At 65.7% G+C, this 43,406-nt stretch carries 44 protein-coding genes, 1 tRNA gene and 2 pseudogenes; 20 read left to right on the top strand and 27 right to left on the bottom strand.

Translation table 11 applies throughout. The features are described from left to right. Positions 1–47 precede the first annotated feature (47 nt). The 3 genes from ACLP9N_RS10790 to ACLP9N_RS10780 all read right to left on the bottom strand — a co-directional run bounded on the left by ACLP9N_RS10790 (position 48) and on the right by ACLP9N_RS10780 (position 1,586). Positions 48–371, bottom strand: coding sequence for a DUF732 domain-containing protein (locus ACLP9N_RS10790; RefSeq protein WP_442407396.1), 324 nt, complete (start codon positions 369–371; stop codon positions 48–50). 331 nt (positions 372–702) lie between these two features. Next, positions 703–1,173, bottom strand: coding sequence for a DUF1772 domain-containing protein (locus tag ACLP9N_RS10785; protein WP_442407395.1), 471 nt, complete (start codon positions 1,171–1,173; stop codon positions 703–705). After that, positions 1,170–1,586, bottom strand: coding sequence for an ester cyclase (locus ACLP9N_RS10780; RefSeq protein ID WP_442407394.1), 417 nt, complete (start codon positions 1,584–1,586; stop codon positions 1,170–1,172). Before ACLP9N_RS10780 ends, ACLP9N_RS10785 begins: the two co-directional genes overlap by 4 nt. Before the next feature lie 105 nt (positions 1,587–1,691). Here ACLP9N_RS10780 and ACLP9N_RS10775 point away from each other — a divergent pair, with 105 nt between their 5' ends. After that, complete coding sequence (locus tag ACLP9N_RS10775; protein ID WP_442407393.1) at positions 1,692–2,264, top strand: TetR/AcrR family transcriptional regulator; 573 nt, start codon at positions 1,692–1,694, stop codon at positions 2,262–2,264. Between the two features lie 12 nt (positions 2,265–2,276). Here the strand turns inward: ACLP9N_RS10775 and ACLP9N_RS10770 are convergent, their stop codons facing one another. Beyond that, complete coding sequence (locus tag ACLP9N_RS10770) at positions 2,277–2,690, bottom strand: DUF6636 domain-containing protein (RefSeq protein WP_442407392.1); 414 nt, start codon at positions 2,688–2,690, stop codon at positions 2,277–2,279. Positions 2,691–2,759: 69 nt separating this feature from the next. On the opposite strand from ACLP9N_RS10770, the gene ACLP9N_RS10765 reads away from it, so the two are divergent. The 3 genes and pseudogenes from ACLP9N_RS10765 to ACLP9N_RS10755 all read left to right on the top strand — a co-directional run bounded on the left by ACLP9N_RS10765 (position 2,760) and on the right by ACLP9N_RS10755 (position 5,386). Beyond that, on the top strand, positions 2,760–3,074 hold the full coding sequence (locus tag ACLP9N_RS10765) for a hypothetical protein (protein WP_442407391.1): 315 nt from the start codon (positions 2,760–2,762) through the stop codon (positions 3,072–3,074). 85 nt (positions 3,075–3,159) lie between these two features. Then, positions 3,160–3,855: an Rv3717 family N-acetylmuramoyl-L-alanine amidase gene (locus ACLP9N_RS10760; protein WP_442407402.1), complete on the top strand. Its 696-nt coding sequence runs from the start codon at positions 3,160–3,162 to the stop codon at positions 3,853–3,855. A 156-nt stretch (positions 3,856–4,011) separates the two neighbouring features. Then, a pseudogene (locus ACLP9N_RS10755) lies at positions 4,012–5,386 on the top strand (serine/threonine-protein kinase). Positions 5,387–5,506: 120 nt separating this feature from the next. On the opposite strand, the gene ACLP9N_RS10750 reads toward ACLP9N_RS10755, so the two are convergent. Further along, positions 5,507–5,842 (bottom strand): DUF202 domain-containing protein, encoded by a 336-nt coding sequence (locus ACLP9N_RS10750; protein WP_442407390.1) that lies wholly within the window; start codon positions 5,840–5,842, stop codon positions 5,507–5,509. Next, positions 5,839–6,174, bottom strand: coding sequence for a YidH family protein (locus ACLP9N_RS10745; protein ID WP_442407401.1), 336 nt, complete (start codon positions 6,172–6,174; stop codon positions 5,839–5,841). The genes ACLP9N_RS10750 and ACLP9N_RS10745 overlap by 4 nt, the downstream gene beginning before the upstream one ends. Before the next feature lie 173 nt (positions 6,175–6,347). Here ACLP9N_RS10745 and ACLP9N_RS10740 point away from each other — a divergent pair, with 173 nt between their 5' ends. Continuing rightward, positions 6,348–7,049, top strand: coding sequence for a haloacid dehalogenase type II (locus tag ACLP9N_RS10740; protein WP_442407400.1), 702 nt, complete (start codon positions 6,348–6,350; stop codon positions 7,047–7,049). A gap of 1 nt (position 7,050) precedes the next feature. Here ACLP9N_RS10740 and ACLP9N_RS10735 read toward each other — a convergent pair whose 3' ends face one another. Next, positions 7,051–7,578: a hypothetical protein gene (locus tag ACLP9N_RS10735; RefSeq protein WP_442407389.1), complete on the bottom strand. Its 528-nt coding sequence runs from the start codon at positions 7,576–7,578 to the stop codon at positions 7,051–7,053. Positions 7,579–7,705: 127 nt separating this feature from the next. Here ACLP9N_RS10735 and ACLP9N_RS10730 point away from each other — a divergent pair, with 127 nt between their 5' ends. After that, positions 7,706–8,350 carry a class I SAM-dependent methyltransferase gene (locus ACLP9N_RS10730; RefSeq protein WP_442407388.1) on the top strand — a complete coding sequence of 215 codons (645 nt, stop codon included), beginning with the start codon at positions 7,706–7,708 and terminating at the stop codon, positions 8,348–8,350. A gap of 28 nt (positions 8,351–8,378) precedes the next feature. After that, a complete protein-coding gene (locus ACLP9N_RS10725; protein WP_442407387.1) occupies positions 8,379–9,230 on the top strand; it encodes an alpha/beta fold hydrolase in 852 nt (283 codons plus the stop codon). 67 nt (positions 9,231–9,297) lie between these two features. Here the strand turns inward: ACLP9N_RS10725 and ACLP9N_RS10720 are convergent, their stop codons facing one another. The 4 genes from ACLP9N_RS10720 to ACLP9N_RS10705 are packed head-to-tail and all read right to left on the bottom strand — an operon-like array spanning position 9,298 to position 13,597. Next, complete coding sequence (locus tag ACLP9N_RS10720; protein ID WP_442407386.1) at positions 9,298–10,662, bottom strand: flavin monoamine oxidase family protein; 1,365 nt, start codon at positions 10,660–10,662, stop codon at positions 9,298–9,300. 50 nt (positions 10,663–10,712) lie between these two features. Beyond that, on the bottom strand, positions 10,713–12,014 hold the full coding sequence (locus ACLP9N_RS10715) for a cytochrome P450 (RefSeq protein WP_442407399.1): 1,302 nt from the start codon (positions 12,012–12,014) through the stop codon (positions 10,713–10,715). 27 nt (positions 12,015–12,041) lie between these two features. After that, positions 12,042–12,392 carry an MmpS family transport accessory protein gene (locus ACLP9N_RS10710; protein WP_442407385.1) on the bottom strand — a complete coding sequence of 117 codons (351 nt, stop codon included), beginning with the start codon at positions 12,390–12,392 and terminating at the stop codon, positions 12,042–12,044. Positions 12,393–12,433: 41 nt separating this feature from the next. After that, on the bottom strand, positions 12,434–13,597 hold the full coding sequence (locus tag ACLP9N_RS10705) for an MFS transporter (protein ID WP_442407384.1): 1,164 nt from the start codon (positions 13,595–13,597) through the stop codon (positions 12,434–12,436). A gap of 87 nt (positions 13,598–13,684) precedes the next feature. Here ACLP9N_RS10705 and ACLP9N_RS10700 point away from each other — a divergent pair, with 87 nt between their 5' ends. Next, positions 13,685–14,776 (top strand): NAD(P)H-dependent amine dehydrogenase family protein, encoded by a 1,092-nt coding sequence (locus ACLP9N_RS10700; protein ID WP_442407383.1) that lies wholly within the window; start codon positions 13,685–13,687, stop codon positions 14,774–14,776. 133 nt (positions 14,777–14,909) lie between these two features. Next, a pseudogene (locus ACLP9N_RS10695) lies at positions 14,910–16,163 on the top strand (Hsp70 family protein); the annotation flags it as partial. A gap of 50 nt (positions 16,164–16,213) precedes the next feature. Here ACLP9N_RS10695 and ACLP9N_RS10690 read toward each other — a convergent pair. The 3 genes from ACLP9N_RS10690 to ACLP9N_RS10680 form a co-directional block, all read right to left on the bottom strand. Continuing rightward, positions 16,214–16,612, bottom strand: a complete 399-nt coding sequence (locus tag ACLP9N_RS10690) for a hypothetical protein (protein ID WP_442407382.1) — start codon at positions 16,610–16,612, stop codon at positions 16,214–16,216. Between the two features lie 83 nt (positions 16,613–16,695). Beyond that, complete coding sequence (locus ACLP9N_RS10685; protein WP_442407381.1) at positions 16,696–17,808, bottom strand: SAM-dependent methyltransferase; 1,113 nt, start codon at positions 17,806–17,808, stop codon at positions 16,696–16,698. Between the two features lie 31 nt (positions 17,809–17,839). Further along, entirely contained in the window at positions 17,840–18,787 is a 948-nt protein-coding gene (locus ACLP9N_RS10680) for an SDR family oxidoreductase (protein WP_442407380.1), read from the bottom strand. A 102-nt stretch (positions 18,788–18,889) separates the two neighbouring features. Here ACLP9N_RS10680 and ACLP9N_RS10675 point away from each other — a divergent pair, with 102 nt between their 5' ends. Continuing rightward, positions 18,890–19,630 carry an SHOCT domain-containing protein gene (locus ACLP9N_RS10675; protein WP_442407379.1) on the top strand — a complete coding sequence of 247 codons (741 nt, stop codon included), beginning with the start codon at positions 18,890–18,892 and terminating at the stop codon, positions 19,628–19,630. An 83-nt stretch (positions 19,631–19,713) separates the two neighbouring features. Here ACLP9N_RS10675 and ACLP9N_RS10670 read toward each other — a convergent pair whose 3' ends face one another. Both ACLP9N_RS10670 and ACLP9N_RS10665 read right to left on the bottom strand, forming a co-directional pair. Continuing rightward, positions 19,714–20,337: an MBL fold metallo-hydrolase gene (locus ACLP9N_RS10670; RefSeq protein WP_442407378.1), complete on the bottom strand. Its 624-nt coding sequence runs from the start codon at positions 20,335–20,337 to the stop codon at positions 19,714–19,716. Continuing rightward, positions 20,337–21,422 (bottom strand): S-(hydroxymethyl)mycothiol dehydrogenase, encoded by a 1,086-nt coding sequence (locus ACLP9N_RS10665; RefSeq protein ID WP_442407377.1) that lies wholly within the window; start codon positions 21,420–21,422, stop codon positions 20,337–20,339. Before ACLP9N_RS10665 ends, ACLP9N_RS10670 begins: the two co-directional genes overlap by 1 nt. A 102-nt stretch (positions 21,423–21,524) precedes the next feature. On the opposite strand from ACLP9N_RS10665, the gene ACLP9N_RS10660 reads away from it, so the two are divergent. The 3 genes from ACLP9N_RS10660 (at position 21,525) to ACLP9N_RS10650 (ending at position 24,051) form a co-directional block, all read left to right on the top strand. Then, complete coding sequence (locus tag ACLP9N_RS10660) at positions 21,525–22,583, top strand: class I SAM-dependent methyltransferase (protein WP_442407376.1); 1,059 nt, start codon at positions 21,525–21,527, stop codon at positions 22,581–22,583. Next, positions 22,580–23,392 carry a serine hydrolase domain-containing protein gene (locus ACLP9N_RS10655; protein ID WP_442407375.1) on the top strand — a complete coding sequence of 271 codons (813 nt, stop codon included), beginning with the start codon at positions 22,580–22,582 and terminating at the stop codon, positions 23,390–23,392. Before ACLP9N_RS10660 ends, ACLP9N_RS10655 begins: the two co-directional genes overlap by 4 nt. A 146-nt stretch (positions 23,393–23,538) precedes the next feature. Then, positions 23,539–24,051, top strand: a complete 513-nt coding sequence (locus tag ACLP9N_RS10650) for a DUF3145 domain-containing protein (protein WP_442407374.1) — start codon at positions 23,539–23,541, stop codon at positions 24,049–24,051. On the opposite strand, the gene ACLP9N_RS10645 is transcribed toward ACLP9N_RS10650, so the two are convergent. From ACLP9N_RS10645 to ACLP9N_RS10635, 3 genes are all read right to left on the bottom strand, one after another. After that, entirely contained in the window at positions 24,048–24,566 is a 519-nt protein-coding gene (locus tag ACLP9N_RS10645; RefSeq protein WP_442407373.1) for a hypothetical protein, read from the bottom strand. The genes ACLP9N_RS10650 and ACLP9N_RS10645 overlap by 4 nt on opposite strands. Before the next feature lie 73 nt (positions 24,567–24,639). Continuing rightward, a complete protein-coding gene (locus ACLP9N_RS10640; protein ID WP_442407372.1) occupies positions 24,640–25,569 on the bottom strand; it encodes a diacylglycerol kinase in 930 nt (309 codons plus the stop codon). Beyond that, a complete protein-coding gene (locus tag ACLP9N_RS10635) occupies positions 25,566–27,164 on the bottom strand; it encodes an FAD-binding oxidoreductase (protein WP_442407398.1) in 1,599 nt (532 codons plus the stop codon). The genes ACLP9N_RS10640 and ACLP9N_RS10635 overlap by 4 nt, the downstream gene beginning before the upstream one ends. A 47-nt stretch (positions 27,165–27,211) precedes the next feature. Between ACLP9N_RS10635 and ACLP9N_RS10630 the strand changes: the two genes are divergently transcribed. Together ACLP9N_RS10630 and ACLP9N_RS10625 are read left to right on the top strand one after the other, a co-directional pair. Beyond that, positions 27,212–27,781: a TetR/AcrR family transcriptional regulator gene (locus ACLP9N_RS10630; protein WP_442407371.1), complete on the top strand. Its 570-nt coding sequence runs from the start codon at positions 27,212–27,214 to the stop codon at positions 27,779–27,781. Beyond that, positions 27,781–29,331 carry a glycerol-3-phosphate dehydrogenase/oxidase gene (locus ACLP9N_RS10625; protein WP_442407370.1) on the top strand — a complete coding sequence of 517 codons (1,551 nt, stop codon included), beginning with the start codon at positions 27,781–27,783 and terminating at the stop codon, positions 29,329–29,331. The genes ACLP9N_RS10630 and ACLP9N_RS10625 overlap by 1 nt, the downstream gene beginning before the upstream one ends. A gap of 12 nt (positions 29,332–29,343) precedes the next feature. Here ACLP9N_RS10625 and ACLP9N_RS10620 read toward each other — a convergent pair whose 3' ends face one another. Then, complete coding sequence (locus ACLP9N_RS10620) at positions 29,344–29,781, bottom strand: nucleoside deaminase (protein ID WP_442407397.1); 438 nt, start codon at positions 29,779–29,781, stop codon at positions 29,344–29,346. Between the two features lie 188 nt (positions 29,782–29,969). On the opposite strand from ACLP9N_RS10620, the gene ACLP9N_RS10615 reads away from it, so the two are divergent. Beyond that, positions 29,970–31,508 carry an FAD-dependent monooxygenase gene (locus ACLP9N_RS10615; RefSeq protein WP_442407369.1) on the top strand — a complete coding sequence of 513 codons (1,539 nt, stop codon included), beginning with the start codon at positions 29,970–29,972 and terminating at the stop codon, positions 31,506–31,508. Between the two features lie 66 nt (positions 31,509–31,574). Here ACLP9N_RS10615 and ACLP9N_RS10610 read toward each other — a convergent pair whose 3' ends face one another. The 7 genes from ACLP9N_RS10610 to aceE all read right to left on the bottom strand — a co-directional run bounded on the left by ACLP9N_RS10610 (position 31,575) and on the right by aceE (position 41,297). Continuing rightward, complete coding sequence (locus ACLP9N_RS10610; protein WP_442407368.1) at positions 31,575–32,996, bottom strand: acyl-CoA carboxylase subunit beta; 1,422 nt, start codon at positions 32,994–32,996, stop codon at positions 31,575–31,577. Positions 32,997–33,033: 37 nt separating this feature from the next. Continuing rightward, entirely contained in the window at positions 33,034–34,287 is a 1,254-nt protein-coding gene (gene kasB / locus ACLP9N_RS10605; protein WP_442407367.1) for a 3-oxoacyl-ACP synthase KasB, read from the bottom strand. A gap of 27 nt (positions 34,288–34,314) precedes the next feature. Next, positions 34,315–35,565: a 3-oxoacyl-ACP synthase KasA gene (kasA, locus tag ACLP9N_RS10600; RefSeq protein WP_442407366.1), complete on the bottom strand. Its 1,251-nt coding sequence runs from the start codon at positions 35,563–35,565 to the stop codon at positions 34,315–34,317. Beyond that, the gene (acpM, locus tag ACLP9N_RS10595) at positions 35,562–35,909 is read right to left on the bottom strand and encodes a meromycolate extension acyl carrier protein AcpM (RefSeq protein ID WP_442407365.1); all 348 of its coding nucleotides are present in this window, start codon (positions 35,907–35,909) and stop codon (positions 35,562–35,564) included. The genes kasA and acpM overlap by 4 nt, the downstream gene beginning before the upstream one ends. Positions 35,910–35,986: 77 nt before the next feature. Continuing rightward, entirely contained in the window at positions 35,987–36,895 is a 909-nt protein-coding gene (locus ACLP9N_RS10590) for an ACP S-malonyltransferase (RefSeq protein ID WP_442407364.1), read from the bottom strand. A gap of 140 nt (positions 36,896–37,035) precedes the next feature. Continuing rightward, entirely contained in the window at positions 37,036–38,370 is a 1,335-nt protein-coding gene (locus ACLP9N_RS10585) for a PucR family transcriptional regulator (protein WP_442407363.1), read from the bottom strand. Positions 38,371–38,507: 137 nt separating this feature from the next. Beyond that, positions 38,508–41,297, bottom strand: a complete 2,790-nt coding sequence (aceE, locus tag ACLP9N_RS10580) for a pyruvate dehydrogenase (acetyl-transferring), homodimeric type (protein ID WP_442407362.1) — start codon at positions 41,295–41,297, stop codon at positions 38,508–38,510. A 123-nt stretch (positions 41,298–41,420) separates the two neighbouring features. On the opposite strand from aceE, the gene ACLP9N_RS10575 reads away from it, so the two are divergent. From ACLP9N_RS10575 to ACLP9N_RS10560, 4 genes are all read left to right on the top strand, one after another. Then, positions 41,421–42,014, top strand: a complete 594-nt coding sequence (locus tag ACLP9N_RS10575) for a hypothetical protein (protein ID WP_442407361.1) — start codon at positions 41,421–41,423, stop codon at positions 42,012–42,014. An 80-nt stretch (positions 42,015–42,094) separates the two neighbouring features. Continuing rightward, positions 42,095–42,517 carry a DUF3052 domain-containing protein gene (locus tag ACLP9N_RS10570; RefSeq protein WP_085231095.1) on the top strand — a complete coding sequence of 141 codons (423 nt, stop codon included), beginning with the start codon at positions 42,095–42,097 and terminating at the stop codon, positions 42,515–42,517. Further along, the gene (locus ACLP9N_RS10565; RefSeq protein WP_442407360.1) at positions 42,517–42,978 is read left to right on the top strand and encodes a peroxiredoxin; all 462 of its coding nucleotides are present in this window, start codon (positions 42,517–42,519) and stop codon (positions 42,976–42,978) included. Before ACLP9N_RS10570 ends, ACLP9N_RS10565 begins: the two co-directional genes overlap by 1 nt. A 57-nt stretch (positions 42,979–43,035) precedes the next feature. Next, positions 43,036–43,110: transfer RNA gene (locus ACLP9N_RS10560), tRNA-Val, on the top strand. Positions 43,111–43,406 lie beyond the last annotated feature (296 nt).

Here is a 43,406-nt window from a genome sequence, read left to right as displayed (position 1 = left end):
CACGCGGAGGCGTCGGGCGCTTTTACGTCTGCTCGGCGACGTGAAAATCAGCTGGCGTTGACCTTGGGCGCATACTGCCCGCAATATGCATCGATACTCGCGCCGACGAAGTAACCGGCTTGGTAGGCGGGCATGGAGCTGCTATTCAGCACGTCATTCGCCACCTGAGTAGGCGTCTCGCCGCTGTCGAGTTTTTGGCAGACGCTATGACCGGCTTCAATCGCGTGTTGAGAAGACACGTGGTCGGTGATGCCCTCCGACTTCATGGCTGCCAGAAACTTGTTGTCGTTGCTGTCGGCATGAGCGGTCGAGACTGCTCCCAGCGGGCCAATTAAGGCGACAGCGACAGCTACGAACAGGCGCTTAGTCATTTCAGATTCCCCCTACGGTGTCGTTACGTCGAAAGCTTCAGCAATCTGCGGTCTTTCGTGGTGCTGCTGTGGTTAGGTCGGTCATCTGTAGTGGTTCACCATTCAAGATGAACGGATGGTTATTGGCCGGCCAACTTACGGCGTCGAACACGCCACGATCGTCACCTGCAGCGACTGTAGTCAGCGGCAACTGTAGCTTTATCATCCTTACATCCAGTTACCAAACCGAGCGCTGCCGCGAAACAACCTGTCGGGGCGAGCCCAGGTGAACTGTGGCATAGCCGTCCCAGGCGTTGGGAGAGAACGGATTTCGCGGTTGGGAAAATGCGGCTCAGACCATCAGGGCGACGCACAGGGCGCAGACTGCAACGCCCTGCAACGCCGCGCGCACGTTAATTATGCGGTCCCAATTAGCTTGTAGGACACGAGCATTCGTGGGGGTTTGGCCGGCTTGTGCGGCGGCGGCGAGCTGCCTGTTGATGGGTGCGCTCACCTTTAAATACAGCATGATCCAAACCAGTAAGAGCGCGAGCGCCGCCGTAGCCATGATGGCCGTGGTCCAGCTCCCGGCCGCAGCCGCGAATGCGGCGCTCGCCGCCGTGGCGACCATCCCGATGATGCCGGGTATCGGCATGCGCCGGTCGCCATAGCGATGCACGTAGCCCATCACGGCGACCAGCGCCCGGTCGTCGACGCGGGCCAAAGCGGGTCGTTGCACCATCGCGCAGAACACGTCGGTGCCGAAGACCACTGCGGTGCTCAACACCGCGATCAGCGCGGCCACCCGCGCGAGCTCGATCACTGGGCGCCTGCCTGGGGCAGCGCGCCGATCTGTTGAAAGACCTCCAACGTGTTGAGCTCGTCCCAGTGCTCGGCGAACATGCCGTCGGCGACCCGCCAGATGTCGATGGAGCGCATCTCGATCCTTCGCCCGGTGGCCGGCAGCCCCATCAATTCGCCGCTCTGCGTCCCGCGGTACACGAAGCGCCCGACCACTCTGTCGCCCGCGACGACGAGATCCTCCATGGTGGCTGTCAGATCCGGCAATGCCACGAAGAACGCGGCCCAAAACCGCCGGTTGGCCTCTCGTCCGTCGTCGACGAACGCGTTGTGATTGCGGTAGTCGCGGGCCACAAAGGTATCCACGAGGTCCGGGTCGCGCTCATTGAGCATCTTTAGGTAGGCCGCGGCGAGGCGGTGTCCGGTGTCGTTCATGTGGTCACTCCCAAAGCGTTCCGTAGGTGTTAGCAACGCTAACCCCACCAAGGCCGCCATGTCAATAGCCTTGCTAGTAATTCTAGCGGTGCTACCATTCCAGGTGTGGCCACCGAAGACCGTCGTGCCCGGGAGCGCGCCGCACGGCGTCGGTTGATCGTCGACACTGCCCGTCAGCTCGCCGAGGCCGAGGGCTGGAACGCCGTGACTACACGGCGGCTGTCCACCGAGATCGAGTACAGCCAACCGATTCTCTACAAACACTTTTCGGGCATGGATCAGATCGCCGCGGCCGTCGCTGTCGAGGGCTTCGGCGAGCTGGCTCGCCTGGTTCACGCGGCTCGCGCCGATGCGGAAACGCCCGACGATGCGCTGACCCGAATGGCGCATGCCTATCTCGACTTCGCCCGCGACAACCCCGCCGTCTACGACGCCATGTTCACCGGGCGCACCACCCTGCGCTTCGCGGTGGAAGACACCCCGCCTGAGCTGTTAGCCGGCTTCACCGGGCTGCGCGATGCGGTGTCGGCGGTCGCGAACGAGGCGGACGCGGACACCCTTGCCGAGGTGTTCTGGGCCGCGCTGCACGGACTGGCCACCCTTGGCCGCAGTGGCCGGCTACGTCCGGATTACGAGCGCGAACGGGTCGATCTGCTGGTCGCCCAGTTCCGCGTTTGACGAAAAGCCTTGTCAGCCAAGGTCGTAAGAGTCACGCGACAGACGGAAATAGTGCCCGGTGCTGCTGTCGGTGCATTTCACGCCCGAGGGCTCGCCTTCGCAAGAGAATGTTCCGACGGATTTGGTTTGACCGTAGTCGAGGGTCGGCTCGCCCGGGACGGCCAGCGTGTCGGAGTGGCACACGATGGTGGCCGCCATGCCCGGCTCCAGCACGAAGCGACTGCCCCAGGGGAAGTGTTGGCCCCAGGGTGGGGGCGGCGGTGGTTGGTAGGTGTAGTCACGGATATCGCACGCGACACCGCCCGTGCCGATGTTGCATGCGATATTCCCGGACGGAGATTGAAACTGTTCGCTATCCGCATGCGCCGTTGGCGGCAGCGCGATAGCTGCCGCGACCGCCGCCAGCACGCCGAGCCCGATCCTCATTTGCTGAGGGTAGCGCCGGCGGTGCCCGCGCTCGACGGTTTTGTCGTAGGCCCCGCGTACCTTTCGGGCATGAGTTCTTCCAATTCGAGCGCGGGCGGCGGGTTCGCTGGGCTATTCGGGTTGCTGCTGCTGATCGGGATCATCATCAAGTTCATCTGGTGGATCCTTGGGGCGGTCGCACTGGTCGTTGTCTTCTTCATCGGTCGAGCCGTCGTGCGCTGGTACGACGAACGCCGGGCCGCCGAAGCGCGTTACCGCGATGGTCTAGCCGCCCGCGCCGATCAGCAGCACAACTGGGTAATGCAGGGCGACGAGCGCGGGATCTACGGCACCGAAGGCGCCAAACTCATGCACTACCTGTATCGGAACGGGCGACACGGCTGATTGGTACCATCGCGCGGTGGGTGAACTGCCCGTTTCACGGCGCGATGTCCTGAAATTTGCCGGTGTCGCGCCGACAGCGCTCGGCATGAGCGCCATGCTCGACGCCCCACGGGCGGCGGCAGGCATCGCCGGGATGGCCGTTTTCCTCGATCCAGGCCACAACGCCGTGAACGACTCCTCGATTACCCAGCAGGTCCCCAACGGTCGGGGCGGCACGAAACAGTGCAACACGTCGGGTACCGCCGCCGACGACGGCTACCCGGAGCACGCATTCACGTGGGATGTCGTCCGCCGGATCCAGAGTGCGCTCAACCAATTGGGCGTTCGCACGCAGTTGTCGCGCGATAACGACAACTCCGCCGGACCCTGCGTCGATCAACGCGCCGCGCTGGCCAACGCGATGCACCCAGACGCGATAGTCAGCATCCACGCCGACGGCGGACCCCCCTCGGGCCGGGGATTCCACGTCAACTACTCCAGCCCGCCCTTGAATGAGGCCCAATCGGGCCCCGCTCTGCAACTCGCGCACACGATGCGCGATGCCTTGGTCGCGGCCGGTTTTCAGCCGTCCACCTATATCGGGTCCGACGGACTGTACGGCCGCGACGACCTCGCCGGACTGAACCTGGCTCTGTACCCGGCAGTCCTGGTCGAACTCGGCAACATGAAAAACGCGGACGAGGCCGCCCAGATGGAAAGCCCCGACGGCCGGGCAAGGTATGCCGCGGCCGTCACCAACGGGATAACGGCGTACCTGAACGGCAAAGCCCCAACCGGCTAGTGACGGTGAAGCTTCGCCGGAGGCTGACCGCGATTGCTGCGGCGCTGGTGGTCATGGCCGCGGTCGTGACGTTATCCGCCGTCTTCGCCTACCGCCTCGCGTGTCGGAACGACATTCGGCAAGTACAAGATCACCGGCGTTCTCGGCAAGGGCGGAATGGGCGAAGTCTACGAGGCGTATGACAACGAAATCGGTAGAACCGTCGCCCTGAAGATCATCAAGAGTCAGTTCGCCGACGATCGGAAATACCGGATCCGGTTCGAGCGAGAGTCACACGCCGCCGCGAAGTTGCAAGAACCGCATGTCATCCCGATTCACGGCTACGGGGAGATCGACGGCTTCCTGTTCATCGACATGCGACTGGTCCGGGGGACGGACCTGCAGGAGCATCATCGATACGGCGCCGCTCGATCCGTCGCGAGCGGAAGCCATCATCGCGCAGATCGCCGCGGCACTGGACGCGGCGCACGCTGAGGGCCCGATTCATCGCGATGTCAAGCCGCAGAACATCATTGTCACGCCAGCCGATTTCGCTTACCTGGTCGATTTCGGCATCGCCGAAGTGATTGGCGATACTCGCCTCACGGCGGCCGGTGCTCAAGTCGGTTCCTTTGCCTACATGGCGCCCGAACGATTCGGCGGCCAGGAGATCACCCCTGCGATAGACATCTACGCCCTGACATGTGTTCTGTACGAGGCGCTTACGGGCCAGATGCCATTTCAGGTCGATACCCCGGAGGCGGTTGTTGCGGCCCATCTGGCGTACCCGCCACCCCAGCCGAGCGTGACGAATCCGAATGTTCCGGCTTCCTTCGACGACGTCATCGCCCGTGGCATGGCCAAGGAACCCGACGATCGGTATGGGAGCGCGGGCGCGTTGGGGCGAGCGGCCAATCGCGCGCTGAAGGGCGTTGGCAGTACCTCGCTCGAGCCGACGGGACACGTCTGGAACCAGTACGCGCCGGGGCCGCCCCGACCCGGTCCGCACCCTTTCCCATCGGGCGGTGAAAGGCCGCGCGACCGCGCGCGTTGGCTCTTGCCGACCGTTATCGCGGTGTCGGCGGCTCTGGTTCTGGGTGCGATCGGCGTCGTGATCGGACTGCTGGCCAAGCTGAATACACCTGCCCCCGGACCCGCCCCGACCGCGGCCCCGACCACCTCGATGAGCTCGATCGCCGGACTGCCGCCGCTGGTGACCGGCCCGGATCAAAGCATCAGCCACACCATCTGCAACCAGGGTTTTCAGGTCGCGAACGGAACCGGATACGGGACGCACGCCGGGCGCGGATCAGCAGGGACGTCGTGCTTTTTCGCGAACTCCATGCTGCTCGCGTATTGGAACGCCTACGGCAACGCCAACACCGCACAGCGATCCGTATCAGCGCAAGGAGCTGTTCCCTGCAACACTGTCGCGGGCGCCAGTTGTGATCCGCGGAATACGGCGAACTTCCTTATGCAATGCGCCGGGGACGGCTCGAACCCCTGGATCAAGTGCACAGGCGGGAAAGACGCCGTCGTGTATCTGTGGTAGGCGGACAAGTACCGCAGCAAGGGTTCAGTGCCGGGGCCACTGTCTTTCCGTCACCGCCAGCGGAGTCTGGAGTCAACACTCTGGCGGGCTAAGGCGGAATTGCGCCAAACTCGCTGACCGCTAGAGCAGTTGGGCAACCGCGGTCACGGTGATGAGCAGCAGCACGGCTATCCCGACGATGTACACCTGGCGGCGGGGGGTGATTCGTGCGGGGATCGGGCGCCGCTCCAGCGTTCGTTGGCGCTGCAAAGCGATCATGTAGGTGCACGACGCCGCGGTGGCAGCCAAGAGGGCCGGGATCAGCCCCGGTAGCCCGTGGGCGCGGTCTAGGTTCTTGATCGTCAGCAACGCGCCGTTAGCCAGTAACGCGAACGACGTCCGAGTCCAGGCCAGCGATGTCCGTTCCGGCTGCAGCCCGGGCTCCGGGCGACCGCCCGCCGCCGTCGAATGGCTCACCGCATGACCACCTTGGCGATGACCAACGCCAGCGCGATAACCCCGACCAGAATGAGACCCACCGCGAGGTAGGCGGGTGTGGGGTGACTGGGCAGTGGCTGGCCCCGCCGCATGGCGCGGTCCGTCTGATGCCAACGCAGCAGACCCATTCCGCTGGTGACGATTGCCAGGGTCGCCAGCAGCAGGCCGAGCGCACGGCGAGCACCGGGGACCGCCAGCTCCGGTACCAGTTGCACGAGGGCGACGGCCGCGGCGAGCAGCCCCAGCGACGTGCGCTGCCAGGCCAGGAAAGTCCGCTCGTTGGCCAGGGTGAACCGGTAGTCCGGCTCAATCTCGGCCGGGCTCTCGGCTCCCTGTTCTCCGGCGGGCGTGGTGGTGCTATCGGCCACGACGTACCTCGCAGGGCGTAGCAGGGACAAGGTTTACGACACCGCAGATTTTAATCAACGGCAGGGCGCGCCACATCGTGTTTCAGCGAGCTCAGTTGAGTCGGCATGATGGAGATGTGGTGAAGGCGCTGCTGTTCGACGTGCAAGGCACAGCGACGGATTTTCATTCGACAGTGTGCGGCGAGGCGGAGCGGATCAGCGCCGGTCGCTATCCGAGCGTCGATTGGGCGGAGATGGTGCGGTGTTGGCGCGCAAGCTACTTCGCCGTGCTGGATGCTGTGCAGAGCCGTCGGGAGGGCTGGGTTTCGGTGCACTCGGTGTACCGCGACGCCCTGGACGCCGTGCTAGACGAATTTGGCATCACGGGATTTTCGGATACTGAGCGCGAGGAGCTCACGCTGGCCTGGCAGCGCTTGACGCCGTGGCCGGACGTGGTGCCCGGCCTGACTCGACTGAAAAGCGCGTTCACGCTGGCCAGCCTGTCGAACGCCGATGTCGCAGCGGTGGTCAACATCTCCAAGCGAGCGGGTTTGCCCTGGGACGCTATCTTCGCCGCGGAGATGGCCGGCGTGTTCAAGCCCGACCCGACCATCTATCGCATGGCCGCGACCTATCTCGGTCTGGATGCCGCCGAGATCATGATGGTGGCCAGCCACAAGTACGACATCCGAGCCGCGGCCCGCCTCGGCTTTCATACAGCGTTCGTGGCTCGGCCGCTGGAATTCGGGGTCGGCGGCGATGTGGACGTGGCCTACTCAGACGAGTTCGACATCAACGCGTCTGACTTCCTTGACCTTGCAGAACAACTCGGTTGCTAGGTCAGCGACGGACAGAACCGGTTAGCGGCTGAGCGTTCGCGCGCTGGACCAAACATATAACGGTGCTCGGCATCGCAGTGGCCCCGGTACGGTCCATGTTCGAGTCGATCAGATAAGTCACCGAGTACGGACTGCCGTCCACGGATTTCCCTGTGTACGAGGCGAACCCGGCGGCGCAGTCTTGGTTGGCGACGTTGGCGATAGCGGAGTCGACCGCCATCGGAGCCCGCAAATACACCTCAGCCAAATGCGCGGTCGCGCAATCGACAACAGTGACCGTCACCCTGCTCAGATCGGCCGGCGGAAGGTCGGTCACGCATTCGCCGACCTTGAGGTCAATCCACTTCTCGGTGCGCGGGCCCATGGAGGGAGATGCGGGGACGGCGGTCACCGCTGTCGCCGCTGCTCTTGTCGGCACTGCGGGTGCAGGCGGTGCCGTCGTGCCGGCATGGATGCCGTTCGTCGCGCAGGCCGCTAGTAACGCGGCCGCGGCGAGGCCGCATAACGCAGGAGTGCATCGCACCCGCATTGCGGCCTCCTCGATCCCATCCGATGACCTGAAGTCTAGGCAGCCGGACAGCTCCGAGCAGCGTATTCGCGAAGTCGAGGCGCCGAGTTCCCCGGCTCAACGCGGATCCGGTGCTAGCGTGCACTTGATGACTGCTGCGCTACCGGTAGCCGAGAAGATTCGGACGCGATATCGCGCCGAAAGACAACGCTTCTCGGAAGCACAGTATGTGCTCCGCCCTCCCGAGAGGCTGCGCGTCCAAGCCGAAGCGCTGGGCGACTATCTCAACCGAGACGACACCGTTCTCGACGTCGGGTGTGGGACCGGATATCTGTCCGCGCACATGCAGGAGATGTACGGGTTGCGCGCGTGCGGGGTGGACGTCAGAGACTTCCGTCAAGCCCAGATACCGTTTCAATTGTTCGATGGCACGTTGATTCCGTTCCCGGACAGATCTTTTGATCATGTCGTGCTCAGCGAGGTGCTCCACCACAGCCATGACCCGATGGCGCTGCTCACCGAGTGTCTTCGAGTGGCGCGCCGCAGCATCATCCTGTTCGAGGACATGCCCGAAGGACGCGTCGGCAAGCTGATCCTGTATCTGCATGTGCGGATCTTCGCGCGGCGCTACGACTATCCGTTCAAGGCGGCGAGCATTCGCGCCTACCGTTCCGCGCTGGCGTGGCTGCACGATCGCACGTCGTGTATCGCACGAGTCCCTCAAGAACCCGAATGGTTTACCGTCTACCCGCGCGTCTTGTTCGTCTGCGATGTGACCACCGCGTCTTGGTGAGATTCGCCGAGGTGCAGAGGAGATCGCGATGGCCATCCACCTGCCGCTGACGTACGGGGATATCGCGGACACCACCCGGCCGCTGGCCATTGCCGTGCACGGCTTTCCGGATACCCCGCACACCTGGCGTCACCTCGGCCCGGTCCTGGCCGACCGGGGATACCGCGTGGCTGCGCCCTGGCTTCCCGGCTACGAGGCGCCTGCGGCGGGACCGATCAGCGCCGGCACGTATGTTCGCCAGATCCGCGCGGTGCGTCGTGCCTTGAGAGCCGACGCCCGGGCGGTGCTCATCGGTCATGACTGGGGGGCCTACACCGGATATGGTGTCGTAGCAAGCGATCCCGGTGCATTCAGTCGCTTGGTCACGCTGGCCGTGCCGCCGGCACCTGCCTTGGCCGGCTCGATGTTCAGCTACGCGCAGATCAAACGGTCCTTCTACATCTGGTTCATCCAGCAGGCTGGGCTGGCTGAGGCCACCTTGCTCGAGCCCGGTTTCTGGGAATCGCTGTGGGCGGATTGGTCACCGGGATACGATGCCCGACAAGATATTTCGTGGCTGCGAGATTACGTCACCGCCCAAACCATAGCCGGGGTGATCGGGCCGTACCGCGCCATGTTCAACCCGGCGTTCGCCGACCCCGACACAGAAGCGGAGACGGCGGCCACGCTAATGGCGCCGCCGATTCCGACCCTTTACCTGCACGGCTCTAATGACGGCGGCCTCGGTGCGGAAATCGTCGCCAATGCCGCCGATTACCTGCCGGCACCGGGGTCATCGTTCCAGTTGATCGAGGGCGTCGGGCATTTCCTGCACCTCGAGCAGCCCGACTTGATAGCCGAGCGCATCTGCTCCTGGTTGCCGTCCGGGGCATCCCTGTAGTTGCCGCTACGAGGCGGACAAAAGAGGCACCCTTCCGGCCAGAGACCCCTGTGGCGAGCTCCCCGCTTCAGGCCACGGTCAGCGCCTCGGTCGCCATGACTTCGCTGGCGGCCCGTTCGCCAGAGCGAATAGCGCCGTCGATCCAGCCGCACATTTTCGGTGAGGTTTCGGTGCCGGCCCAGTGGATGCGGCCGCACGGTTCGCGCAGCGCATGGCCGAACTCGGTCAGCACACCGGTCGGGGCATGGCTCAACATCCCACCGCCGGAGTAGCGCTCGGAGCTCCAGTCCTGCTCGTGGTAATCGACGGGCTTGCCCGCCTTGGCGCCGAACCGCTGGGCAAGTGCGTCGAGAACCGCCCGACGGCGCTCAGCCTCGTCGAGGCGTGCGTACTGGCGTGCGGCGGGCCCCTCGGTGACGACGCACAAAATCCCCGGCCTACCGGTGTCGGTGCAGGCGTCGATGGTGACCGGAGCCACCGTCCCCGGTGCCGCGGACTGGCCGCACAAACCGTCGGCTCGCCAGAACGGGTCGTCGTAGACGATCGAGATCTTGACGATCGCGCCGCTGGGCATCCGCTGGTGCAGAAACGACCGATCGGTGGGAAGCATTGGCTCGTAAATGATTTGGCTGGCGATCGCCAGCGGTACCGCGACAATCACGCGCCGTGCCCGCACGCTGTCACGGTCGGAGCGCACGGTCACCCCCTCGGCGTCCTGCGTGATGGACCGGACGGGTTGGGACAGCCGCAGCACGTCTCCCAGCTCGGCGGCGATAGGTCCATAGATCGCGCCCATACCGCCGACGACCCGGGCGTCTTGGGATGCGTCCTTGCCGCCCAACACGAATCCGGGTCCGCCCCCGGACGCCATCTGATAGAGCACGAACAACATCGACACCTCGGAGGCGGCCGATGTGTAGCAGCCGGAGACCGCGGTATCGAGTAATTCATGAGCCGCCTTGGACTTGACGTTCTTGTCCAGCCATTCGGCCAAGGTCATGCGATCCCACTTTGCTGCTTTCTTGGCCTCCCACGGGGCCCCGAGCGGAATCGATTTGCACAACTGGCTCAGTTCGTAAAAGCCCGCGCCGAGGTTCAGCGACGCCCACGGGCTCATGGTCCACGGGATGGTTCCCGAGTAGCGGTACTGCTTGCCGTCGACAACCATCATGGCTTCGCCGTCGTGGTACTGCTTAAAGGTCGTGACGCCGAATTCGTCCATCAGCGCATGGATTCGGTCCTGGGTCGGCCCGACCCACGCGCCACCGCGGTCGATCCACGATCCGTCGTCGCGCATTTCGGTGAAGGTGCGGCCGCCAACCCGGTCCCGGGCCTCGAGCAACGTCACGGAATGGCCGGCCTGCTTGATGCGAAGCGCCGCCGTCAGACCCGCGAAACCGGCACCTACCACGCACACATCGACGTCAGTCATGCTGATAACGCGTACCCGCAAACAGCAGCGCAGTCAACGGCGCGCTGATGTCAGGCCGGAGAAGTCCAGGCGACCGGCAGGCTCTTGATGCCGTGGATGAATTGCGACAGCAATCGCGCGGGTTCCGCCGTCGCGACGATGTCGGGAATTTCGCGGCGTAATTCATCGAACGCAACCCGGATCTCACGGCGAGCCAAGTTCGCGCCCAAGCAGAAATGGGCACCGCCGCCACCGAAGCCGAGGTGCGGATTGGGATTGCGCGCGACATCGAAAGCCCACGGATTGGCGAACTTTGACTCGTCGCGGTTGGCCGAGTTGTACCACAGCGCGGTCTTGTCGCCCGCCGCCAGCTTGACGCCGCTCAGCTCAAAGTCTTGAGTCAGGGTGCGGCGCATGTACACCACCGGCGAGGCCCAGCGCACGATCTCCTCGACCGCGGTGGGAGCCAGGCCGTCGAAGTCCGACCACCACCTGTCCCGCTGCTCGGGGTAGCGGGACAGGGCCAGCACGCCGTGGCTGATCGCATTGCGCGTGGTCTCGTTGCCGGCCACCACCAGCAGGATGAAGAAGGACGCGATTTCCTGTGATGTCAGCCGGTCGCCGTCGACTTCTGCCTCCACCAGGCTTGTGGTCAGGTCGTCGTGGGGATTGGACCGGCGATCCTCGGCCAGCGCGCCGGCGTAGGCGCCGATGTCCATCGAAACCTGAAGGAACTCTTCGAAATCCATCGTCAAGTCGGGGTCGCCGAACCCGAGGATCACGTTGGTCCAGTGGAAGACCCGCTGATGGTCCTCCTCGGGAATCCCCATCATGTCGCAGATCACCTGCAACGGCAGCGGGCCGGCGAGCTCGCTGACCAGATCGGCTTGTCCGTCGGGATGATTCGAGATCAGCGAGGTGACCAACCGGTGCGCCCGCTCCCGCACCGACGCCTCGATGCGGGCCACCACTTTCGGGGTGAACGCTCGGCTGACGATCGAGCGCAGCCGCTGGTGCCGCGGGTCGTCGAGCACGATCATCGAACCGAAGTACTCGGCCAATTCCGGCGTTTGGTCATTGATCGTGATGCCGGGCGCGGAGCTGAAAATGTCCGGATGGCGGCTGGCGAAGTGGACGTCGTCGAGCTTGGTCAACGACCAATACCCGTTGCCCGACTCGAACCCTTCCATCTCGATCGCGGGCCAGAACGAAATCGGGGCCTCGCGGCGCAGGGTGGCGAAAGCGCCGTCGCGAATGTCATCGTCGAGCCCCCAGAACTCCAGCGAGTCGAGATGGACATCGGCAAGCGGAACCTCGGGCGGTGGTGTCCCGTTAACGCGCGTCGCCAGACCCTTGTTGACGCCGGTGTCCACGCCCACGTCGATCCTCCTAATCCCGACTCAGTGCGAACAGACGGCCCGCCCCGGGGTCCCCGAGGCCGTCGCCTTGAACACCGAGTTGCCGTCGACCACGATGTTGCACGAGATCTGGCCTTGCCCCTCTGCGCTGAGGACGAACACCTGCCCTCCGAACGAGGTGAACTGCGTCGACCACGGCAGGGGCACATTCACGATGTGTATCTGGCCGGTATCCAATTGGTAGGTGATGGTTTCAGCCACGCCGGAACCGCTCACTTCGTAGCGCACCTGAGGGAAGTCGCCCACCGCGTTAGCCACACCGCACATGGTCGCGAATCCGATCCCGACAGCGAACAGGATCGAGCAACCGCTGAGAGCCAATCGACTGGTCATGGTTTCTCATCGTGTCACCACATAGGCCGGGACGGAAGCGGTCAGCGTCGAGTACTGGCCGCGGCGCCGAGCAGAACGACAGCGCACACCGCCCCCACCACGCCCGAGATCAGCAAGGGAAGCCGCCCGTCGAGGCCCCATAGGAAGCCGGCCCAGAGCCCTGCGGCCAGCATCGCGAACCCGCTCAGACCCTGGAAGACTCCCTGGGCGCTGGACTGTAGTTCTTCCCCGACAAGCGTTGAGATCCAGGCCTTCCCGACGCCGTCGTAGCACGCGGTGAACAGCCCGTACACGACGATCAGCCCCCATGCAGTCGCCGTGTTCGTGGTGATACCCAGACCGAGATAGCCGACGGCGAAAAACACCAGCCCGACCCCGTAAACCACGGGCCGACCGAAACGGTCCGCAAGCACTCCGGCTGGGAAGCTCGCCAGCGCATACACCGCGTTGTAGCCGATGTAGGCCAGGATGACGCCGACGACCGAGAAGCCGATCTGCTTGAGCCGCAACAAAAGCAGCGCGTCGGGGAAGTTGGCGACGCTGAACACGACCAGGAATGAAACGGTGCCCCAGTATCGGCGAGGCAGCCGCCGGGTCCCGGCGAGCATCGACGACCGGGCCGCGTGCGGCACCTCCCGCGGTCGTTCCCGGACCCAGACGACCAGCAGCACGCTGAGCACAGCGGGGATCACCGCCAGATACAGCACCGGACGGATCTGGTGATGGAACAATTCGTATCCGGCGAGTCCGAGCAGGGGCCCGATGACTGCGCCTAACGTGTCCATCGTGCGGTGAAACCCGAACACCCGACCACGCTCGGCCCGCTTTACGCCGTCGACCAGCAATGCGTCGCGCGGCGCACCTCGGAGCCCCTTTCCCAATCGGTCGACAACCCGTCCGACCAGCACGCCGGGCCACGCGCCGGCGGCGGCAACAATGAGCTTGCCCAACGCCGCCATCCCGTAGCCGGTCGCGATGAGAGGGCGGCGGGTGAACCGGTCGCCCAGTGGGCCTGACGCGAGCTTGGTGAACGATGCCGCGCCCTCCGCGGCGCCTTCTACCGCCCCGACGACCGACGGCGGCGCGCCCAGAACGGTCGTCAAGTAAATCGGCAGCAGCGGGTACAGCAACTCGCTTGCGGCATCTTGCAGCAGCGACACCAGCGACAGCACCCACACGTTTCGGGTGAGCCAAGCGTGAGACATTGCCGTTCGCACGCGTCAGATGCTAGATGCCGCCACCGCTGCATGCTTAGGTGAAGCGGGGGCTGAGGATCGGAAGGCGATTCGGAGATGGGCAGGTCGGAACGCGGCACAAAGCGTGTGGTGGTGTGGGGCACAGGCTTCGTGGGCAGGATGGTGATCGCCGAGATCGTCAAACATCCGGCCTTTGAGTTGGTGGGCGTGGGCGTCAGCAACCCGGACAAGGTCGGCCGCGATGTCGGCGACATCTGCGGGCTGGGCGAGCCGGTGGGCATCACCGCCACCGACGACGTCGAGGCCCTGATCGCGCTCGAGCCCGACGCGCTGGTGCATTACGGCCCGACAGCCATGCACGCCAAGGACAACATCTCGCTGATCACGCGTTTCCTGCGAGCCGGCATCGACGTGTGCTCCACGGCGATGACACCGTGGGTCTGGCCGACCATGCACCTCAACCCGCCACAGTGGATCCAGCCCATCACCGAGGCATGCGAGCTGGGCGAGTCGTCCTGCTTCACCACCGGCATCGACCCGGGCTTCGCCAACGACCTGTTTCCGATGACGCTGATGGGCCTGTGCTCCGAGGTGCGGCGGGTGCGCGCGTCGGAATTGCTGGACTACACCAACTACGAAGGTGAGTACGAAGACGAGATGGGCATCGGCCGGGAGCCGGAATACAGCCCGATCCTGGAAAACCGCGACGTGTTGATCTTCGCGTGGGGCGCCACCGTCCCGATGATCGCGCATGCCGCCGGCATCATGCTCGACGAGATCACCACCACCTGGGATAAGTGGGTGACACCCACCGAGCGCAACACCGTGAAGGGTGTCATCAAGCCCGGGCATGTCGCCGCCGTCCGGTTCACTATCAACGGGATCTACCAGGGTGAGACGCGCATCCAACTCGAACACGTCAACCGCATCGGCCACGACGCCGCCCCCGACTGGCCGTCGGGCCACGACGACGACGTGTACCGAGTCGACATCGAAGGGACGCCGAGCATCTTCCAGGAAACGGCGTTCCGGTTCACCGACGGTTCGGGCCGCGACCCGGCCACGGCCGGATGCCTGTCGACAGGGATGCGGGCGCTCAACGCGGTGCCGGCGGTCAACGATTTACCGCCGGGCTGGGTGACCCCTCTCGATCTACCGCTGATCGCCGGGGTGGGCACGATCCGCTGACCAGCGCATTTGCGGCCGTCTCGGGATAGCGCTCAGACGCACGGCTGATACAAAGAAAAGCTATAGGTTTCACCGGCGCAATTCCGAGGTATCTGGGGTGGCGGGGTGTGCACGGGGTACCGCGATTGGACACATGGCTGAAGGAGCTGGGCCCGCGCTGGGCTTGTCGATTGGCTCCACGAATCTGGCTGCCGTAAACGCCGATCACGCCATCACCCGCAAGCCCATGCTGACACTGTTTCGCCAGCGTCCGCCCGAGGTCGGCGTGCCGTCGGAAAACCCCAAGCTGGACCAGGCCGGTCTGGTGATCACCGACTTCGTCGACCGGGTGGGGCATCCGGTCGCAATCGAGGCCGCCGACGGCTCGGTGCATCGCAGCGAGGCGTTGGCCGCCGACGCGTTGCGTGCGCTGGCCTACACCACCACCGGCGGGCGCCCCCTGCCCGAGAGTGTGGCGATCACGTATCCCGCGCACTGGGGGCGCAAGGCGGTAGATGAGCTGGGCTCCGCCTTAAGCCGGGTGTCGGAATGGTCGAACCGTGCGCGGCCGCTGACGCTGATCCCGGATGCCGCGGCGGCGCTGTTCGCCGTGCGCGCCAACCCGGGCATACCGGGTCAGGGATCATCGCGGTGTGCGATTTCGGGGGCAGCGGGACCAGCATCACGTTGGTCGACGCCGTCGGCGAGTATCAGCCGTTGGGCCCCACCGTGCGGCATCCCGAGTTCTCCGGCGACCTGCTCGATCAGGCGCTGTTGACGGCCGTCATGGCCAATCTGCCGAGCATGGGTTCTTTCGGCCACTCCGGCACCTCGGCGATCGGCTCGCTGGCCCGGCTCCGGGCGGGATGCCGAATCGCGAAGGAGCAGCTCTCGTCGGGCACGGTGACCACGCTGCTCGACGAAGTCCAGGGGTCCAACGGCGATATCCGGGTCACCAGGACCGAGCTCGACGACGCAATTGGCGATTCGCTCACCAACTTCACGGCCTTCTTCGAAAAGACATTGGGGACCAACGGAATTCGCGGGTCTGATCTGGCGGCGGTGGTTTCGGTCGGTGGCGGGGCGAACCTCCCGGTGGTCACCACCATGTTGTCGGGACGCCTCCGGGTCCCGGTCGTCACGACGCCGCGTCCCCAGCTGACGGCAGCGATCGGCGGTGCGTTGCGCGCGGCGCGCGGTCCAGGCGATACAGGTGCCACAACCGGCGGTACAGGAGAGAGCGCTGGCCGGGGCCGGGGCTTCGCGTTCGGGGGCAGAACCCAGGGTCACTCCCTGGTATTGGTTGCCGGCGGTGGTGATGATCGGCACCGCGATGGCCCTGCTGCCGGCGGGCATGGTGGTGGCGATAGGTCTGAGCTCGGACAACAACCCCACCCCGGCGCCGCCGGTTAATGCGCGCCAAGTTCCGTCCGGACAACTCCCTAGCTCGGTTAGCAGCTATTTGCTCGCGGCCTTATCGTCTTCGGAAGCCTCGTCTTTGGCCGCCTTGATCACGGCTTCGTTGAAATCCTTGTCCTTAGCCGTTTGTTCTTCGATGTCGTGGTCGTCTGTCTCGTCGTCGTTTGCTTTGGCCTTGGCGGCTGGGGCGTCCTCGTCGTTGGCGTATTTGGGGTTGCCGTCGTCGTCGAGCCAGTCGTTGACTGCGGTGCCCGAAATCGCTCCGCCAGAACCGGGCGGCACCAACGTCGGCCTGTCGACGTAGGCCTTCATCATTTCGGCGGCCTTTTCTTTGTCTTTTTCGTCAGGTTCCGGCTTTTCCTGCGGAGTCTGCTCAGAATTGCCGCCGTTTTCTTGGTCGGCTGGTTCGTCGGTCCGTTCGCTTTCTTGCTCGCCCATGCTCTGGTCCCCCTGTGGAGTTGCGATGTGAGCCGACCCCGAACTGTGGGGTTACCCACTGGAGCGCCGTACCGAAACTCTTGTCACCGCGATGCGCGCTTGACCAGTACAAGCGAGGCGAGTGGAATCCGCATTGCCTCGGGCGCACTCGACAGTCGCTGCGCGACGGCGGCCTCGAGCTGCTGGATGAATTCGGCCGCCCGCGGGTCACCGACCCCGCCGTTCAGCGCGGCAGCCAGGGTGGGGAAGAGCGCTGCCCGCGCGAATCCTGCCCACCGCGCGCCGAAAGCCTCTGCGTCGCCGTCCGATTGGAAGCGGGCCCAGAACCGGTCGTCGGCGTTGAAGATGTCGAGGTGCTCGATCATCAAACCCTCGAAGCGTCCTTTGGGGGAGAAGGGCGCGCGGAAGTCCTTCTCGTCGCGGGCGAAGGTGGGAAGCGCCATGCGCCGCAACTCATCTCGATGCAGCAGGCCATCGCCGACAAGATCGTTAAGCGCCGCATACAGCGCGTCGTTCAAGGCTCGGTAACCGAATTCGCCGTTTTCGTCGACCGCCATCGTCAGTACCACCAGCCGCCCGTCGGGACACAGCTCCCTCCCGCGGAACGCCACGAAGTCGTTCCAGTCCGCAGCGGCCTGACGAGCGTAGGCGGCACGGGCCTCCGCGTTCTTGCTGTACGCGGCCTGCACGTGGTCGGAGAATTCGGGCGCTCCCGCCGGGACCCGGCTCAGCCATTGGACCGCCCAGGACGACCAGCCGAGGTTGACGGTGTTGGACGGCAAGATCTGGCCGTAAAACGAGCGGCCGATGGCCGAAGAAAAACTCGCCGTGTCGTGGTTCAGGTAGCTGTCGTGGTCGTCGGCCAGGGTCCGGAACAACGCGGTGAAGTCGTTGTCCGGTACATCGGTGTGCGCCACCAGGATTGCGTGGTCGTGACGGGTGCGCCGCCGAAGCACCTCGATCGCCGCTGCCATCGGTTTGAGCGAATTGTGTCCGGCCGCTGCGCCGTAGTCGGCGATGACGATCGGCTGCGGCGGTGTGGGTAGCGGGACCGCCGCGGCGGCGCGTTCGAACAACGCGACGGCCGGTAGCAATCCGGCGGCCTGCAGTCGCGACGACGCGGTATAGGTCGAGCTTTCCATCGGCTCCGGGCGGACTACGATGCTCGATTCGGGCAGTCGATGCTCAGGCCGCATGGGGCAACGATAATCGCTGCGGTGACTGAACTTAGGGGTAGCGGACACCGGTGAGTTGCTCGGAAAGCTCCCACAGTCGCCGGCAGTCGTCGTCGTTGCGGGCACGCGCGGGCACCTTGGCCGGCGCCACACCGCCGCCGGCGGCCTCGTAGAAGCCGCGAGGTCCATAGAAGGCGCCGCCTTCAGCCTGCGGGGTGGCGGCCGCGTACACGGCGGGCAGGATCCCTTCGTCGATCTCCTGCCACAGAAACGGCGCGAAACGCCAGGACGTCCTGTACAAACGCTCCATCAACGCCGGCTTCTCCCGGCCGAGTGAGGGCCCGCTGATCTGCAGGTTGGTCTTGGTCAAGCCCGGGTGCGCGGCGTTGGACATGATGCCCCAGCCGGCCGCGCGGCTGCGCCGATCCAACTCGAGGGCGAACATCAGCACCGCCAGCTTCGACTGGCCGTACGCCGACATGGGCGCGTAGGACTTCTCGAATTGCGGGTCGTCGAAGTGGATCTTGCCGCTTTGGCGGGCCGCCAGGCTGCTCAGCGAGACGACCCGCGCGCCATTGGCGGCGCGCAACAGCGGCAGCACGTGACCCGTGAGCGCAAAGTGCCCGAGATGGTTACTGCCGAACTGCAACTCGAAGCCGTCGGCGGTGGTATCGCGTTTCGGTGGCGTCATGACACCGGCGTTGTTGATCAGGATGTCGATGGGTCGGCCCTCGGCGTTGAATTGCTCGCCCAACGCGGCGACGGAGGCCAGCGACGACAGATCGAGTGGCTTGATGGTCAACTTGGCGTCGGGGACCGTCCCGCGGATTTCTTCGATCGCCGCCTCACCCTTGGCGCGATTGCGTATCGCCATGACGACGTCGGCGCCGGCGGCCGACAGCCGTCGGGCCAGCCCGAACCCCAGACCGCTGTTGGCCCCGGTGATGGCAACCAGCTTCCCCGACAGGTCGGGCACGGTGGCGACGAGATCGTTGGCCATGCATATCACTCCTTTTTCGGTATGCGCCCCGTCCCAGTGTGCTCTTTGTGTCGCCGGCAGCGAACGCTGGCACCGCTTGGCTCGCGGTGACAGACTGCGTGGGTGACTAGCAGACGGCTGGCAAAACTGGCGCTGTCCGCCGCCGTTCTGATGATGATTGTGTCGGTGGCCGGCTTCATCGCCACCTTGGTGCTCAACGCGTTCTTTCTGGACAAATACAACGCCCACGGCGAGGTGCCTATCCCGGGCGCGAGCCGCCTGCATTTGCCCGCCGGTGAAGTGACGATCAGCCTGCACACCGTGGTGATCGGCGGCCCGAACGGCGGCGGCCTGCCGGTCCCGCCGCTCGGGGTAACCATCAAACCACCCGACGGGGTGGCACAACCGGTGGTCACGGAGAACATCGGCAGCACAACGACGGTCAACAACGACGCGCACGTGCGAGTGTGGGTGGCTCAGATTCCCGCCGACGGCGCTTACGACATCACGACGGACGGGCAAGTCAACGGGTACATCAATCCGCAACTGGCGTTCGGTCACAGCAGCTCGTACGGCTATCTGGTGTGGGTGTTCGTTGCCATGTTCGTTGTGGGCCTTGCTGTTTCGATCCTGTCGGGAATGTGGCTGTCCCGCACCCGGCGCAAAGCCGTGGTGGCGGCCCAGGTAGCGGGTGTACCCGCGTTCGAGCCGGTTGAGGCGCAGCCTATCCCCGCGGCCCAAGTACCCAGCGACGAGGGAGTCAGGCTGGAGCGACTCAAAACGCTTGCGTCGCTGCGGGATTCCGGTGCGCTGACCGAGGAAGAGTTCCACGCCGAGAAGCGCCGGATCCTCGACGGGGGCTAGTTGCCTTTCTTCCCGCGAGCGTGCGTGTTCGTACGGCGACTCGCCGCTACGGATGTCATTCTGCGCACGCTCGCGGGCAAGGGTCAGTGGCCCCGGGCGACCCATTCCTCGTAGTGGACGATCTCGTCGCCTATGGTGGTGCTGTCGCCGTGGCCGGTGTGCACAACGGTGTCGCCGGGCAACGTGCCGAGCCGCTCTGAGATTGACTGCAGGATCGTGGGGAAGTCCGAGTAGGAGCGCCCGGTTGCGCCTGGCCCGCCGGAAAACAAGGTGTCGCCGCTGAACACCACGCCTAGCTCCGGGGCGTACCAGCACACCGATCCGGGGGAGTGTCCCGGGGTGTGCAGCGCCTGCAACCGTGTGCCGGCGACGGTCAAGGTATCGCCGTCGGAAATGGTGCGAAAGTCCTTGTCCGGGTGCGTCATCCGCCACAGGACGTCATCGCCGGGGTGCAGCAGCACGGGTGCGTCGAGCGCCTCGCCGAGCTGGGGAGCCACCGTGACGTGATCGTTGTGGCCGTGCGTGCACACGACCGCCACCACGTTGCGGCCAGCCACCGCGTTCAGGATCGGATCGGCCGCGTGGGCGGCGTCGAAAACCACGACGTCGGAGTCGTCGCCGACGAGCCAGATGTTGTTGTCGACTTCCCAACTGCCACCGTCGAGTTCGAAGGTACCGTGCGTGACTATGCGTTCGATGGCGCCCACTACAACACCACCACCGAGCGCAGCACCTTGCCGTCATGCATTTTGTGGAATGCCTCTTCGATATTCCCGAGCCCGATGCGTTCGGAGACGAATTTATCCAAGGGAAGACGGCCCTGCAGATGGAGGTCGATCAGGGTGGGGAAGTCGCGTTCGGGCAGGCAATCGCCGTACCAGGACGACTTCAACGCGCCGCCATGGGAGAAGAAGTCCACCAGCGGCATGTCCAGGCGCATGTCGGGCGTGGGCACCCCCACCAGGACCACGGTTCCGGCCAGATCGCGCGCGTAGAAGGCCTGCTTCCAGGTTTCCGGCCGTCCGACGGCGTCGATCGCCACGTCGACGCCGAAGCCGTCCGTGAGGTCCTGAATGGTTTTGACGACGTCGAATTCGCGCGCGTTGACGGTGTGCGTGGCACCGAACCTGCGGGCCCAGTCCAGTTTCGTGTTGTCCGTGTCGACCGCGATGATCCGCTTGGCGCCGACCAGCGCGGCCCCCGCGACCGCGGCATCGCCCACGCCGCCGCAGCCGATCACCGCGACGGTGTCGTTGCGGGTGACTCCGCCGGTGTTGATCGCGGCACCCAGCCCGGCCATCACCCCGCAGCCCAGCAGGCCGGCGACGGCCGGATCGACCTGGGGATCGACTTTGGTGCATTGACCAGCGGCGACGAGCGTCTTGTCGGCGAATGCCCCGATGCCCAGGGCTGGGGTGAGTTCGGTGCCGTCGGTGAGCGTCATTTTCTGTTCGGCATTGAAGGTGTCGAAGCAGTAGGCGGGCCGGCCGCGTTTGCAGGCCCGGCACTGGCCGCACACCGCGCGCCAGTTCAGGATCACGAAGTCACCCGGCTCGACGGAGTTCACCCCCGGCCCGACGGCTTCGACCGTGCCCGCGGCCTCGTGGCCGAGCAGGAACGGATATTCGTCATTGATGCCGCCCTCGCGGTACGTCAAGTCGGTGTGGCACACCCCGCAGGCGCTGACGGCAACCACCGCCTCACCGGGCCCGGGGTCTGGGACGACGATGTCCACCAGCTCGACGGGTTCACCTTTTTTTCGTGAAATCACTCCGCGCACTGTCTGACTCATGGGCTACAACCTACTGGCGGGCGCCATACACTCTGCAGCCAGTCGTCCAGTCTCAGTCGGCGGCCGCCCAGGTCGAAGGGCGCCGGTGTAGCGTCGCTGAACATGACGGCACCTGAGACCGCCAAGCAATTCAGCGAACGAATGGTGGCGACCATCGACAGCGCCAGCCTGGCGCTCCTGCTGAGCGTTGGGCATCAGACCGGCCTACTGGACACGATGGCTGGGCTTGCGCCCTCCACCAGCGCCCAGATCGCCGCGGCCGCGGGCCTCAACGAGCGCTACGTCCGAGAGTGGTTGGGCGGCATGACGACTGGGCATATCGTCGACTACGATCCCGAGAACGGGACCTACTCGTTGCCCGCCCATCGAGCGGGCGTGGTGACCCGCGCGGCCGGGCCGAACAACCTCGCCCTGGTGGCCCAATTCATTCCGCTGCTCAGCGAGGTCGAACAAAAGGTCATCGGCTGCTTTCGGGCCGGCGGCGGCGTGCCCTACAGCGAATTTCCGCGCTTCCATACGTTGATGGCCGAGATGAGTGGTGTGGTGTTCGACGCCGCGCTCGTCGACGTCGTGCTGCCCTTGGTTGACGGCCTTCCGGAACGGCTGCGGTCGGGCGCCGACGTCGCGGATTTTGGCTGCGGCAGCGGTCATGCGGTCAACGTGATGGCGCGGGCGTTTCCGGCGAGCCGATTCACCGGCGTCGAGTTTTCCGAGGCAGCCATTGCGGCCGGAGCTCAGGAGGCGGCCCGGCTCGGTCTGACGAACGCGACCTTCGAAAGCCACAACCTGACCCAGCTGGACGAGGCTGAAACCTACGACGTCATCACCGTGTTCGACGCCATCCACGACCAGGCGCAGCCCGCGCGCGTGCTGGAAAACATTCATCGCGCGCTGCGGCCCGGCGGTGTGCTGTTGATGGCCGACATCAAGGCGTCCAGCCGGCTCGAGGACAACGTCGACGTTCCGATGAGCACCTATCTCTACGCGACCTCGCTGATGCACTGCATGACGGTCTCGCTGGCGCTGGACGGCGCCGGGCTGGGGGCGGCGTGGGGAACCCAGCTGGCCACGTCGATGCTCGCCGACGCGGGGTTCGACGACGTGCGGGTCGCCGAGGTCGAATTGGACCCGATCAACAACTACTACATCGCCACCAAGTGACGCTAAGCGTTATCGACGACTGGCCCGTCCCGGCGGCCGCCGCCGCGGTGATCGGGCCCGCCGGGATCCTGGCGACCCATGGCGACACCGAGCGGGCGTTCCTGCTGGCGTCGGTCACCAAGCCGCTGGTGGCCCGCGCGGTGCAGATCGCCGTCGAGGAAGGGGTGGTAGACCTCGATACCGCGGCCGGCCCGCCCGGGGCCACGGTGCGCCACCTGCTGGCGCACGCGTCGGGCGTGGCGCTGCAATCCGGCAAGGTACTGGCCAAGCCCGGCACCCGCCGGATCTACTCGAACCACGGCTTTGCCGTGCTGGCCGAGACCGTGCAACGGGAGTCGGGGATCGAGTTTGGCAGCTACCTCACGGAGGCGGTGTGCGAACCGCTGGGGATGGGGTCGACGCGGCTGGACGGCGGCGCCGAGGCGGCCGGTTTCGGCGCGACCTCGACGGTTGCGGATCTGGCGGCGTTCGCCGGTGACCTGCTGTGTCCGGTGACCGTCTCGCCGCAGATGCATGCGCAGGCGATCACCATCCAATTCCCCGGCCTGGATGGCGTGCTGCCCGGATACGGCGTGCAGCGACCCAACGACTGGGGGCTGGGTTTCGAGATCAGGGATTCGAAATCACCGCACTGGACGGGCGGACGCAACTCGGCCCGGACATTCGGCCATTTCGGCCAGACAGGCACGTTCATCTGGGCTGATCCGGAGGCGGAGTTGGCGCTGGTGGTACTCACGGACCGGGATTTCGGCGACTGGGCGCTAGGCGTCTGGCCAGCGATTTCCGACCTAGTTCTGTCCGAGCCATAGCTGAAAAAAATGCACTCTAGCGCAACAGGGGTCTCACAAGGCACAATAGACACGCACGACACAAAAATATCAAAGCAAGCATCCTGTTCATCGGGTTCACCAGGTCGTTGGGGAAGACGTCCCTCGTGGAACCGAAGGAGCAAAAGATGCGAGCGTCGAATCAATTCGCTGACGCCACGGCAGGCGTGGTGTACATCCACGCTTCGCCTGCGGCGGTTTGCCCGCATGTCGAGTGGGCGTTGTCGTCGACCCTGCAGGCCAAGGCGAACTTGATGTGGACCCCGCAGCCGGCGATGCCCGGGCAGCTGCGCGCGGTGACCAACTGGATGGGGCCGGTCGGCACCGGCTCCCGGTTGGCCAACGCGCTGCGCTCCTGGTCGGTGCTGCGTTTCGAGGTCACCGAGGATCCCAGCCCCGGAGTCGACGGCCAGCGGTTCAGCCATACCCCGCAATTGGGGCTCTGGAGCGGGTCGATGAGCGCCAACGGCGACATTATGGTCGGGGAGATGCGGCTGCGGTCGATGATGGCGCAGGGCGCCGACACGCTCGCCGCTGAACTCGATTCCGTGCTGGGAACCGCGTGGGACGAGGCGCTCGAGGTGTACCGCGACGGCGGCGATTCCGCCGAGGTGACCTGGCTCAGCCGCGGGGTCGGTTAAATAACCGGCGGCGAGTAGGGGGTGGCGGTCACCGGCATTTCGACGCTGCCCTTACACGCGCCGCTCACGATGTCGGTGTGAAACACGCCGGTCAGCGCGCCGTTGGGGCCGGGCGTCAGGGCTGTTATCGACCTTGCCGGGTCGTGTTCGACGAGGCCTCCCAGTAGTGGGCAGTCCCATTTCGTGGCCTTTTGCTGTACCCACTGCGACCCGTTCCAGGTGTATGCGCCTGACTGCTGCGCGTATTGATTTATGGGTGCTGGCGAGTCGTTGACCGTGGCGACACAAACGCCAGTTGAGCAGCTCGAGGTAAACGAGTACTTGGCCCACTGGGCGTTTTCGGGCTGGCGGGCCGCCATGCTGGTGCCGGTCTTCTGGTTAGCGGAGAAGGTCAGCAGGTAATGCCCGTCCAAGGCCGAACCCGCACCGGCGAAGGCTGCCGGAGCAAGCCATAACGAGCAGCTCACTGCCGCTCCCGCCAAGGCGACCAGTGCAGTCTTGCGGTGTCCCGACATCTTTTTCCTCCCCGTGGAGCGTTTACGCCAAGATGTCGTATTCGGTGTCTGAAGCGTTACACCGCCGTGATCGTCAGCGGTTGGGGCGCAGGATCTGCAAAGCGCGGGGAACCGCGTAAATCTCGGCGGGCAGCAGGCACGCGAAGTCGCCGTCGGCGTACACGTTGATGCCCGGGCACTCGACGTGGATTGACGTGGCACGTGCCGTGCTCACCTCGTCGAGCTCGACATGGGTGCCCTTCATGACGGTGGGGAACAGGCGGACCAGCTTGGTCCGGGAATCCGAGTGCGCCATGGTGATGTCGAGCAGCCCGTCGGAACGATCGGCGTTGGGGCAGATCAGCAGCCCACCGCCGTAACTGCGGGTATTGCCGAAGGCCGCGAGCGTGATGTCGGCATCGATCTCTTCGGTTCCGTCGAGCACCAACCGGAATGGCAAAAGACGCAACTGCGATAGCTCGGCGAGCATCGCGAGGTAATAGCGCAGCCGCCCGTGCGGCCAGCGCATCCGGTTGGCGCGATCGGTGACCAGGGAATCGAATCCGGCTGCCGCCACGGTGCCGAACCATTTTTCCGATTTTTTGCGACCCTCGCCGTACTGAATTCGGCCCAGGTCAATGGTTTCCGTCCAACCGTCGATGATGATATCCGCGGCGGTCTCGGGATCCTTTGTGGGAATAGCGAATTCACGAGCGTGGTCGTTACCGGTGCCTGCCGGAATGATGCCTAGCGGAACGTCGGTGCCCGCCAGCACCTGCAGCGCGTTGGAGATGACGCCGTCACCGCCGGTGACCATGACGGCGTCGGTGCCTTTATCGAGTGCCGCGCTGACCAGGTAACGCGCGTCTTCGGCGCTGTCGCCGATGATCTCGACGACTTCCACGCCTCGGTGGTGCAGCCGGGCAATCGCGGTTTGCGCCGCTGCTACGGCTGCGCCGTGCCCCGACACCGGATTGGTCAGCGCGGTTACCTTGCTGATTTCGCGCCGGGTCAGGTCGGTCACGGAATCAGCTTGCCGGGGTTGAGAATTCCGGCCGGGTCCAACGTCGCCTTGACCGCGCGCAATAGCTGCACGCCCAGATCGCCCACCTCGTCGCGCATCCAGGCTCGATGGTCGGCACCGACGGCATGGTGGTGGGTGATGGTTCCGCCGGTGGCCATGATCGCATCGCACGCGGCCTTCTTGGCGGCCCACCACTGTTCGATCGGGTTGCCGCGCTGCCCGGCGACGACGGTGAAGTACAGCGACGCGCCAGTCGGGTACACGTGCGAAATGTGGCACATCACCAGCGCCGGTGTACCCGATTCGGCCAACGAGGTCGTCAGCGCTTGGGTGACGGCGGCCTTCAGCGCGGGAACATTCGACCAGTCGGTCGCCGTCTCTAGGGTCTCGCAGAGCGCGCCCGCGGCCAGCAGGGAGTCGCGCAGGTACGGCGCGGCGAACCGGCCGCGCTCCCAGACCCGTGCGGGCGCCTCGCCCAGCGACGTGCCGCCGTGGGCTTCCAGCAACGCGCGCGTCTCGGCCTGTCTGTTCTCGGTGTGTTCCTTGGTGCCCTCGAACAGGGTCAGCCCCAGGCAGCCTCCGGTGATCTTGCTTTCCCCGATCGCCTCGGTGGTGGCGAGATTGACTCCGGTCTCGGCCTCGTCGGAGAGCCGGACGACGGTGGGTCCGGTGCCGATTTGGGTGACCGTCCGCAGGGCCGCGGACCCGGTGGCGAAATCCGGGAACGACCACGCCTCGTAACGGGTCATCTCCGGTGCCGGGTGCACCCGCAAGCGCACCTTGGTGATGACGCCGAAGACACCCTCAGAGCCGATCGCCAGCTGGCGCAGGTCCGGGCCGGCCGCCGACGCCGCGACCCGCCCCAGATCCAGCGTGCCCACCGGAGTGATCATGCGCAGCCCGAGGATCATGTCGTTGAACCGGCCGTAACCGGCCGAGTCCTGGCCGGAGGACCGGGTCGCGGCGAAACCCCCGATGGTGGCGAATTCGAAGCTCTGCGGGAAGTGCCCGAGCGAGAAGCCCTGTTCGCCGAGCAGGCGTTCGGCGGCCGGGCCGGTGACGCCGGCACCCAACTCGGCGACGCCGGAAACCTCGTCGAGGGATAGGAGCTGATCGAAACGCCGTAGATCCAGCGACACCACGGCGCCGAACTGACCTCGGGTCGGATCGAGTCCACCGGTGACGCTGGTGCCGCCGCCGAACGCGACGACGGCGATGCCATGCTCGGAGCAGTAGTGCAGGATCGCGGCGACTTGCTCCTCACCGTCTTCGGCATTAGGGCCGCCCGGGAGCAACACCGCGTCGGGCGCATCCTGGACGCCGCTGTCTTTGCGCCGCAGCAGGTCGGGGGTGGACTTGCCGCCGGCGTGCAGCAACCGGTCCCGATCGGCGGTGCGCACGTGCTCGGCGCCCACGATTGCGGCCAGCGCATCCTGATCGGCCTGCGACAACGACGGCGGGCGCAGCGTGACCTGGTCAGGTTGGAGTTCGCCTTCTTCCGATTCCTCCAGCCCCACGGCCTGCTTCAGCAAAGACCGGATCCCATCGGGGAGCGGTTTGGCGGCGGCGGGATCCCCCCACGCGTTCCATTTCATCGGCGGAAGGAGTTCACCAGGATGCGTCATGCGTTACAGTATTACACATGCTGTCAATTAGTAACGCGTCTCCGGATACCGGGGAGCGGATTCTTCACGCGGCGGCCAGCTGCGTGATCGATTTCGGCGTGGACAGGGTGACGCTGGCCGAGATTGCCCGGCGCGCGGGCGTGAGCCGCCCGACGGTGTACCGCCGCTGGCCGGATACCCCGTCGATCATGTCGGCGCTGCTGACCAGCCATATCACCGAGGTGACGCGCGAAGTGCCGGTGGACGAGGACGACCGGGAGGCGTTGGTAAAGCAGGTTGTCGCGGTGGCCGACCGGTTGCGGCGCGACGAGCTGGTCATGTCGGTGCTGCATTCGCAGCTGGCCAGGGTCTACATCACCGAGCGGCTGGGTACCAGCCAGCAGTTCCTGATCGAGGCACTGGCGGCCAGGCTGGACGTGGCACAACGATCGGGCAGCGTCCGCGCCGGCGACCCGCATCAAATGGCGACCATGGTGTTGCTGATCGCGCAGTCGACCATTCAGTCCGCCGACATCGTCCGGCCCATCCTTGACGCCGAAGCGCTGGCCATCGAACTCACCCACGCCCTGAACGGATACCTGTCCTGATGCCCGACCCGACCGCCCTGAATGCCGCGCGCCGCACCGCCGACCTAAGCGCCCTCGCCGACGGCGAACCGCTCGATGTCCTTGTCATCGGCGGTGGCATCACCGGCGTCGGCATCGCCCTGGATGCCGCGTCACGGGGCCTGCGCGTCGCGCTGGTGGAAAAGCACGATCTGGCGTTCGGCACCAGCCGCTGGAGTTCCAAACTGGTCCACGGCGGTCTGCGCTACCTGGCGAGCGGCAACGTCGGAATCGCACGGCGCAGCGCCATCGAGCGCGGAATCCTGATGACACGCAACGCCCCTCATCTGGTTCGTGCGATGCCGCAGCTGGTTCCGCTGCTGCCGTCGATGGACCACGCCAAGCGCGCGTTGGTGCGCGCCGGGTTTCTCGCCGGCGACGCGTTGCGCATGCTTGCAGGTACGCCGGCGTCGACCCTGCCCCGGTCGCGCAGGGTTTCCGCGCGGCGCGTCGTGGAGATGGCTCCTACCGTGCGACGTGACGGTCTCGCCGGTGGATTGCTTGCCTACGACGGGCAATTGATCGACGATGCCCGACTGGTCACCGCGGTCGCGCGCACTGCGGCCCAGCACGGTGCGCGGATCCTGACATATGTGGCCGCGTCCGAGGCCACCGACACTTCAGTGCGGTTGACCGACGAGCGCACCGGTCAGTCGTTCGACGTGTCGGCCGGTGCGGTCATCAACGCGGCAGGGGTGTGGGCGGGTGAGATCGACGGTTCGTTGAAGTTGCGGCCCAGCCGCGGGACACATCTGGTTTTCGATGCCGGCGCGTTCGCGAATCCGACTGCGGCGCTGACCATTCCGATTCCCGGTGAGCTGAACCGCTTCGTGTTCGCGATGCCCGAGCAGCTCGGCCGGGTCTACCTCGGGTTGACCGACGAGGATGCTCCCGGGCCGATTCCCGATGTGCCAGAGCCCTCTTCGGCAGAGGTTGCGTTCCTGTTGGACACGGTGAACACCGCGCTGGGCAGCGCGCTTGGCCCCAACGACGTCATCGGCGCCTACGCGGGTCTGCGGCCGCTGATCGATACGGGGGAGGGACGAACCTCTGACGTTTCGCGCGACCACGCCGTCTTTGAATCGCCCTCCGGCGTCATCAGCGTGGTCGGCGGAAAGCTGACCGAATACCGCTATATGGCCGAGGACGTGTTGAATCGCGCCATCAGCCTGCGGCAGCTGCGCGCCGCGGAGTGCCGGACCCGCAACCTGCCGTTGATCGGAGCGCCGGCGAACCCCGGGCCGGCCGGTCAGTTTCAGAAGGGGCCGGGCGCCGGTGTGTCGAGGTCGCTGGCGCAGCGTTACGGGGCCGAGGCGCCCAACGTCATCGCGAGCGCTACCTGCGACCGGCCGACCGAGGCGGTCGCCGGGGGCATCGACGTGACCCGGGCGGAGTTCGAATACGCGGTGACCCATGAGTGTGCGCTGGATGTCGACGACATCGTCGACCGGCGGACCCGTATCGGTCTGGTGGCACGCGATCGTGCGCGGGTTGTGGGTGTGGCCGAGGAGTTTCTGGCGAGTCTGGGCTAGCGGGTTTCGGGCTTACGGACTGGGGCGCTCCCCGATGTCTTCGTGCCACAAGGCGGGGTGCTCCGCGATGAAGGCCGACATCATTGCGGTGCAGCGCGTGTCGTTCAGCACCGTGACCGTGACCCCGTGTTCGGCCAGCCATTCGTGCCCGCCGTTGAGGGTTTCCGATTCGCCGATCAGCACCGCACCGATGTTGAACTGGCGCACCAGGCCACTGCAGTACCAGCACGGCGTGAGAGTCGTCACCATGACGGTTGATCGGTAGTCGAGTTGTCTGCCCGCCGCCCGAAACGCGTCAACCTCAGCGTGCAACGAGGGATCCCCTTGTTGCACACGACGATTGCGGCCGCGCCCGAGCAGCACACCGTCGGTGGTGAACAGTGCGGCTCCGATCGGGACACCGCCCTCCGCCAGCCCGGCCCGCGCTTCTTCGAACGCGACCTCCATCATCGCCGTCGCCGATAGACCCCCGTCACCGCCGCCGCTATCCACGCAACAATCTTCCACCACGCTGCGAGCGAGCTCCGAACTTATCTGGCTAGTAATATTTGTGATAGACAATATCTAATGACATCATCTATCACAATCGATAGGCTTGTCGGATTGGCGTTGAGCGCGCTGCGTCGGAGGGAGGGGCGATGACCACTCATGTTCCTGTGCTCGTCGTCGGTGCGGGCGCCGGCGGGCTGGCCACGTCCGCCCTGCTTGCCAAGCAGGGCGTGCGTTCACTGCTGGTCGAAAAGCGGCGCGAGGTCTTCATCTACCCGAAGGCGCGCAATCTCAGCTTCCGCAGCTTGGAGATCCTGCGTGGCCTTGGCCTCAGCGACGAGGTCCACAAGGTCGCCGAGCAGTTTTCGCAAATGGTGACCAGGCCGACGCTGAACAGCCCGGAGGAAAAACCGGCCATCGACCTCGACGCGATATTCGCGGGCCTGGACGCGCTGAGCCCCGAGCCCGCCGTGCAGTATTGCCCCCAGAGCCGGTTGGAGCCGATCCTGCTTGCCGAAGCCCGCCGACGCGGCAGCGAAGTGCGCTACGGCACCGAGCTTTCCTCGCTGGACCTCGACGAGGCCGATATCACCGCGGTGCTGCACGATCGGGACTCGGGCGAGCCACAGACGGTGCGCGCAGACTACCTCGTCGGTGCCGACGGTGTGCACAGCCCGATCCGCAACTGGCTGGGCATCACCACGTCTGGCTACGGCGCGCTGCCGATCTATGTCGTCTTCATCTACTTCCGGGCGCCGTGGCGAAAGTTCGTCGCAGACTTGGGCGAGGGGGGCGGCGTGCAAGTCAATAACGCTGACGCACAAGGCATATTCATTCAGGCCGACGGCGATCTCGGCATGTTCATCACCACGTATTTCCCTGGCAAGGGCGAGACGGCGGATCAGTTCACGCCACAGCGTTGCCGCGAGGTGCTCACCAAAGCAATCGGCGAGCCGATCGACATCGACATCATCGAGATCGCTGCCTGGCAGCCCTACGAGCAAGTGGCAAACCAATTCCGTTGTGGGCGAGTCTTTCTCGTCGGCGATTCGGCGCACACCATGCCGCCGTTCAAGGCCGGCGGAGCCAACACCGCCATCCAGAGCGCGCACAACTTGGCGTGGAAGCTTGCCGCCGTTCTGCAGCGGACGGCCGGGCCGGCATTGCTTGACACTTACCACGCCGAGCGGCATCCGGTCGGGCGCTTTGCCGCCCGTCAATCGCTCACCGGCCCAACGATTCCCTTGCTCCAGTTGGACGACGACCGACCGCTACTGCCACCTGAGGAAGAGTGCTCGATGTTCGCTTTGATGGTCGGCTACCGGTATCACTCGGCCGCGGTGCTGACCGGTGAGCTGGACGCTGGCGAGCTGGTGGAGGAGTTGCACGGGCAACCCGGTACCCGCGTTCCGCATGCGTGGGTGGGGGATGGGGTCTCGACATTGGACCTGCTCGGCTCGGGATTTACCGTGTTCACCCGCAACGAGCGGTGGTGCGCAGCTGCGGCTTCGGCGTCGATCGCAGCGCATCGCATCCGCAGCGACGAGTGGGAGGCGATTACCGAACTCGGGCCAGACGGCGCGCTGCTCGTCCGCCCGGACGAATTCGTCGGCTGGCGAACCGACCAACTGCCAGCTGACCCGCAAGCCGCACTCCACCAAGCGCTTTCGCGGATCCTCTCGCGCTGAGCAGACGCAAAAGGCCCCGACACGCGGCGTGTCGCGGGGGCTTTTACGTCTGCTCGCGGAAGCGAATTACAGCGGGATGTTCTTGTGGCGGCCGCGGCGTGCCGGCGCCTGCGCCAGCGCCTCGGAAAGCTTGCTGCGGGTGTGCGCCGGGTCGATCTTCTCGTCGACCACACCGATCGCGATGGCGCTGTCCACGCCGCCGGCGATCCGCTCGTGCTCGACGGCCAGCTGGTCGTGCAGCGCTTCGCGCTCATGCTCTGGCGCGGCGGCCAGCTTCTTCTTGTGCAGGATGCCCACGGCCGCCTTGGCGCCCATCACGGCGACCTCGGCGTCCGGCCAAGCGAACACCTTGGTGGCGTTCAGCGAGCGGGAGTTCATCGCAATGTAGGCCCCGCCGTAGGTCTTTCGGGTGACCAGCGTGACGCGCGGAACGGTGCACTCACCGAAGGCGTGCAGCAGCTTGGCGCCGCGGCGCACCACGCCGCCCCACTCCTGGTCGACACCCGGCAGGTAGCCCGGGACGTCGACAACCACCACCAGCGGTATGCCGAATGCGTCACAGAGTCGCACGAAACGCGCTGCCTTCTCCGCACTTTCGGAGTTCAAACAGCCGCCCAGGCGCAGCGGATTGTTCGCCAGCACGCCGACCGTGCGGCCGGACAGCCGGCCCAGCCCGACTACCATCGACGGCGCCCAGTTGGCCTGGAATTCGTCGAAGGGCGCGTCCTCGTCGAGGATTGCGGTCACGATGGGACGCACGTCGTAGGCCCGCCGGGCCGATTCGGGCAGCAGGGCGTGGATGTCGGTGTCACCGGCTTCGGCCTTGCTGCGGTCGAAATGCCCTTGCTGGCAGAATAATCCGACCAACCGGCGACCGCGCTCGTAGGCGTCGAGCTCGTCGTCGGCGACGATGTGGCACACCCCGGACTTCTTGTGGTGGGTCTCCGGACCGCCGAGCGCGGCCATGTCCACATCCTCGCCGGTGACGCTGCGCACCACGTCGGGCCCGGTGACGAACACCCGGCTTTCCGGTGCCATGACGACGACATCGGTCAGCGCCGGCCCGTAGGCGGCGCCGCCGGCGGCGAAGCCGACGACCACCGAGATCTGCGGAATGTAGCCCGACGCGCGGATCATGGCCTCGAATACCGTGCCGACCGCGTGCAGCGCCCGCACACCTTCGGCGAGCCGGGCCCCACCCGAGTGCCAGATGCCCACGATCGGGCTCTGCTCCTCGATGGCAGTGTCGTAGGCGTTGACGATGTGCTGGCACCCATCGGTGCCCATCGCGCCGCCCATGACGGTGCCGTCCGTGCAGAAGGCGATGGTGCGCATACCGTTCACGGTGCCGGCGGCGGCCAGTACTCCAGAGCGGTCACGCTCGTGCAGCAGTTCGACGCTGTCGTCGTCGAAGAAGTTGCACAGACGCAAGAGCGGGTCGCGGGGGTCGAGCGACTCGCCAACCGCCTCGGGGGCCATCGTTGTCATCGCAGGTCTCCTGTTTCCTGGGGTGATGCTGGGAGGGTCAGTACCGACCAAAGGCGATCGCTACGTTGTGGCCGCCGAATCCGAACGAGTTGTTGACCGCATAGCGGTAATTACCGGGCCGCGGCGCGCCCGCCACCACGTCCAGGTCAATCTCTGGATCGAGGTTTACCAGGTTCAGTGTCGGCGGGATCACCTGATCCCGCAACGCAAGCACGGTCAAGATCGATTCTACTGCGCCGACCGCACCGACCGAGTGGCCGAGGGCGGATTTGGGCGCGTACACCGCAGGCCTGTTGCTGCCAAAGGCATTGTTGATCGCCTTGCCTTCGGCCACGTCACCGACCTGAGTGCCGGTGGCGTGGGCGTTGACGTGGTCGATGTCACACGGAGTGAGGCCTGCCAGTTGAACCGCGCGCGTTATCGCGTGCCCGGCACGTTCCCCGTTGGGGTCCGGTGCCACCATGTGGAAGCCGTCGGAGGTGATGCTGGCCCCCATGATCCGGGCCAGGATGTTGGCACCACGAGCCTTTGCGTGCTCCTCAGTCTCGATCACCATGAGGGCGCCGGCCTCGCCGAACACGAAGCCGTCCCGGTCCTTGTCGAATGGGCGACAGGCACCTGCGGGGTCGTCGTTGTTGGTGGACATCACGATGCGCATATTGGCGAACCCGGCGATCGGCACCGCCTCGATCCTGGTCTCCACGCCGCCGCAGATCGCCATGTCGGCCTCACCGAGCACGATCTGCTGCCACGCATGGGCGATGCCCTCGGCGCCGGAGGCACACGCCGATATCGGCGTCATCACCCCGGCCTTGGCGTGCCGTTCCAGGCCCACCGCCGCGGCCGCGCCGTTGGGCATGTACTTCTGCACGGTCAGCGGGGAGATCGCCCTGTACCCGCGCACGCGCATGTCGTCATAGCCGAAGACGAGCTCTTCGGCCGAGCCCAGGCCGGTGCCGATGGACACCATCAAGCGGTTGGTGTCGACTTCGGGCGAGCCGGCGTTCTCCCATACCCGCCGGCCCAGAATGGTGGACATCCTCTGCAGGTATCCCGTCCGGCGTAGCTCGACGCGCGTCAGCTGGTGGTCGAATTCCTCCAACAGATGCCCGCCGATCCGGACCGGCAGGTCGAACTCCTCGACGAACGGGTCGTCGAGTGTACGGATTCCACTTTGGCAGTCGAGCAACAACTTCCACGTGTTCTCTGCGTCGGTTGCCAGCGCGGTGGTCATGGCAATGCCGGTGACCACCACGTTGGGAAACGATTTCCCTGTAACCAGTTCCGTCATGGGCCTTGCGAAAGTTCCTTCCGTGCTTTAGTAACGCCCGAAGGCGAGTGCCACGTTGTGGCCGCCGAACCCGAACGAGTTGTTGATCGCGTAACGATATTCGCCGTAGCGAGGTTCGCCCGCGACAACATCCAGGTCGATCTCGGGATCCGGGGTCTCGTAGTTGAGCGTGGGCGGAATGACGCCGTCACGCAGCGACAGCACCGTGAGCACCGACTCGAGCGCCCCGACTGCGCCGATCGAGTGTCCCAGCGCCGACTTCGGCGCATACACCGCGGCGTGCTCGCAACCGGCAACGCGGATGGCGTTGGCCTCCGCGCTGTCGCCGATCGGCGTGGCCGTTCCGTGTGCGTTGACGTGGTCGATGTCCTTGGCGGACAGGCCCGCCAGCTCCAGCGATCGTGTCATCGCCCGGCCGGCACGCACGCCGTCCGGCGCCGGCGCCACCATGTGGAAGGCGTCCGAGGTGATGCCCGCACCCAGCAACCGCGCCAACGGCTTGGCGCCGCGGGCCTTGGCGTGCTCCTCGGTCTCGACGACCATGAGCGCCCCGGCCTCGCCGAACACGAAGCCGTCGCGGTCCTTGTCGAACGGCCGCGACGCACGCTCGGGCTCGTCGTTGCGGGTCGACATGGCCCGCATCATGGAGAATGCCGCGATCGGCAACGCCTCGATGGGGCCCTCGACACCGCCGCACACAGCGACGTCGGCATCGCCCATGACGATCTGACGCCACGCGTGGGCGATCGCCTCCGAACCCGAAGAACATGCCGACACCGGAGTGATCACCCCGGCGCGGGCCCCTAGCTGCAGACCCACCACCGCCGCGGCGCCGTTGGGCATGATCATCTGAACGGCAAGCGGAGACACCTTGCGCGGGCCACCCTCGTTCATCAGGTCGTAGCTCTCGATGACCCGCTCGGCGCCACCCAGACCGGTGCCGACGACGACGGAGAACCGGTCATGATCGATCTCCGGGGTACCCGCAGCCTCCCACAACTGACCGCTCAGCCACTTGGCCATCCGCTGGACATACGACATGCGCCGCATGTCCAGCCGGCCCATGTGGTTGTCGACCGATTCCTTGAGGTGGCCGCCGATCCGGACAGGCAGGTCCCACTTGGTAACGAAGTCGTCTTCGAGTGTGTGGATGCCGCTCTCGCCGGCCAACAGTCCCTTCCACGTGCTTTCGATGTCCGGCGAGATCGACGTCGTCGCTGCGACGGCGGTCACCACAACGCTGGGGTAACCGCCATTAGCAGTGGAAGGCTTGGTCACTTGCTCTCTGCTTCCAGCCTTGCCTGAACGTTCGCTGCAGCCTCGGGGTTCTCCGTCACCAGCTTGGCGCGCAGAGCCTCGGCAGCCTCGGGGTTCTCTTCCTCGAGCTTCTGGATGTAGGAGACGACGTCACCGACGGTACGCAGACCGGCGAGGTCCTCGTCCGGGATCTTCACGCCGTACTTGTCCTCGGTCTGCACGGCGATCTCGACCATCGACAGCGAGTCGATGTCCAGGTCGTCGACGAACGACTTCTCCGGGGTGACCTCGGACGGCTCGATACCGGTGACCTCTTCGATGATCTCGGCGATACCGGCGATGATTTCTTCCTGACTTACGGCCACAGTCTTTTCCCTTCGTAATGTGTTGTGTACAAATCGAACTCACGTTCGGTTTTTGGTTGTACTGGCAAAGCGGGCAGTTAGAGGCTCGCCAACTCGTCCAGATCTGCGGGTGACTTGACGGCGCGCGTCGCAACCCCCCGAAGTTCGCGTTTGGCGATACCGGTGAGGGTGCCCGCGGGCGGGAACTCCACGATCGCCCTGACATTGTGCTCACGCAGCGCCGCGGTGCACAGGTCCCAGCGCACCGGCTGGGTGAGCTGAGAGACCAGGGTCTCCATCGCCGCCGCCGCGGAAGCGACCGGCTGGCCGTCGCGGTTGGACAGCAGCGTGGCGGTGGGCTCGGCGGTGGCGATGCCGGCCGCCGCGGCGGCGTAGCCGTCAAGAGCCGGAGCCATGAACCGGGTGTGGAAGGCGCCGGCCACACTCAACGCGCGCACCCGGGCCTTCTCCGGCGGGTCTTCGGCGAGCTTCTCCAACGCGTTCAGCGGACCGGCGGCGACGATCTGGCCAGCGGCGTTGCGGTTGGCGGGCACCAGGTCGAGCTGCTCGAGGCGGCTGAGCACGTCGGCCTCGTCACCGCCGAGCACCGCGGACATGCCGGTCGGCTCGGCCGCGCACGCCTTGGCCATCTCGGCGCCGCGGGTGGCCGCCAGCGCGACGGCGTCGTCGGCGGGCATCACACCGGCGATCGCGTAGGCCGCGATCTCACCGACGGAGTGACCCGCGACGATGAACTCTTCGCCCGCGAGCAGTCCGCGCCTCGTCAGCTCCTGGTGAGCCAGCAGCGTGGCCGCGACGATCAGTGGTTGAGCGATGGCGGTGTCGGTGATCTCTTCGGTCGAGGCGGTGGTGCCCAGTCGCGCAAGGTCCAGGCCACTGGCCTTCGACCACGACGCGAGCTGGTCCGCTGCGCCGGGAAGTTCCAACCACGACGACAGCATTCCCTCGGTCTGCGAGCCCTGTCCGGGCGCAAGAAATGCAATCACGTGTCTAAGAGAACACTGTGGAAACGGTTTTGCGCGGTGTAACAGATTATGAACCTCGTCTTAGGTTTTTGTATAGACCCTACAAAACAGGCCCGTAAGCTACATGTTTGATATCGGGTCGCGATCTGTTGGCTAAGTCACTATCGGGCCGAGGGGGCCATGGCATCCCCGGTGACCAGCCCTTTGACCGGGCCTTTGACCGGTAGGGGGACCTGAGGCATGGCGTTGTTCGCGACGGTGGATTGAGGCGTCGGATAGTTGAGCTGGCCGACTGTGGCCGCGACTCGCAGCACGTAGGCGTCGCGCGGCTGGGTGGGATCGCGGCCGGTGAAGTCCGTGATGCGCTTGAGCCGGTATCGCACGGTGTTTGGATGAACGAACAACTTGCGGGCGCAGGCCTCAATCGCGCCGCCACAATCTAAATAAGCGCCGAGTGTCTCGGTGAGCGTCGGTCCGGCATCGGCCAGGGGCCGCATCACGTCGGTATGCAGCGCCACGATCGCCGATGGGTCGCCCATGAGAGCGCGTTCGGGCAGGAGTTCTCTGGCAAGCACCGGGCGCGGCGCCCCGCGCCAGCCGGCGACGGCGTTCATGCCGGAGATGGCCTCGCTTGCGCTGTGGTAGGCGGCGGTCAGCATCGGCGCCGTCGGTCCGATGACCACCGGGCCGTCCGAGAACGCTGCCAGCAGGTCGCCCAGGAACTTCTCGGTCGGCGACACGTGCCCGGACACGATCGCCACCAACCACGTCCCATGCACGTCGGTGAGTGCGGCGCGGCCGTGGCGCGCGGCGATATCGCGGACCTGCTGGCTGGCCCGCTCGCTGTCGCCCGAGCCGTCGCGACCGGGGGCCGGGGTGCCCACCAGCACCGTCGCCGGAGCGGTGGTGTCCCAATTCAATGCGGCCGCGCGGGACAGCAGCTCGGGCCCGGTGTCGCCACGCACCACCGCGTCGACGACGCTGGCCTCCATCCGGCTGTCCCAGGTGCCGCGCGCCTCGGCCGCGTTGGCGTAGGCTGTGGCGGCGGTGAACGCCAGATCGCGGCTGTACTTCAGAATGCCGACCGTGAGCGCGGTCAACTGCTCTTCGGACCCGCCCAGCACCGGCACAACCTCTTCGAAGAACTCCATGGTGACCCGCACCATGTCCACGGTGTGGCGCAGCGCGATTCGCCGGGTCAGGTCCTGGGGCACCAGCTCGAACGCCTGCGCCGTGTAGCTGACGTCGCTGTGCGGGTCCTGCATCCACTCGACGAAGTTGACCACGGCCGTCTGCACCACCAGGGCCACACTGGCCCGCTGCGAGGCTTCCAGCTCGGCGAAGAACGGCAGCCGCTCTTGCATGGCCGAGACCGCCTCGGTGGCTAGCCGGCCCGAGTACTGCTTCAACCGTCGCAGCAGGGAATCGGGCACGGTTTCCAGCAGTTCCAGCGCTGACCTGGGCTTGGCCACAGAGGTGGACTTGTTGTCACTCACCCCTAAAAGCTACGCCAGATTTCTGGAAGTTTCTGCCAAGGCGACCCGGGGGTCTTAAGCGAGCCTTATGGACTGGGCCGGCGAGCGCCACGCTGGCGTGTCCCCCGCAAGCGGGAGGTGCCCCCAGCTCGGCGAAACTAGGCCACTCCCGGGTCGGAAGTCTGCTCCGGAGCAGCGAGCACATCGTCGATCTTGTATTGACGTGCGGCCGCGACCGGCACCGACGGGTCGATTTCGCTGTCGCGCGCCAATGCCTCAAGCACGGCGACCACCTGCGATTCGGCGTCGGTGTTGAAATAGCGCCGAGCCGCCGGCCGGGTGTCGGAAAAGCCGAACCCGTCGGTGCCGAGCGTGACGTAGGTGCCGGGCACCCACGGCCGGATCTGCTCGGGGACCCCGCGCATCCAGTCCGACACGGCGATCACCGGCCCGGTGGCCCCGGCAAGCGCCTGAACCAGGTAGGGGACGCCGGCCGGGTGTTCGGGGTGGCGCAGCTTCTGCTTCTCCACCTCGATCCCGTCGCGGTTCAACTCGCCCCAACTGGTCACCGACCACACGTCGGCGGCGACGTCCCACTCGGCGGCCAGCATCTCGGCCGCCTTCAGCGCGGCGGGCATGGCCACCCCCGACGCCAGGATCTGCGCCTTGCTGGCGCGTCGCTCGGTGGCCGTGTGGTAGCGGTAGATGCCACGCAGCACACCTTCTGGGTCGAAGTTGTCCGGCTCCGGCGGCTGCACGTACGGCTCGTTGTAGACGATGATGTAGAAGTAGATGTTCTCCGGGTTCTCCCCGAACATCCGGGCCAGCCCACTCTCGACGATGTAGGCGATTTCGAAGGCGAACGCGGGGTCGTAGGAAATCACCGCCGGATTGGTGGCCGCGAGCAGCAACGAGTGGCCGTCGGCGTGCTGTAGGCCCTCACCGGTCAGCGTGGTGCGGCCGGCGGTCGCCCCGAGCAGGAAGCCGCGCGCCATCTGGTCGGCGGCAGCCCACAGGCCGTCAGCGGTGCGCTGGAACCCGAACAGGGAATAGAAGATGTAGATCGGGATCATCGGCTCGTTGTGCGTCGCATACGACGTGCCGGCCGCGATAAACGAGCCCACCGACCCCGCTTCGTTGATGCCCTCGTGCAGGATCTGGCCGATTTCGCTTTCCTTGTAGGCCAGCATCAGGTCGGCGTCGACGGCGGTATACAGCTGGCCGAGGCGGTTGTAGATCTTCAACGACGGAAACCACGAGTCCATCCCGAAGGTGCGCGCCTCGTCGGGAATGATCGGCACGATCCGCGGGCCAATTTCCTTGTCCCGCAACACTTCTTTGAACGTGCGCACAATCGCCATGGTAGTGGCGACTTCCTGGTTTCCGGATCCCTTCTTCAGCGCGGCGTAGGTGTCGCGACCGGGAAGCTTCAGCGCCTTGGTCTTCGTCCGGCGCTCGGGAACAAAGCCGCCCAGGGTGCGGCGCCGGTCAAGCAGGTAGCGGATTTCCGGGGCATCCGGGCCGGGGTGGTAGTAGGGCGGGAGGTAGGGATCCTCGTCCAGCTGCGCGTCGCTGATCGGGATCCTCATGGAGTCCCGGAAATACTTAAGGTCTTCCAGGGCAAGCTTTTTCATCTGGTGGGTGGCATTGCGGCCCTGGAAGTGCGCGCCCAGCGAGTAGCCCTTGATGGTCTTGGCCAGGATCACCGTCGGCTGTCCCTTGTAGTCGACGGCGGCGCTGTAGGCGGCGTAGACCTTGCGATAGTCGTGGCCGCCACGCTTGAGGTTCCAGATCTCGGAGTCGGTCATGTGCTCGACGAGCGCCTTGGTGCGCGGATCGCGGCCGAAGAAGTGGTCGCGCACGTAGGCACCGTCGTTGGCCTTGTAGGTCTGGTAGTCGCCGTCGGGCGTGGTGTTCATCAGGTTGACCAGCGCGCCGTCCTTGTCGGCGTGCAGCAGGGCGTCCCACTCGCGGCCCCAGACCACCTTGATGACGTTCCAGCCGGCGCCGCGGAAGAACGACTCCAGCTCCTGGATGATCTTCCCGTTGCCGCGCACCGGGCCGTCGAGGCGCTGCAGATTGCAGTTGATCACGAAGGTCAGGTTGTCCAGGCCCTCGAGCGCCCCGACATGCGCCAGCCCACGGCTCTCCGGCTCGTCCATCTCACCGTCGCCCAGGAAGCACCACACGTGTTGGTCGGACGTGTCCCTGATGCCGCGGTCATGCAGGTAGTGGTTGAAACGCGCCTGATAGATGGCGTTGAGCGGGCCCAGGCCCATCGACACGGTGGGGAACTCCCAGAAGTCGGGCATCAGCCGCGGGTGCGGGTACGACGGCAAGCCGCCACCGGCGTGGCTGTGCTCCTGGCGGAAGCCGTCGAGCTGGTCCGCGCTGAGCCGGCCTTCGAGGAACGCGCGGGCGTAAATGCCCGGGGAGGCGTGGCCCTGAATGAAGACCTGGTCCCCGCCGCCGGGATGCGACTTGCCGCGGAAGAAGTGGTTGAAGCCGACCTCGTAGAGCGCCGCGGAGGAGGCATAGGTCGAAATGTGGCCGCCCACGCCGACTCCCGGGCGCTGGGCGCGGTGCACCATGATGGCCGCGTTCCATCTGATAAACGCCCGGAAGCGCCGTTCGACGTCCTCGTCGCCAGGGAACCACGGCTCCATCTCGGTGTGGATGGTATTGACGTAGTCGGTCGACGTCAGCGCCGGGATGGCCACCCGCTGCTCGCCCGCCCGCTCCAGCAGGCGCAGCATCAGGTAGCGCGCCCGCCTCGGCCCCGAGCGCTCCAGCAGTTCGTCGAAGGACTCCAGCCACTCCGACGTCTCTTCGGGGTCGACGTCAGGCAGATAGGAAGCCACGCCCTCGCGGATCACCCGAACGCGGTCGGGTTCGCTTGCGCTACTTGAATTTTTGGCCAGATCGTGGCGCGCGAACTCGGTGGTCAACTTCCGCTCCTGTTGTCGGCGGGTTTTCTGCTTGGACGATCGCCCCCCCTTATCGTGCCGCACCGGCGTGCAATCCGGTGCATCGAGGGCGATCGGAGTTGTGACCCGGTAACGTCAGGAGCCGTGCTCAACGGATGGCGTGCCGTCTCGGCGGGGGAGTCGCCAAAGCGCGGCGCCCTGGTGCTCGGGTGCGTCGCGGCGATGTTGATGGGCGTCATCAACGTGGTGGCGGGGTGTACCAACATAACCGGCGGCACCGCCACGCCGAATACGAAGGTCGCCCCGGCCTACCGTTCGTCGGTGTCCGCGTCAGTGTCTGCGTCGGTGGCGACGTCGAGCATCCACGAGTCTCAGCGGCAACAATCGTTGACGACCAAGGCGATTCGCACCTCGTGTGACACGCTCGCCACCAGCAGCAGCGCCGCAATCGACAAGGTCAACGTCTTCGTCAAGACCTATAACCAGGGCCACAACACCGGCCCCACCGAGGGCCCGGCCATCGACGCGCTCAACGACAGCGCCTCCACCGTTGGCAACGCTCTCAACGACGCGATGTCCTCGGAGCTGCGGGACGCATTCAACGCCTATGTTGACGCGGCCCACGCCGTGGCGAACGCCATCGGCACGCACGCGGGGACGGGGGAGTTCAACAAGCGGGTCGACCAGCTCAACGACACCAAGACCAAGGCGTTGAAACTGTGCCTGGCTTCCTTCTGAGGCCGCCGTAGGGCGCGGTTTTAGTTGTGCGACGATAATGCGCATCGCAGGGCGCGCGGATGGTTAAAGGAGGCTCCACGGTGGTCGCGGAGGATCACGCCCCGGGCTACGGTCGCAAGCTGGGCATCCAACGAGACCAAGTCGTCCAGGAGTGGGGCTGGGACGAAGACACCGACGACGACATCCGCGCCGCGGTCGAGGAAGCGTGCGGCGGCGAACTGCTCGACGAAGACAGCGACGAGGTGATCGACGTCGTCCTGCTGTGGTGGCGAGACGGTGACGGGGATTTGGTCGACACCCTGATGGACGCGATCACCCCGCTGGCCGAAGACGGCGTGATTTGGGTGCTGACGCCCAAGACCGGAAAGCCCGGTCACGTGCTGCCCGCCGAGATCGCGGAGGCCGCCCCCACCGCCGGCCTGATGCCGACCTCGTCGGTCAACCTCGGCGACTGGAGCGCCAGCCGTTTGGTACAGCCGAAGTCACGCGCCGGGAAGCGCTGATGCTGCCCGTCGGGACCACCGCGCCTGACTTCACGCTGCGCGACCAGAATCAGCAACCCGTCACCCTCAGCGCCTACCGCGGTGACAAGAACGTGCTGCTGGTGTTCTTTCCGCTGGCGTTCACCGGGATCTGCCAGGGCGAGCTGGACGGGCTGCGTGATCACCTGCCGGACTTCGAAAACGACGACAGCGTGGCGCTGGCCATTTCCGTGGGCCCCCCGCCCACCCATAAGATCTGGGCGACCGAGAGCGGCTTCCTGTTCCCGGTGCTATCGGACTTCTGGCCGCATGGTGAGGTGAGCCAGGCCTACGGCGTGTTCAACGACTCCGCCGGCTATTCCAACCGGGGCACCTTCGTCGTCGATCGGTCGGGGATCATTCGGTTTGCCGAGATGAAACAGCCCGGTGAGTCCCGCGACCAGCGGCTGTGGACTCAAGCCTTGGCGGCGCTGCGCGCCTGAACGGGTGTGAGCGTTTTGGGTGGTTGGTCGTCGAGCGTGTAGCCTGCGGCGGGGCATGGGCGCGTAGCTCAGTGGTAGAGCTCTGGTTTTACACACCAGCGGTCGGCGGTTCGATACCGTCCGCGCCCACCAGTTTTTATGCAGGTCAGCGTCATATCGCGATCCAGTTGGATTTGACGGGCGAACCCCCGTTGTGCCAAGAGTGTGCCAACGCGGTTCGCACACCCGATGTGCGGTTCCGGTTGATGCTTGACGTTTGAGGTCCGGTTGCTGCTTTACGGTTCTGGGACGCGGTTCCGGTTGAACTACCCCGGGTTTAGTTCCTAGTCGGTTGCGAGGGCCGGGGTTGGCTGACTCGCGGGTTGTGAGGTGCCGGTGAGGGCGGCCTCGTACTCGGCTGGTGGGACGTAGCCGAGGGCTTCGTGCAG

It is taken from the genome of Mycobacterium sp. (genome assembly GCF_052144515.1).
Classification (GTDB): Bacteria; Actinomycetota; Actinomycetes; order Mycobacteriales; family Mycobacteriaceae; genus Mycobacterium.
This window is presented reverse-complemented; position numbering and strand designations above follow the sequence as displayed.

Coding starts and splice junctions, on each gene's coding strand:
- ACLP9N_RS10680 (WP_442407380.1), bottom strand. CDS start 18,787: ATGGCCAACGATCTCGTCGCCACCGTGCCCGACCTGTCGGGGAAGCTG.
- ACLP9N_RS10645 (WP_442407373.1), bottom strand. CDS start 24,566: ATGTCGGGACACCGCAAGACTGCACTGGTCGCCTTGGCGGGAGCGGCA.
- ACLP9N_RS10650 (WP_442407374.1), top strand. CDS start 23,539: ATGCGAGCGTCGAATCAATTCGCTGACGCCACGGCAGGCGTGGTGTAC.
- ACLP9N_RS10630 (WP_442407371.1), top strand. CDS start 27,212: ATGCTGTCAATTAGTAACGCGTCTCCGGATACCGGGGAGCGGATTCTT.
- ACLP9N_RS10635 (WP_442407398.1), bottom strand. CDS start 27,164: ATGAAATGGAACGCGTGGGGGGATCCCGCCGCCGCCAAACCGCTCCCC.
- ACLP9N_RS10610 (WP_442407368.1), bottom strand. CDS start 32,996: ATGACAACGATGGCCCCCGAGGCGGTTGGCGAGTCGCTCGACCCCCGC.
- ACLP9N_RS10620 (WP_442407397.1), bottom strand. CDS start 29,781: ATGATGGAGGTCGCGTTCGAAGAAGCGCGGGCCGGGCTGGCGGAGGGC.
- ACLP9N_RS10760 (WP_442407402.1), top strand. CDS start 3,160: ATGAGCGCCATGCTCGACGCCCCACGGGCGGCGGCAGGCATCGCCGGG.
- ACLP9N_RS10730 (WP_442407388.1), top strand. CDS start 7,706: ATGACTGCTGCGCTACCGGTAGCCGAGAAGATTCGGACGCGATATCGC.
- ACLP9N_RS10565 (WP_442407360.1), top strand. CDS start 42,517: ATGCTGCCCGTCGGGACCACCGCGCCTGACTTCACGCTGCGCGACCAG.
- ACLP9N_RS10665 (WP_442407377.1), bottom strand. CDS start 21,422: ATGAGTCAGACAGTGCGCGGAGTGATTTCACGAAAAAAAGGTGAACCC.
- kasB (WP_442407367.1), bottom strand. CDS start 34,287: ATGACGGAACTGGTTACAGGGAAATCGTTTCCCAACGTGGTGGTCACC.
- ACLP9N_RS10765 (WP_442407391.1), top strand. CDS start 2,760: ATGAGTTCTTCCAATTCGAGCGCGGGCGGCGGGTTCGCTGGGCTATTC.
- ACLP9N_RS10660 (WP_442407376.1), top strand. CDS start 21,525: ATGACGGCACCTGAGACCGCCAAGCAATTCAGCGAACGAATGGTGGCG.
- ACLP9N_RS10625 (WP_442407370.1), top strand. CDS start 27,781: ATGCCCGACCCGACCGCCCTGAATGCCGCGCGCCGCACCGCCGACCTA.
- ACLP9N_RS10705 (WP_442407384.1), bottom strand. CDS start 13,597: ATGTCTCACGCTTGGCTCACCCGAAACGTGTGGGTGCTGTCGCTGGTG.
- ACLP9N_RS10725 (WP_442407387.1), top strand. CDS start 8,379: ATGGCCATCCACCTGCCGCTGACGTACGGGGATATCGCGGACACCACC.
- ACLP9N_RS10735 (WP_442407389.1), bottom strand. CDS start 7,578: ATGCGGGTGCGATGCACTCCTGCGTTATGCGGCCTCGCCGCGGCCGCG.
- ACLP9N_RS10615 (WP_442407369.1), top strand. CDS start 29,970: ATGACCACTCATGTTCCTGTGCTCGTCGTCGGTGCGGGCGCCGGCGGG.
- ACLP9N_RS10690 (WP_442407382.1), bottom strand. CDS start 16,612: ATGGGCGAGCAAGAAAGCGAACGGACCGACGAACCAGCCGACCAAGAA.
- ACLP9N_RS10780 (WP_442407394.1), bottom strand. CDS start 1,586: ATGAACGACACCGGACACCGCCTCGCCGCGGCCTACCTAAAGATGCTC.
- ACLP9N_RS10710 (WP_442407385.1), bottom strand. CDS start 12,392: ATGACCAGTCGATTGGCTCTCAGCGGTTGCTCGATCCTGTTCGCTGTC.
- ACLP9N_RS10770 (WP_442407392.1), bottom strand. CDS start 2,690: ATGAGGATCGGGCTCGGCGTGCTGGCGGCGGTCGCGGCAGCTATCGCG.
- ACLP9N_RS10720 (WP_442407386.1), bottom strand. CDS start 10,662: ATGACTGACGTCGATGTGTGCGTGGTAGGTGCCGGTTTCGCGGGTCTG.
- ACLP9N_RS10685 (WP_442407381.1), bottom strand. CDS start 17,808: ATGCGGCCTGAGCATCGACTGCCCGAATCGAGCATCGTAGTCCGCCCG.
- ACLP9N_RS10700 (WP_442407383.1), top strand. CDS start 13,685: ATGGGCAGGTCGGAACGCGGCACAAAGCGTGTGGTGGTGTGGGGCACA.
- ACLP9N_RS10790 (WP_442407396.1), bottom strand. CDS start 371: ATGACTAAGCGCCTGTTCGTAGCTGTCGCTGTCGCCTTAATTGGCCCG.